Source organism: Cellulosimicrobium sp. SH8 (assembly GCF_025818875.1).
Classification (GTDB): Bacteria; Actinomycetota; Actinomycetes; order Actinomycetales; family Cellulomonadaceae; genus Cellulosimicrobium; species Cellulosimicrobium cellulans_D.
Genome location: NZ_JAMXMH010000004.1, coordinates 57,672 through 115,342 on the forward strand (window position 1 = coordinate 57,672; position 57,671 = coordinate 115,342).

The window sequence follows — 57,671 nt, forward strand, 5'->3', positions numbered from 1 at the left end:
CGACCCCGAGCTCCTGCTCCTCGACGAGCCGGCCGCCGGCCTGGACCTCGGCGGCCGCGAGGAGCTGGTCGGTGCGCTGTCCGAGCTCGCGGGCGACCCGGCGTCTCCGGTGCTCGTGCTCGTCACGCACCACGTCGAGGAGATCCCGCCGGGGTTCACCCACCTGCTGCTGCTCAAGGACGGCGTCGTGCACACGGCCGGCCCGGTCGAGGAGGTCCTCACGGCCGAGAACCTCAGCGACGCGTTCGGCATGCCGCTCCTCGTCGCGCACGGCGGTGGACGCTGGATGGCGCGCGCCGCGCGAGTGTGACGTACCCGCACTCGACCGGGTGCGTCGGGATGCGTGCACTCCGGGCGGAAATTCGGTAAAGTACGCGTAAAGCGCGCACGTGGGAACGGGGGTCGAGATGGACTGGCTGTGGTGGGTCGGAGCGGCGCTGCTCCTCGGTCTCGTGGAGATCATCTCGCTCGACCTCGTGCTCATCATGCTGGCCGGCGGCTCGCTCGCCGCGGCCGGCGTCAACGCTGCGGGCGGGCCGCTGTGGCTGCAGATCGTGGCGTTCGCGGTCGTGAGCGCGGTCCTGCTGCTCACGCTGCGGCCCTGGCTCCTGCGCCACCTGCGCTCGCGGGTCCCGCTCACGGAGACGAACGTCGCCGCCCACGTGGGTCGCACGGCGCTCGCCGTCGACCGCGTGAGCGAGTTCGGCGGCCGCGTCAAGCTCGTCGGCGAGGTCTGGACCGCGCGGACCGAGCCCGACGCGCCCCAGATCCCTGTGGGGACGGAGGTGCGCGTCGTCCGGATCGACGGCGCGACCGCCGTCGTCGCGCCGCTGCCCGCGCAGCACCCGACCGGGTCGTGACCGACCGGCACGACCCGCACCGCGCCGCCGGGCGACCGGTCGCGCCGACGACCAGGAGGTAGTCGATGAACGACCCCAGCCCCGGAACGATCCTCGCGTACGTCGTCCTCGCGCTGATCCTGATCTTCGTGATCGTCGCGCTCGTCAAGGCGGTGCGCATCGTGCCGCAGGCGGTCGCGATCATCGTCGAGCGCCTGGGCCGGTACTCCCGCACGCTCGAACCGGGTCTGCACCTGCTGGTGCCGTTCATCGACCGTGTGCGCGCCTCGGTCGACCTGCGCGAGCAGGTCGTGTCGTTCCCGCCGCAGCCCGTGATCACGTCGGACAACCTCGTGGTCAGCATCGACACGGTGATCTACTTCCAGGTCACCGAGCCCAAGTCGGCGGTCTACGAGATCGCGAACTACATCACGGCGATCGAGCAGCTCACCGTCACGACGCTGCGTAACGTCATCGGTTCGATGGACCTCGAGCAGACGCTCACGAGCCGCGACCAGATCAACGGTCAGCTCCGCGGCGTGCTCGACGAGGCGACCGGCCGCTGGGGCATCCGCGTGAACCGCGTCGAGCTCAAGTCGATCGACCCGCCGCCCAGCGTGCAGGGCTCGATGGAGCAGCAGATGCGGGCCGAGCGTGACCGTCGTGCCGCGATCCTCACCGCGGAGGGCGTCAAGCAGTCGCAGATCCTCACGGCCGAGGGTGAGAAGCAGGCCGCGATCCTGCGGGCCGAGGGTGACGCGCAGTCGAAGATCCTCACCGCGGAGGGCGAGGCCCGCGCGATCCTGCAGGTGTTCGACGCCATCCACGAGGGCGACGCCGACCCCAAGCTGCTCGCGTACCAGTACCTGCAGATGCTCCCGCAGATCGCGAACGGCACCGCGAGCAAGCTGTGGGTCGTGCCGACGGAGTTCACGGCGGCGCTCGGGTCCATCGCCAAGGGCTTCGGCGGCGTGCCGGGGATCGACGGCGGGGGCGTGCCGACCGCGACGCCCGCCGAGGACGCGGAGGCCGCCGAGGCGAGCGCCGAGGCGCGCCGCGAGCGCGAGCGCGACCGCGTGAAGTTCGGCGTGCCGTCGCTGACCGACCCGTCGGAGGCGCTGGCCGAGGCGCGTCGTCAGGCTGAGGCGGCCACCGCGGACGCCACGAGCGCGGGCACGCGCTCCGGTCTCCCGTTCGACCCGCAGACGGAGCGCGGCCAGCACCCGGGCGGTGCCGGTGAGCACCGCGCTGGCCCGCCGGAGCCAGGTGCCGCGACGCCGCGCCCGCTGGGCGGCCCGTCGCAGTACGCACCGCCCCCGCCGCCGCCCGTGGAGGACGCGCCAGGGGCGGACGAGCCGCCCTCCGACGAGCAGCCGCCGTCGTTCCCGCCGCACCGCTGACCTCCGTGGTCGGCGCCGGGCGGCCGACGGCGGCGGCATCGCGGCGCTGACGCCCGCGTCGCCGGCACCGTCCTGGTGACGCGCGGCGGGGCTGGACCCGCACCACAGAGCCCCGCACCTCCCGGGTGCGGGGCTCTCGCGCGTCGCGCCGGGGACGCGTCGTCGGTCGCGCGAGGGTTCCGCCGTGAGCAGACGGCGTTGCGAGTGAGTGCTCACTCAGTTACCGTCGCCCTCGTGACACCGCTCCCCGTCCCGTCGGACGCACCGCCCGACACGTCGTCCGACGTGATGCCCGAGGCGCCCCCGGACGCACCCGCTCCCGAGCGCACGCGCGCCCGCCCGCTCTCGCGCGAGGAGCGGCGCGACGCGATCGCGGCCGCGACGATCCCGCTGCTCGTCCAGCACGGCGCGGCCGTGACGACCCGGCAGATCGCGGACGCCGCCGGGGTCGCCGAGGGGACGCTGTTCCGCGCGTTCGCCGACAAGGACGAGATCCTCCACGCCGCCGTCGTGCGTTCGCTCGACCCGGCGCCCGCGGTCGCCGCGATCGAGTCCCTCCCCGACGACTACGGCCTGCGCCCCCTCGTGGTGAGCATCGTCGAGTTCCTCCTCGAGGCGCAGCGCGTCGGCATGCGGATCTTCTCCGCGGCGCACCAGGTGCTCGAGCCGCACCGGGCGTCCGGGCACGGAGCCGGTCCCGACGGCGACCCGCGGACCGACGGCCAGCTCCGTGACGACACCGCGCGTCGGATGCGCGCCGGTCACGGCCCGGACGCGCGACGCGCGGGGTTCGACGCGCGGGAGCGCTCCGCGCGCGAGATCGTCGGGGCGATCGAGCGCAAGCTCGCCGACCACCGCGCCCGGCTGCGCGTGGACCCGGGGCTCGCGGCGCGCGCCGTCTTCTCCCTGGTGTTCGGAAACGCCTTGCCGCACCTGTCGGGCGGTGACAGGCTCGACGCCGTGCAGCTCGCCGACCTGATCCTGGGCGGCATCGGAGCGGACGTCACCACCGACCCCTCGCCCTGACGGGCGTTCCGGCCTCACCTCCCGCGGAAGCCCTCGCTCGGCCCCGCTCCCGGTTCGAGCCCCCCGGCGTGCCGGGAGCGTCCACGGCCCGACCGCCCGTCCCGTAGCCCCCACCCGGACAGGAACCCCATGCTCGTCAGCCTCTTGCGGACGCGGTTGCGTCCCTACCTGACACCGATCCTCATCCTCCTCGGCCTGCAGCTCGTGGCGACGCTCGCGTCGCTGTACCTGCCCAGCCTCAACGCCGACATCATCGACCAGGGCGTCACGCAGGGCGACACCGCCTACATCATGCGCACCGGCGGGCTCATGCTCCTCGTGAGCCTGGGCCAGGTCGTGTGCGCGGTCGCGGCCGTCTACTTCGGCGCGCGGGTCGCGATGTCGTTCGGCCGCGACGTGCGCGCCGGGCTGTTCACCAACGTGCAGCGCTTCTCCGCCCAGGAGATGGGCCAGTTCGGCGCGCCCTCCCTCATCACGCGCACGACGAACGACGTGCAGCAGGTGCAGATGCTCGTGCTGCTGTCCCTGACGATCATGGTCATGGCGCCGATCATGCTGGTCGGCGGCGTGGTCATGGCGCTGCAGGAGAACGTCGAGCTGTCCGGTCTGCTCCTCGTCATCGTGCCCGTGCTCGGCGTGAGCGTCGGGCTCATCATCTGGCGGATGGTCCCGTACTTCCGGCAGATGCAGAAGAAGATCGACGGCATCAACGCGGTCCTGCGCGAGCAGATCACGGGCATCCGCGTGATCCGCGCGTTCGTGCGCGAGCGGCGCGAGGCCGAGCGGTTCGACGTCGCGAACGACGCCCTGTTCGACGTCTCGCTCAAGGCGGGCAAGCTCATGGCGCTCATGTTCCCGACCGTCATGCTCGTCATGAACGCGTCGAGCATCGCGGTGCTGTGGTTCGGCGGTCGGCAGATCGACGCCGGAGACATGGAGGTCGGTGCGCTCACCGCGTTCCTGTCCTACCTCATGTACATCCTCATGGCCGTGATGATGTCGACGATGATGTTCATGATGGTGCCGCGCGCGGCGGTCTCCGCCGAGCGCATCACGGACGTCCTGCGCACGACGGCCACGGTCGTCGAGCCGGAGCGTCCCGTGGCCCTCACGTCGCGCACCGGCCGCGTCGAGCTCGACGGCGTCGAGTTCGGCTACCCGGGAGCGGAGGACCCGGTCCTGCAGGACGTCTCGTTCGTGGCCGAGCCCGGGCAGACGACGGCGATCATCGGCTCGACGGGCTCCGGCAAGACGACGCTGCTCAACCTCGTGCCGCGCCTGTTCGACGTCACGGGCGGGTCCGTGCGCATCGACGGGACCGACGTGCGCGACCTCACGGGCGCGGACCTCGGCTCGCTCCTCGGCCTCGTACCGCAGAAGGCGTACCTGTTCTCCGGCACCGTCGCGGACAACCTCCGGTACGGCCGCCCCGACGCGACCGAGGAGCAGATGTGGGAGGCGCTCGACGTCGCCCAGGCCCGCGAGTTCGTCGAGGCGCTGGACGGCGGGCTCGACGCGCCCGTCGCGCAGGGCGGGACGAACTTCTCGGGCGGCCAGCGCCAGCGGCTCGCCATCGCCCGCGCGATCGTGCGCGACCCCGCGGTCTACCTCTTCGACGACTCGTTCTCCGCCCTCGACTACGCGACCGACGCGCGCCTGCGCGCGGCCCTCGCGCCCCGTACCCGGCACTCCACGGTGATCGTCGTCGCGCAGCGCGTCGCGACGATCCGCGGCGCCGACCAGATCCTCGTGCTCGACCACGGCCGCATCGTCGGCCGCGGCACGCACGCCGAGCTCCTCGAGTCCAACGAGACGTACCAGGAGATCGTCTACTCCCAGCTCTCGATCGAGGAGGCAGCATGAGCGGCGAGCAGGACGCCTCGCGCACGCCCGCGCCGTCGGGCCCGGACGCCCCCGGCCCGGACACGCCCGCCGCGAAGGGCCGCGACGTCGCGTCCACGCGGATGGCGGGACGGCCGCGCGGCGGTGGCCCCGGCCCCATGGGCGGCATGGGGGTGCCCGGCGAGAAGGCGCTCGACTTCAAGGGCTCGCTGCGCCGGTTCGCCGCGTCGCTGCGGCCCGAGCGCGTGCCGATCGTCGCCGTCGTGATCCTCGGCGTCGTGTCGGTGGCGCTCGCGGTCGCCGGCCCCAAGCTCCTGGGCAACGCGACGAACATCATCTTCGCGGGCGTCGTCGGGTCCCAGCTGCCCGCGGGCGTGACGCAGGCCCAGGCCGTCGACGCGCTGCGGGCCCAGGGGCAGGACCAGATCGCGGACCTCGTCTCGGGTGTCCCGGGTCTCGTCCCGGGCGAGGGCATCGACTTCACGGCGCTCGCGACCGTGCTGGCGTGGGTGCTCGCGGTCTACGTCGGCTCGTTCCTGTTCGGCTGGCTGCAGGGGCGCATCACGGCGATCGTCGTGCAGCGCACCGTCTACCGGCTGCGCGGCGAGGTGCAGGCCAAGCTCGGGCGCCTCCCGCTGTCGTACTTCGACCGCAACCCGCGCGGCGAGATCCTCTCGCGCGTGACGAACGACATCGACAACATCTCCCAGACCCTCACGCAGACGCTCTCGCAGCTCGTGACGTCGGTCCTCACGGTCTTCGGCGTGCTCGGCGTGATGTTCTGGATCTCGCCGCTGCTCGCGGTGGTCGCGCTCGTGACGGTGCCGCTGTCCGTGATCATCACGGCCCAGATCGCGAAGCGCTCGCAGCCGCAGTTCATCCAGCAGTGGGCGGCCACGGGGCGCCTCAACGCCCACATCGAGGAGATGTACACCGGGCACACGCTGGTCAAGGTCTACGGTCACCAGCAGGCCGCGATCGACGACTTCGAGCGCGAGAACGGCGCCCTGTACGACGCGAGCTTCAAGGCGCAGTTCATCTCCGGCACCATCCAGCCGGCGATGGGCTTCGTCGCGAACCTCAACTACGTGATCGTCGCGGTGGTCGGCGGGCTGCGCGTCGCGTCGGGCACCATGACGCTCGGTGACGTGCAGGCGTTCATCCAGTACTCGCGCCAGTTCACGCAGCCCATCACGCAGATCGCGTCGATGATGAACCTGCTCCAGTCGGGTGTTGCGTCGGCCGAGCGGGTCTACGACCTGCTCGACGCCGAGGAGCAGACGCCGGACCCGTCGCCCGCCGCGACGGTCGACCCGGTGCGCGGCCGCGTCGCGTTCGACGACGTGTCGTTCTCCTACACCCCGGACACCCCGCTCATCGAGCACCTCGACCTCGTCGTGGAGCCCGGCCAGACGATCGCGATCGTCGGGCCGACGGGCGCGGGCAAGACCACGCTCGTCAACCTGCTCATGCGGTTCTACGACGTGGACTCGGGCCGGATCACGCTCGACGGCGTGGACACGCGCGACATGACGCGCGACGACCTGCGCTCCGACATCGGCATGGTCCTGCAGGACACGTGGCTCTTCAAGGGCACGATCGAGGAGAACCTGCGCTACGGCGTGCGGGACGGCCGGGAGCTCGACGACGAGGCGTTCCTCGCGGCGACGCGTGCGACGCACGTCGACCCGTTCGTGCGCACGCTGCCCGACGGGTATGCGACGGTGATCGACGACGAGGGGTCGAGCGTGAGCGCGGGCGAGAAGCAGCTGCTCACGATCGCGCGCGCGTTCCTCGCCGACCCGGCGATCCTCGTCCTCGACGAGGCGACGAGCTCGGTCGACACGCGTACGGAGGTGCTCGTGCAGCAGGCGATGAACGCGCTGCGCGAGGGCCGCACGTCGTTCGTCATCGCGCACCGGCTGTCGACGATCCGCGATGCGGACACGATCCTCGTCATGGAGCACGGCTCGATCGTCGAGCAGGGCTCGCACGACGAGCTGCTCGCGGCGGGCGGCGCGTACGCGCGGCTGTACGAGAGCCAGTTCGCGGCGCCCGTCGGCGCCGAGGCGGAGGACGACGCGGTGGACGCCGCCGCGGCTCCCGCGGGGCGGCCGGCCGGCGCCTGACACGGCTCGGCCCGCGGCGGTCCACCGGAGGGCGGACCGCCGCGGGCCGCGTGCGGGCACGACCAGGGCCGCGGTCGGGCGGCGACCTGCCCGGGCTCAGGCGAGCGAGAGGAACAGCTTCTCGAGCTTCGCCACGTCGAGCGTGGGGTCCTCGCCGTCCTCGGCCGGCTCGGTGAGGCACTGGCGCATGCCGGACGCGATGATCGCGAAGCCCGCGCGGTCGAGCGCGCGCGACACGGCAGAGAGCTGCGTGACGATGTCCTCGCAGTCCCGCCCCTCGTCGATCATGCGCACGACGGCCGCGAGCTGGCCCTGCGCGCGCTTGAGCCGGTTGACGACCTTGTCCATGTCGGTGCGGTCGAGCTCCACGGTGTTCTCCTGCGTTCGTCTCGGCGGTGGCAGCGGGCGTGCTGCCGGGGCGTGCTCGTCGGGGTCGGGAAGCGGTGGCGGCCGGTGTCAGCCGCAGGTGCAGCGCTGCTCGGGCGGCACCTCGGCCATGACCTCGTCGGCGTGCATGCCGCAGCCGGTCCAGGTGGTCTTGCCGCACGTGCGGCACAGGGCGGGACTGCACACGGTGTGTCTCCTCGGTTCGGGGGTTCGGGGGTTCGGAGGTTTCAGCGGTTCGGGTGCGGGGGTCGGCGCTCGGCCGGGTGGTGCAGGATCAGCGTCGCACGGCTCCGCCCGCGGCCTGCCACGCGCCGATCCCGCCGGACAGGCTCGTCGCGGCGTACCCGAGCGAGCGGAGCTGGCGGGCCGCGGTGCGCGAGCGCATCCCGGACGCGCACATGACGACGACGGTCGCGCCGTCCTTCAGGCGACGCGGCCCGGCGGTCGAGACGTCGGCGAGCGGCACGTGCACGGCCTGAGGCGCGTGCCCGGACCGCCACTCGTCGCGCTCGCGCACGTCGAGGAGCGTCGCCCCGTCGCGGACGAGCTGCAGCGCGGTGGGCGCGTCGACCGTCGGGCGGACGCCGTCGTCGGTGGGGCGGGAGAAGAGGCGGCGGAGGCGGTCGATCATGCGGGGACTCCTTCGAGGTCGCGCGCGGCGCGCGGCGTGGTGGTGAGGGTGAGCCAGCCGCCGGAGAGGTTGCGCGCGTCGAGCCCGGCGGCGAGCAGGATGCGGGTCGCGAGGTAGGAGCGCACGCCGCTCGCGCAGTGCACGGCGACCGGGCGCCCCGCCGCGGCGGCGCGCACCTCGTCGAGCCGCTCGCGCAGCTCGGTGTGCGGCACGTTGAGGGCGCCGTCGAGGTGGCCACCGGCGTGCTCGGCGCGCGACCGGACGTCGAGCACGAGCGACGTCGCGACGACCTCGTCGAGGTCGGTCGCGTGCCACTGCGGCAGGGTGCCGTCGAGCACGTTCTGCGCGACGAACCCGAGCATGTTGACGACGTCCTTGGCGGCACCGTAGGGCGGCGCGTACGCGAGCTCGAGCTCGGCGAGGTCGTCCGCGGTGAACCCGGCGCGCAGCGCCGTCGCGAGGACGTCGATGCGCTTGTCCACCCCGGCGCGACCCACGGCCTGGGCGCCGAGCAGGCGTCCGTCGGGAGCGAAGCTCGCCGTGACGTGCACGGGCTCGGCGCCGGGGAACCAGCCGGCGTGGTGCGCCGCGTGCACGCGGACCTGCTCGTGCGCGATCCCGGCAGCGGCGAGCGTCGTGCGGCTCGGCCCGGTCACGGCGGCGGTCAGACCGAACACGCGCACGATCGCGGTGCCGAGCACGGGCGCCTGCGGCGTGGTGCGGCGGCCGAGCATCGAGTCGGCGGCACGTCGTCCCTGGCGGTTGGCCGGTCCGGCGAGCGGGACCGGGCCGGTCGCTCCCGTCACGGCGTGCACGACCTCGACCGCGTCGCCCACCGCCCACACGTGCGGGTCGGACGTGCGCTGGTCGGCGTCGACGCGGATCGCGCCGCGCTCCCCGAGGGCGAGCCCGGTGGCCGCGGCGAGGTCGCTCGTGGGTCGGACGCCGACGCTCACGAGCACGACGTCCGCGTCGAGCGCGGTGCCGTCCTCGAGCTCGAGCGTGACGGCGTGGGCGTCGCCGGTCGGCCGCGGCACGACGGCGGTCGCGGACGTCCCGAGGTGCAGCCCGACCCCGTGGTCGCGCAGCTCGTCCGCGAGCAGCGGCGCGAGGTCGGGCTCGAGCGGCGGGAGGACCTGCTCGGCGCGCTCGACGACGTCGACCACGAGCCCGCGCGCGACGAGCGCCTCCACCGCCTCCAGGCCGATGAACCCCGCGCCCACGACGACGGCCCGCACCGGTGCGGTGCGCCCGGCGGTGACGTCGGCCTCGAGGTCCGTGAGCCGCCCCGCGAGCGCGTCGAGGTCCGTGATCGTCCGCAGCGTGTGCACGGCCGGGTGGTCGATCCCCTCGACCGGCGGGAGCACGGTGGTCGCGCCCGGCGCCAGGAGGAGCGCGTCGTACCCGAGCTCGTACGTCCCGTCCGCGGCGGCGACGGTGACCGTGCGCGCGGCGCGGTCGATCGCGGTGACGCGGTGCCGGGTGCGCACGTCGAGGTCGAGGCTCGCGCGCAGCGACGCGGGAGAGTGCAGGAGGAGGGCGTCGCGGTCCGCGATCTCGCCGGACACCTGGTACGGCAGGCCGCAGCCCGCGAACGAGACGTGGTCGGACTGCTCGAGCACGACGATCGACGCGTGCTCGTCGAGGCGGCGGGCGCGCGCTGCGGCGCTCATGCCGCCCGCGACGCCCCCGACGATCACGACGCGGCGTGCGCCGTGGGTGTCGGACGGACGGGTCGTCGAAGCAGGAGTCGAGGTGATCATGACTTCACGATACCCCGGGGGGTATCCCTTGACGCAAACCGTCGGGCTGAGAGGTCCGTCACGGGACGTCCGGGGCGGCGGGCGCGGCCGCTCACAGCCGACGAACAGCCACGCCATCCGAGTGGCACACACCCGCTCCGTAGACACGGACCATGAGCACCCCGACCTCGACGAGCACCCCGGCCCCGACCCCGCACGACCAGATCCCGCACGACCCGCCCACCGCCCGGCGCCGACGACGATGGCGCGTCGCGCTCGTCGGGTCCCTCGCCGTGCTGCTCCCGCTGGGAGGCGCGACGGCGTGGGCGCTGGACCGGTTCGTCGTCGAGCACGTCGAGATCGCCGACGTGTCGGCGTACGAGGCGTCGCAGGGTGCCGACGCGGACGGGGCGTCGGAGCAGGGCACGACGGCGGACGGCAGCGCGGGCGCACCGGACGGCGGCTCGACCGGCACCTCGGACGGCGGCGCGAGCATCGACGGCGACACGTACACGTCCGACGGCACGAGCATCACGGTCTCCCGGGTGACCACCGGCTCGGGCGACGACACCGTGACGTACTACGTGGCCGACGTCGCGCTCTCCGACATGACGGACCTGCGCTCCGCGTTCGCGCAGGACGCGTTCGGCACGAACATCACGGAGACGACGTCCGACATCGCCGCCGACAACGACGCGGTCCTGGCGATCAACGGCGACTACTACGGGTTCCGCGACACGGGCATCGTCATCCGCAACGGCGTCGTGTACCGCGACGAGGGCGCGCGCGAGGGCCTGGCGCTCTACCGCGACGGCCACGTCGAGGTCTACGACGAGTCGACGACCGACGCGCAGAGCCTCGTCGACGCCGGCGTCTGGAACACGCTGTCGTTCGGGCCCGCGCTCGTCGAGGACGGCGAGGTCGTGGCCGGGATCGACGACGTCGAGGTCGACACGAACGTCGGGAACCACTCGATCCAGGGGGAGCAGCCGCGCACCGCGATCGGCGTGATCGACGAGAACCACCTCGTCCTCGTCGTCGTGGACGGCCGTCAGGAGGGCTACTCGCGGGGCGTGACCATGACCGGGCTCGCGGAGATCCTGCAGGACCTCGGCGCGACGACGGCGTACAACCTCGACGGCGGAGGATCCTCGACGCTGTACTTCGACGGCGAGGTCGTCAACAGCCCGTCGCAGGGACGCGAGCGCGGCACGTCCGACGTCCTCTACGTCGCGGACGGTGCGTGATGGCCGCCGCGACCACGCACGCCCCCGCAGCGCTGCCCGGCGCGGGCGCCGCCCGGACCGCCGTCGTCGTCCCCGCGTACCAGCCGGACGCGCGCCTCGTCGCCCTCGTGGACGCGCTGGGCGCCGCGGTCCCCGGGCTGCCGGTCGTGGTGGTCGACGACGGGAGCGACCGGCGGTGCGGGGGAGTGTTCCGCGCGGTGCGCGCGCTGGGCGCGGTCGTGCTCGCGGTGCCGGTCAACCGCGGGAAGGGCCACGCGCTGCGCACGGGGATCCGGTGGGTGCGCGACCGCCTGCCGGGCCACGGCGTCGTGTGCGCCGACGCGGACGGGCAGCACACGGTCCTCGACGTGCTGCGCGTGGCGGCGCGGTCGCAGGCCGAACCCGACGCGGTCGTGCTCGGCGCGCGCCGCTTCGCCGGTGTCGTCCCGCTGCGCAGCCGCGTGGGCAACGCCGCGACGCGCTGGGCGTTCACGGCCGCGACGGGGACGCGCGTGCGCGACACCCAGACCGGGCTGCGCGCCTACGGGCCTGGCCTGCTCGACGCCCTGCTCGCCGTGCGCGGCGACCGGTACGAGTACGAGCTGCGCGCGCTCCTCGACGCGACCCGCACGGGCCGCCGGATCGTCGAGGTGGACGTCGCGACGGTCTACCTCGACGACAACGCGTCCTCGCACTTCCGGCCCGTCGCGGACTCCCTGCGCGTGTGGGTGCCGCTGCTGCGGTTCGCCGCGTCGTCGCTCGGGTCGGCCGTGGTCGACGTCGTCGCGCTGCTCGTGCTGCACGCGCTCACCGGGTCGCTCCTGGCGGCCGCGGTGGGCGCGCGCCTGCTCAGCGCGGGCGTGAACTTCTCCGTGAACCGTCGCCTCGTCTTCGCCGGCGGGCGCGGCGTCCCGCTGCGCGCCGCCGTCGTGCGGTACGCGGCGCTCGCGGTCGTGCTGCTCGCGGCGAGCTACGGGCTGCTCGCGCTGCTGACCGGTCTCGGCGTCCCGCTCCTCGCGGCGAAGGTCGGCACCGACGCCGCGCTGTTCGCGACGAGCTACGAGGTGCAGCGGCGGGTGGTGTTCGCTCGCCTCACCCCTGGACGGCGCGCTGACCGGCGTCGTGGCGCTCGACGAGCGCGGGCACGTGGTCGCGCGCGGTCCAGCGCCGGCCGATCCACTTGATCACCTCGACGAGCAGGAAGACGACGATCGCGAGCCCGAGCGTCTTGCCCCACTCGACGACGTCGATGGGGGCCGAGTCGAACCAGGAGTGCATGAACGGGGCGTAGACGAACACGGCCTGGAGGGCGAGGAGCGTCACGGCCGAGATCCAGATCACCCGGTTGCCGCGGAGCACGTCGAGCGTGAGGCTCGACCGGTCGAGGAACCGGCAGTTGAACAGGTACGCGAGCTGGCCGAGCGCGAGCATCGTCACGGCGGTTGTCTGCGCCTCGGCGATCGGGACTCCCTGGGCCCGCTCGACGTAGAACAGCAGGATCGTCGCGCCGCCGATGAGGAGCGAGACGAGCAGGATGCGCCGCACGTAGGCACCGTCGAGGATCGACGCCTTCGGGTCGCGCGGGGCGCGGCGCATGACGTCGGGCTCCGCCTTCTCGTACGCGAGCGCGAGCGACAGCGTGACGGCGGTGATCATGTTGATCCAGAGGACCTGGACCGGCTGCAGCGGCAGCGTGAGGCCGAACAGGACCGCGACGAGGATGACGAGCGACTGCGCGCCGTTGGTCGGCAGGAGGAAGAGCACGGACTTGCGGATGTTGTCGTAGATCCGCCGCCCCTCCTTCACGGCGCGCTCGATGGTCGCGAAGTTGTCGTCCGCGAGCACGACCTCCGCGGCCTCCTTGGTCGCCTCCGTGCCCTTGATGCCCATCGCGACGCCGACGTCCGCCTGGGTGAGGGCGGGGGCGTCGTTCACGCCGTCGCCCGTCATGGCGACGACCTCGCCGTGCGACTGCAGGGCCGAGACGATCCGGATCTTGTGCTCGGGGCTCGTGCGCGCGTAGACGTCGACGTCGCGCACCACCTGGCGCAGCCGCTCCGTGCTCATCTCCTCGAGCTCCGGGCCGGTGAGCACGTCCGGCGCCGCGGTCTGCCCGGTCTCGTCGTGCGGGTCCACGATGCCCATCTCGCGGCCGATCGCGAGGGCCGTGCCCGCGTGGTCGCCGGTGATCATCTTCACGCGGATGCCCGCGTCGCGGCACTCGGCGATGGCCTCGATCGCCTCCGGCCGCGGCGGGTCCACGATGCCGACGAGCCCGCACAGCTCGAGCCCGTCCGCGACGTCGTCGACGTCCAGGTCGGCCGTGCCGTCCGCGGCGGTCCGCCGGGCGGCGGCGAGCACGCGCAGCCCGCGCCCGCCGAGCGCGTCGATCTGCGCGTCCCAGAACGCGCGGTCGAGCGGCTCGGTGCCGCCGTCCGTGCCGACCTGCGTCGCGCAGCGGTCGAGCACGCGGTCCGGCGCGCCCTTGACGTGCACGTGCAGGCCGCCGTCGGGGTCGGCGTCGAGCGTCGCCATGAACTTGTTCTCGGACTCGAACGGCACGACGGCGACGCGCCGCCACCCCGTGGGGTCGACGCCCGCCTTCATGCCGAGCGTGCGCAGCGCGCCCTCGGTCGGCTCGCCCACGAGCCGCCAGCCGTCGGCGTCCGACGCGTCGGGGACGATCCGCGCGTCGTTGCAGAACATCATGACGGTCGCCAGGGCCGCGAGGTCGCGGTCGTCGGCGAGGTCCGCGTGCCGCGTGCCCGAACCCGGTCCGTCGCCCGGGTCTCCCGCCGCACCGGGTGCGCCGGTCGGTCCGGGGCGAGACGCGTCGTCGGGCACGGTCACGTCTCCCACGGGCGCGTACCCCGCGCCCGCGACCGCGAAGGTGCGCGCGCTCGTGCGGACCGTGCGCGCCGTCATCTCGTTCTTGGTGAGCGTTCCCGTCTTGTCCGAGCAGATCGTCGTGACGGACCCGAGCGTCTCGACCGCGGGCAGCTTGCGCGTGATCGCCCGGCGGCGGGCCATCTGCTGCACGCCCAGCGCGAGCGTGATGGTCACGAGCGCGGGCAGGCCCTCGGGCACCGCGGCGACCGCGAAGCCGATCGACGCCGAGATGAGCTCCGGGACGGTGAAGTCGTGGAAGACCCGGCCGATGATGACCATGACGACGGCCATCGCGAGGATGAGCACCGCGAGCAGCTTGCCGAACCGGTCGAGCTGGCGCGTGAGCGGCGTCGCGAGGCTGCGGACCTCGGAGATCATCGTCTGGATCCGGCCGATCTCGGTCGCCGTGCCGGTCGCGGTGACGACCCCGACACCCTGGCCCGCGGCCACGAGCGTGCTCGAGAAGAGCATGCTCGACCGGTCTCCCACGCCCGCGTCGGCGCCGACCGCGTCGACCTTCTTGGCCGCCGCGACCGACTCGCCCGTCAGCGCCGACTCCTCGACGCGCAGGTTCGTCGCCTGGACCAGCCGCACGTCCGCGGGCACGCGGTCGCCCGAGCGCACGCGGACGACGTCACCCGGCACGACGTCGTCGGCGTCCACGCGCGCCCACGCACCGTCGCGCCGGACCTCCGCGTGGACCGAGAGCATGTTGCGGATGCCCTCCAGGGCGCTCTCCGCGCGGCCCTCCTGGATGAACCCGATCGCCGCGTTGATGACCGCGACCGCGAGGATGACCGTGAAGTCGACCCAGTCGCCGAGGATCGCCTTGAGCACCGCCGAGACGAGCAGGATGTAGATGAGGACATCGTCGAAGTGGACGAGGATCCGCTTCCACAGCGGGTCGCGCTGCGGCGGGGGCAGCCGGTTGGGCCCCACCGCCGCGAGCCGTGCCGCGGCGTCCGCGTTCGAGAGGCCACCCGCGTCCGTGCCCAGCTCGGCCAGGACCTCGTCGGGCGGGCGCGACCACGGCACGTCGAGCGGCCGCTCGGCCGTGCCTGCGGAGGTCGACGAGACCGTCGTGGCGGGGGTCGATGCTGCGTCCGGCGCGGATCCCATGCCCCTATTCGACCCCCGATGCCCGGATCGCGCGAGAGACGAAAGACCGTGAGCCGCGCCACGGCCGGGCTCACGCGTCGAGCAGGACCTCCCGAAGCGGGCTCGTGTCCCGGACGATCTCCAGATCGTCGCCGACGGGCGCGGCGAGAAGGTGCTCCGCGAGCCCGGTGCCGGCGCCGACCATCTCGCGGTACAGGTCGATCCCGATGATCACGGCGACTGCCGTCCCGTCCTTCGTCACGACCTGCGGCTCGTCCTCTGCCGCGCGGAGCAGAGCGTCCAGGCCCCGCTGGGCCTCGTCGATGGTCCAGTCCATCCGCCACCTCCCGTCGTCCCTGGCACCAGGGTAGGGCCGGTGATGCAGGGTCCGGGTGCCGTTCACGAGACACCTTCGGTGCCGCCGCAGATCGTGATGCCCGGACCGAGGTCTCACCCCTCGTCACCTCCTCCGCCCGGAGGTGCGTACGTGACGGAGACGCGCGGCGCTGCTGGGAGAATCGACGCGTGAGCGACACCAGCACCCGGGCCGACCTGCGGGTCGTGCACGTCACCGACCCCTCCGACGACCGCCTCGCGGACTACAACCGGCTGACCGACGTGGCGCTGCGGTCCAAGCACGAGCCGGAGAAGGGCCTGTACATCGCCGAGAGCTCGACGGTCATCCGGCGCGCGCTCGCCGCGGGACACCGGCCGCGGTCGTTCCTCATGGCGGAGCGCTGGCTCGACGACCTGGCCGACGACATCGCCGCCCTGCCGGTCGACGACGCCCCCGGCGGCACGGGCGAGCAGGTCCCGGTCTACGTCGGCGCGCCCGACGTGCTCGAGGCGATTACGGGGTTCCACCTGCACCGCGGGGCGCTCGCGGCGATGCACCGCCCGCCCCTCGCGTCGGTGCACGACCTGCTCGGCGCCGCCCGCGGCGGGACGGGGGCCCGACGCGTCGCCGTGCTGGAGGACGTCGTCGACCACACGAACGTCGGCGCGATCTTCCGTTCGGCCGCCGCGCTCGGCGTGGACGCCGTGCTCGTCTCGCCGCGCTGCTCCGACCCGCTGTACCGACGCTCGGTGCGCGTGAGCATGGGCACGGTGTTCCAGGTGCCGTGGACGCGGTTCGAGACGTGGCCGGGCGGGCTGGACGTGCTGCGCGAGGAGGGCTTCACGGTGGCGGCGCTCGCGCTCGCCGACGACGCGGTGAGCCTCGACGACGTCGTCGCGGACCCGCCCGAGCGGCTCGCGCTCGTGCTCGGCACGGAGGGCGACGGGCTGTCGCGCGGCGCGATCGCGGCGGCGGACCGGGTCGTGACGATCCCCATGGCCGGGGGAGTGGACTCGCTCAACGTCGCCGCGGCGTCGGCGGTCGCGTTCTGGGGGACGCGCGTGCCCTGACCGCGCCGCGCCCTGTCGCGGAGGCGACCCCGGCCTCCGGGAACAATCGGGCGCGACGGCGCGTTGGGCCCGTGTCCGTACGTCGTACGAGAAGAGGTTCCGTGCCGGTCCAGCCCTCCCCGTCCCTGTCTGACACCGCTCCGTCCCACGCCGCTCCCTCCGACGCCGCGTCGCTCGCCGTCGCCGAGGAGCAGCGGCATCTCGACGCCGCGCTCGCGCGTCGCGCCCAGCTCCTCGCCGAGCTGGACGACCAGCTCGCCCTCCCCGCCGACCCTGACCTGCCCGGTGCCGAGGACGTGGTCGAGCGCTCGCGGCGGGCCGGGCTGCGCCGTCGGCGCAACGAGCTCGAGCGGGCGGAGAGCGGGCTCGTCTTCGGCCGCGTCGACACCGTCGAGGGCGTCACGCGCCACGTCGGGCGCGTCGGGATCGCCGCGCCCGACGCCGACGCCGACCCGCTCGTGCTCGACTGGCGCGCCCCGGGCGCTCGCGCCTTCTACACCGCGACCGCGCGCGAGCCGCAGGGCCTCGCGCGGCGCCGGCACGTGCGGACCGCGGGGGAGCGCGTCACCGGCGTGGACGACGAGCCGCTCGACGGGTCGGCGGCCGGGGCGGACGACGAGGACGGCCTTGTCGGCGAGGGCGCCCTGCTCGCCGCGCTGTCCGAGCGCCGGACCGGCCGCATGGGCACCGCGGTCGCGACCCTCCAGGTCGAGCAGGACGCGATCGTGCGCGCCCCGGCCGAGCAGACGCTCGTCGTGCAGGGCGGCCCGGGCACGGGCAAGACGGTCGTCGCGCTGCACCGCGTCGCGTACCTGCTGTTCACGCACCCGCACCTCGCGGAGCGCGGCGTGCTCCTGCTCGGCCCGTCGTCGCGGTTCCTCGAGTACGTCGCCCAGGTGCTGCCCGCGCTCGGGGAGACGGCCGTCGTCTCGGCCACGTGCGACACGCTCGTGCCCGGCGTCGTGCCGGAGCGCGACGAGTCGCGGGACGTGGCCGAGATCAAGGGGCGTGCGCTGTGGCAGGGCGTCGTCGCCCGGTACGCCGACGCTCTCGTCCCGGACGCGCGGGCGCTGACGGTGCGCCTCGACGGCGAGCCGCTGACGCTCGACGCGGCCCGCGTGGGGCAGGTCCTGCGCGCCGCGCGGGCGGGCGGGCGCAGCGTGCTCGCCGCGCGTCGTCGAGCCGTGGACCTCGTGCTCGACGCTCTCGTCGACGAGGCCGCGGCGCGGCACGCGGAGCTGCTCGAACGCGTCGAGGAGGGGTTCGAGGACGTGCTCGGGAAGATCGACGCCGGGCTCGCCGCGCGCGACGACCGAGCCCCGACCACCGGCGCGCGCGGCGGCGACGTCGACGGCGAGCTCACGGACGACGACCTCGACCGGCTGCGCGGCGAGCTCGCGCGCGACGGCGAGTTCACGGCGGTCCTCGACGCGTGGTGGCCCGTCGTCGACGCCAGCACGGCGCTCGCGGACCTCCTGGGCGACGGCGTGCTTCTCGCCCGCCACGCGCCCGAGCTCGCGCCCGTGGAGGTCCGCCGGGTGACGGGCGAGCCGGCGACGCTCGCGCCGAGCGACGTCCCCCTCCTCGACGCGCTCGCCGACGCGCTGGGCACCCCCGACGCCCCGGGCGAGCAGGGCGAGTTCCTCGCGCAGCGGGCCGCGACCCGCCGCGACTGGGTCTACGGGCACGTCGTGGTCGACGAGGCGCAGGAGCTCTCGCCCATGCAGTGGCACATGGTGCTGCGCCGCTGCCCGACCCGGTCGGTGACCGCCGTCGGGGACGTCGACCAGACGGAGGCGCCGCACCGTCACACGGACTGGGCGGACGTCGTCGGCCCGGTCTTCGGGGAGCGCTGGCACCGCGCGGACCTGACGATCTGCTACCGCACGCCGCGCGAGGTCATGGAGCTCGTCGGGCCGGTGCTGCGCGCGGCGGGCAGCCGCAACGCGCCGCCCCGCGCGGTGCGCGACGCGGGGGTCGCGCCGCACGACGTCGTCGTGCCCGCCGATGCTCCGGGCGCGAGCCTGGGCGCGACGGTCGCCGCGGAGGTCGCGCGCCTCGTGGAGCGGTACGACGGCGGTTCCGTCGGGGTCGTGGCGCCGCGCGACCGGCTCGGGCACCTGGGCACCGCCGTCGACAGCGTCCCCGTGCTCAGCACGTCGGAGGCGAAGGGGCTCGAGTGGGACGCGGTGGTCGTCGTCGACCCGGACGGCATCGCCGCGGAGCCGCGCGGCTGGAACGGGCTGTACGTCGCCATGACCCGGTGCACGCAGGAGCTCGCGCGCGTCACCGTGGGCGCGCCGTCCGGCACCGGCTGACCGCGCCGGCTCACTCACGGGAGGTCGACCGGGCGAGCCGGTCGACCTCCCGCGCCACGACCTCGACGAGCGCCGGCTCTCCGAGCGGGAGGAAGTGCCCCGCGAGCGGCAGCTCGACGTTCCGCCCGCCCTCGAGCCGCCCGGTCTCCGGGACGTGCGGGTCGAAGCGCGGGTAGACGGCGGTGATCCGGGCGTCCACGCCGCGCTCCGCGGCGAGCGCGAGCAGCGCCGCGTCCCGGGGCGAGAACGCACGGAGCGTGCGGCCCACGACGTAGCGCGCGTAGCTCGACCCGTTGAACGGCGTCGCGACCGCGACCATGCCGGCGACGCGCGCGCCTGCGGCCGACAGCATGACGCGCTTGCCCACGAGGCCGCCCTTGCTGTGCGCGACGAGGACGACGTCGTGCAGGTCCTCGTCCTCCAGGAGGCGCGCCACGAGCTCGGCGCCCTCGGCGAACGGGCGCCGGTTGTGCCCGAGGCCGGGCACGGCGCGGACGCGGTGGCCCGCGGCGGCGAGAGCCTCGGCGACGGGCGCGAGCAGGTGCCACGTCTCGAGCACCCCGGGCAGGAGGACGACCGTCCCGCGTTCGCCCGTACCCGTCGGGACGGGCCGCCGAGGGCGCAGCGCGGCGGCGACCTGGCGTCCGGCCACGTACGCGTAGTCCACCGCCCGTTCGCGCAGGCGCAGCCCGGTCCGCGGGCTCGCGCCGGCGCTCGTCCGCGGCGCGGGGCGGGCGTCCGGGCGCGGGGCCCGGCCGGGGGGCTCGGTCACCGCCCCAGCATGGCCCGCCGGGCGGGGCCGCGCGAGGGCGCCCGCCGGTCCCGGCCGGTCCCGAGGGCACGGTCGGAGGTCGCTGGTGAGCCCGGTCACATGGTGGCAAGGGGCTGGTTCGGACGCGGCGACATAGATTAGCCTCACCTATGTGAGTGGAACCTCAGTTGCCCCGAGCCCGGCCGGAGCGCCCGGCGCCCCGGCCCTCGCCGGGCACGACCTGCGGCTGTCCTACGACGCGCGCACGGTCGTCCACGGCGCCGCGCTCGAGCTCGCCCCGGGGGCCGTGACGGCCCTGATCGGGCCCAACGGCTCGGGCAAGTCGACGCTCCTGCGCTCGCTCGCGCGCCTGCACCGCCCCGACGCCGGGACGGTCGCGCTCGACGACGCGCCCGACGCGCTCGCCCTGCACCCCAAGGACTTCGCCCGGCGGGTGACGCTCCTGTCGCAGAGCCGGCCCACGCCGTCGGGCGTGAGCGTGCGCGACGTCGTGGCCTACGGGCGCCACCCCTACCGCGGTCGGTTCCGCGCCAACGACCCCGACGGCCCGCGCGCGATCGCGCACGCCATGGACGTCACGGGCATCACGACGATGGCCGACCGCGGCGTCGACGAGCTCTCCGGCGGCGAGCTCCAGCGCGTGTGGCTCGCGACGTGCCTCGCGCAGGACACGCAGGTGCTCCTGCTCGACGAGCCGACGACGTACCTCGACCTGCGCTACCAGGTCGAGCTGCTCGACCTGGTGCGCGACCTCGCGACGGAGCACGGCGTGGCCGTCGGCGTGGTGCTGCACGACCTCAACCAGGCGGCCGCCGTCGCCGACCGCGTCGTCCTGCTCCACTCGGGCGTCGTGCGCGCCACCGGGCCCGCCGACGAGGTCCTGACGTCCGAGCTGCTCACCGAGGTCTACGGCATCCACGTCGACGTCTACACGCACCCCCTCACGGGGCGCACGTGCTGCGAGCCGCTCGGGCGGCACGCAGCGCGGCTCGACGCGGCCGTCCTCGTCTGACCCGTACCACCCGACGCACCACCCCACGACGTACCCCGCACCGACCCACCGCCCGGCCCCGACGCGCGGCCCACCGGCCCGCCCGACGGAGCACGGCCCGGGCACCGACCGAACCCGAAGGACACCCATGCGCTCGACCACCCGTTCCCTCGCCGCGGGCGCCCTCGCGCTCGCCACGGCGCTCGCGCTCACCGCGTGCGGCACGACCGAGGACCCCGCGGCCGCCGACGACGCCGAGGCGACGACCGACACGGCGTCCGGCCCGGTCACCGTCACCGACGAGCGTGGCGAGGTCACGCTCGACGCCCCGGCGACCGACATCGTCTCGCTCGAGTGGGGCCTCACGGAGAACCTCGTCGCGCTCGGCATCGAGCCCGTCGGCCAGGCGGACGTCGAGGGCTACAACACGTGGGACACGGTCGCGCCGATCGACGCGAGCACGCCCGACGTCGGCACGCGCGGCGAGCCCAGCCTCGACGCGATCTCCGCGCTCGAGCCGGACCTCGTCGTCACGACGACGGACCTGCCGGAGAACGTCATCGCCCAGATCGAGGAGGTCGCGCCGGTGCTCGCGCTGCGCGGCTCCGACGGCGAGGACCCGATCGGCTACATGCGCTCCACGGTCGAGACGCTCGGCACGGTCACGGGCCGCGAGGACGAGGCGGCCGCCGCGCTCGAGACCTACGACGCGAAGATCGCCGAGGCCACCGCGGCGCTCGACGAGGCCGGCGTCGGCGGCGTCGACTTCGTCATGGCCGACGGCTGGATCACGAACGGCGCCGTCTCGATCCGCATGTACACGCCCGGCTCGTTCTTCGGCGCGATCGGCGAGGAGCTCGGGCTCGTCAACGCCTGGACCGAGGGCGGGGACCCGGACTACGGCCTCGCGCAGACCGACGTCGAGGGCCTGACGCAGCTCGGTGACGTGCAGTTCCTCTACGTCGCGAGCGAGTCCGAGGCCAACCCGTTCGAGGAGGGCCTCGCCGGCAACGCCGTGTGGGAGCAGCTCCCGTTCGTCACGGCCGGGAACGTGCACCGCCTGCCCGACGGCATCTGGATGTTCGGCGGCCCGCTGTCCGCGGCGGCCTACGCCGACGCGGTCGTCGAGGCGCTCACCGCGGCCTGACACCGGTCCGCACCACCACCGGGCGCGGTCGCGACCGGGACGACGAGAAGGCTGACGAGAACCACAGTGCTGACGAGGACATCGTGACGCGCCCGGAGCAGCGCACGACGGCGGAGCCGGACACCCTCCTCCTGGAGGACCCGGCTCCGGCCGTCGTCCCGGGGCCGGGCGGTACCGGCGACGGAGGTACCGGGGACGGCACGCCCGCAGGCCCGACGGCGGCCGCGCCCCGCGCGCGGACGTCGCTCCTCGGGATCGCGGGCGTGTTCGTCGTCGCGGTCGTGGTCGCGGCGGTGCTCGCCGCCGTGCACCTGACCCAGGGCACGGCGGACGTCGGGCCGGGGGACCTCCTGCGGCTGCTCACCGGCGGCGAGGGCGTCGACCAGACCGTCGCCGTCCTCGTAGCCTCGCGCGTGCCGCGGCTCCTCGCGGGCCTGCTCCTGGGCGTCGCGCTCGGCGTCGCCGGTGCCGTGCTCCAGTCGGTCGCGCGCAACCCGCTCGCGTCGCCCGACACGCTCGCGGTCAACGCCGGCGCGTACCTCACGGTCGTGGTCGTCGCCGCGTTCGGCATCTCCATCCCGTTCTACCTCCAGGGCGGGCTGGCGTTCCTCGGCGGGCTCGCCGCGGCGGGGCTCGTGCTCGTCCTCGCGCGCGGCGGCGCCGACGGCCCGACCCGGCTCGTGCTCGCCGGGTCGGCGATCATGCTCGCGCTGCACTCGCTGACGACGGTCCTCCTCGTGCTGTTCGAGCAGGAGACGATGGGCCTGTTCGCGTGGGGGAGCGGGTCCATCGTCCAGTCGGGCACGCGCACGGTCTCGCTGGCGACGCCCGTCGTCGTGGTCGGCGTCCTCGCCGCCCTGCTCCTCTCGCGCCGCCTCGACCTCCTCGGCCTCGGCGACGACGCCGCGACCGTGCTCGGCGTCGACGTGCGCCGCACGCGCGTCCTGTCGGTCCTCGTGGCCGTCCTCCTGGCCTCGATCGCGGTGACGGTCGCGGGACCGGTCGGCTTCGTCGGCCTCGCCGCACCGGTCGTGGCGCGGCTCGTCGCGCGCCGGGTTCCCGGGCTCGGTCGGCACGTGCTGCTCCTGCCGTTCGCGGCGATCGTCGGGGTCGTCGTCGTCCTCGGCGCCGACGTCCTGCTCCGCCTGCTGCTGCCGGGCACGCTGTCCATCGCCGTGCCGACCGGCATCGTGACGACGGTCCTCGGCGCGATCCTGCTCATCTGGCTCGCGCGCCGCCTGCGCGACTCCGGGCCGGCGTCGTCGCGCGGCGCGCACGGCGCGCTGTCCCGCCCGCGCTCGCGGCGGGCCGTGCTCGTGGTCGTGGTCGTCCTGTCGCTCGCCGTCGCCGCGGCCACCGTCGCGGGCCTGCTGCTCGGGGACCGGGTCGTGCTGCTGGGCGACGTGGCGAACTGGTGGAACGGGCTCGCCGGGCGGCACGTGACGTTCGTCCTCGACCAGCGCTTCCCGCGCGTCCTCGCGGCGCTCCTGGCCGGTGCCGCGCTCGCGCTCGCCGGCACGATCGTCCAGGCCGTGTGCCGCAACCCGCTCGCCGAGCCGAGCCTGCTCGGCGTCACGTCGGGCGCCGGGCTCGGGGCCGTGACGATGATCCTGCTCGTCCCGGGCGTCGGGATCTGGCCCATGTCCGCCGCGGCGGCCATCGGGGCGTTCGCGGTGTTCGGGCTCGTCTACGGGCTCTCCTACCGCGGCGGCCTCAGCTCCGACCGGCTCGTGCTCATCGGCATCGGCGCCCAGGCCGGGGTCATGGCGCTCATCACGCTCCTCGTGGTCGTCGTCGCGCCGTGGGACGTGAACCTCGCGCTCACGTGGCTCTCCGGCTCCACGTACGGGCGCACGCTCGAGCAGCTCATCCCCGTCGCGCTCGCGCTGCTCGTGCTCACGCCGCTGGCCGCGGTCTACCGTCGCGACCTCGACGTCCTGGCGCTCGACGACGACACCCCGCGCGTCCTCGGCGTCGCGCTCGACCGCACGCGCCTGCTCCTCCTCGCGGCCGCCGCGCTGCTCACGGCCGCCGCGGTCTGCGCCATCGGGGCGCTCGCGTTCGTGGGCCTCGTCGCGCCGCACGCCGCGCGGGCGCTGGTCGGCGCGCGGCACGGCCGGGTCGTCCCCGTCGCGATGCTGCTCGGCGCCCTCCTGGTGTCCGTCGCGGACACGCTCGGGCGCGTCGTCATCGCGCCGGAGCAGATCCCCGCAGGCCTCGGCACGGCCCTGCTGGGCGCGCCGTACTTCGTCTACCTGCTGTGGCGCAGCCGCGGCCGGGGAGCGTGACGCGTCTCACCGTGCCGGGGCCTGATCCGAGGCTCGGACGGGTTGACCCCGCCGAGGGTGCGTAGGTTAGCCTCACCTGTGTGAGCCAGACCGTCGCCGCACCCCGCACCCGAGCCCGTCGCCCCATCGCCCGGGCGACCGCGCCGTGGCGCTTCTTCGACGTCGAGGTGGCGCGCGTCGAGCAGGTCTCGCCCAGCTTCCGGCGGTTCACGTTCACCGGCCCGGAGCTCGACCTCTTCGGCGACCCCGGCCTCGACGTGCGGATCAAGTTCGTCCTGCCCGCGCCCGACGGCGGCTACGAGCACCTCGTGCGCGACGCCGAGTCCTGGTACGCCGCGTGGCGCGACCAGCCCGAGGAGCGCCGCAACCCGCTGCGCACCTACACGACCGTCGCGGTGCGCCCCGAGGCGCGCGAGGTCGACGTGGACGTCGTGCTGCACGGCGACGCCGGCCCCGCCTCTCGCTGGGCGCTGGCCGCCGAGGTCGGCACGCCGCTCGTCCTGCTCGGCCCGGACGCGACGTTCGACGGTCCCGTCGGCGGCATCGAGTTCCGACCGCCGACGCGCCCGCACGCGCTCCTGCTCGCCGGCGACGAGACCGCGCTGCCCGCGATCGCCGCGATCTGCGAGGACCTGCCCGCCGACGCGTGGGGCGAGGTCTACGTCGAGGTGCCGCACGTGGGCGACGCGCGCGACCTGGTCACGCCGCCCGGCGTCCGCGTGACGTTCCTCGCGCGCGACGACGTCCCCGGCGGGCCGCACGACGCCCACGGCGCGCGCCTCGTGCCCGCCGTCCAGGAAGCAGCCGCGCGCATCCTCGGCGCGGGCGTCCTCGGGACGGACCCGCCCGTCCAGTGCCGCACCGCGGAGGACCTCGAGGACGTCGACGTCGACGCGTCGATCCTCTGGGAGGTCCCGGGGCTGCTCGAGGAGGACACCGTCCTCTACGCGTGGCTCGCGGGCGAGGCGAGCGCGATCAAGATGCTGCGCCGCCACCTCGTGACCGACCTCGGCGTCGACCGCCGCGCCGTCGCGTTCATGGGCTACTGGCGCGAGGGCCGCGCCGAGAGCTGACGCGCTCCACGAGACGAGAGAAGTGGCCCCTCACCGTGCACGGTGAGGGGCCACTTCTCGCATCTCGGCTCGCGGGTCCCGGTCTGACCTGGTGAGGACGGGGACGAAAGAGGGAGGCCGACCGGCCTCCCTTTCCAAGGTATAGCGCACGGGGGGTCTTGCGGCAAGGGCCCCCTGGAGGCGCAGAATCTCCGTTCGTGCGCGGGCCGTCGTCGGCCCGCGCCGTCCCGCTCAATCTCGGACCGGAGCTGATGACGTTGCCCGACGCCCCCGTGACCGCCGACCGCACGACCGACCCGACCGCACGTCCGAACCCGGGCGCCGCGCAGACCTTCGATCTCCCCGAGCGGCTCGCCGCGAAGGCCGACCCTGCCCTGGTCGCCGCCGACGAGCGGCACTTCGCCGCGATCGCGGCGAGCCTCGAGCACTCCGTCGCGGACCTCTCGCAGCGCCTCGACGCGGCGCGCCGCGCCCCCGGCGGGAGCGGGACCGAGGCGCTCGAGCGCGACCAGGAGATCCACCGGCTCAGCGGGCGGCTGCGCCTCCTGCAGCGCTACGGCGTCGACCTGTGCCTGGGCCGCATGACGTTCGCCGACGGCTCCGCCCCGGTCTACGTCGGGCGCGTGGGCCTTACCGACCCGGCGGGGGAGCGACTGCTCGTGGACTGGCGCTCGCCCGCCGCGGAGCCGTACTTCGCCGCGACGCCCGCGCACCCGCTCGGCCTCGCGGCGCGGCGCCGCTACCGGTGGGCGCGCGGTCGCGTCACGGACTACTGGGACGAGGAGCTCGTGCCCGACGGCGCGGGGTCGGGCGCGGCGCTCGACGACCAGTCCGCGTTCGTCGCCAGCCTGGGCGCGAGCCGGTCGCCGCGCATGCGCGACGTGCTCGGCACGATCCAGGCGGACCAGGACGCGATCGTGCGCGCGGGGTCGCGCGGCGCGCTCGTCGTCGACGGCGGCCCCGGCACGGGCAAGACCGTCGTCGCGCTGCATCGCGCCGCCTACCTGCTCTACGCCGATCCCCAGATGGGCGGCGGGCACGGGGGCGTGCTCGTCGTCGGGCCGAGCCGCCCGTACCTCGCGTACGTCGCCGACGTGCTGCCCGGGCTCGGCGAGGAGGGCGTGCAGACCTGCACGCTGCGCGACCTCGTCCCGGAGGGCGCCGCGGCGCGCGAGGAGACCGACCCGGAGGTCGCCCGGCTCAAGGCGTCCGCCGACCTCGTCGCCGCGATCGAGCCGGCGGTGCGCTTCTCCGAGCGCCCACCGACCGAGGGCATGGAGGTCGAGACGCCGTGGGCCGACGTCTGGCTCTCCACCGCCGACTGGGCGGAGGCGTTCGAGTCCGTGGACCCCGGCACCCCGCACAACGAGGCGCGCGACGACGTCTGGGGCGCGCTCGTGGAGATCCTCGTGGACAAGACGGTGGGCGAGGGGGCCGCGGAGGACGCCGGGGACCTGTCGGCCGACGACGTGCGCCGCGCCCTGCGCGGCCACCGCGCGCTCGGCGCCGCGTTCGACCGCGCGTGGCCGCTCGTCGAGGCGACGGACCTCGTGGCCGACCTGTGGTCGGTGCCCGCCTACCTGCGCCTGTGCGCGCCGTCGCTCACGCCCGAGGAGGCGCGCGCGCTCCAGCGCCCGGACGCGCAGGCGTGGACGACGGCGGACCTGCCGCTGCTCGACGCCGCCCGGCAGCGCCTGGGCGACCCGGAGGCGTCGCGTCGTCGCCGCCGCAACGAGGCCACCGCGGCTGCCGAGCGGGCCCGCATGGACGACGTCGTCGACCACCTCGTCGCGTCCGACGACAGCGAGCTCATGGTCATGACGATGCTCAAGGGGCAGGACCTGCGCGACGCGCTCGTCGACGAGGGGGCGATGGTGACGGCCACGCCCGACCGGCTCGCCGGCCCGTTCGCGCACGTCGTCGTCGACGAGGCGCAGGAGCTCACCGACGCCGAGTGGCAGATGGTGCTGAGCCGCTGCCCGTCACGCAGCGTCACGGTCGTCGGGGACCGTGCGCAGGCGCGTCACGGGTTCGCGGAGGGGTGGCGCGAGCGGCTCGGGCGCGTCGGGTTCGAGCGGGTCGCGGAGGCGTCGCTGAGCGTCAACTACCGCACGCCGCAGGAGGTCATGGCGGCGGCGGAGCCCGTCATCCGGGCGGCGCTCCCGGACGCCAACGTCCCGACGTCGGTCCGCAGCACGGGCGTCCCGGTCGCCCACGGAGCGGTCACGGACCTCGACGGGGTGCTCGACGGCTGGCTCGCCGAGCACGCCGAGGGCACAGCCTGCGTGATCGGTGGTGAGGGGTCCGTCGCGGCGTCGACCGAGTCGGTCTCGGCGCGGCTCGGCGAGGACGGGGCGGCGCGCGTACAGGTGCTCACGCCGGAGACGGCGAAGGGCCTCGAGTTCGACCTCGTCGTCCTCGTGGACCCGCAGGGATTCGGCGACGGCGTCGAGGGCGCCGTGGACCGCTACGTCGCGATGACGCGCGCGACGCAGCGGCTCGTCGTCCTGGATCGCTGAGCGCGGGCGCCGAGCACGACCCCAGGGTCGTCGGGGCGCCCGACGGCCTTCCGGTCGTGCCCGACGGGAGGGTGCGCCTCGTCAGGCGACCGGGACGGCCAGGTCCTCGACGACCTCGACGCCGGGCAGGCGCCCCAGCAGGTGGCCGGGGAGCAGCAGCTTCGAGCGCCGCACGCCGCTGCCAATCAGCGCGTGCGCGCCGTCGGTCACGACGCGCGAGTCGACGAGCACGCGCCACCCCTCCGGGAGCCCGACGGGCGTGATGCCGCCGTACTCCATCCCGGACTCGGCCGTCGCGCGGTCGGTCGGCAGGAACGACGCCTTGCGCACGTCGAGCAGCTTGCGGATGCGCGTGTTGACGTCGGCGCGCGTGTGCGCGCGCACCACGGCGGCGGCGATCCGCTCGTCGCCCGCGCGTGCGCCGCCCACGACGACGCAGTTCGCCGACGCCTCGACGGGCAGGTCGAACGCGGCGTTGAGCGTCGCGGTGTCCGCGAGGTCGGGGTCGATCTCCGTCACCGCGACGAGCGCCGCGACGTCCGGGTCGGCCTCGGCCCAGCGGCGCAGCGCGTCCGCGGTCACGGGGGCGACGAGGTCGAGGTGGTCGAGCGCCGGCTCCCAGGTGAGCGAGCCGAGCGTGGGCAGGGTGGCGCGGGCGTCCATGGCGCCAGCCTGCCATCCCGGGACCGCTCGTGCGGGCGAGGACCGGCTGCCGAGCATGCCCCTGCGCCCGCGAGCATGCGGTCGTGGCTCACCCCGCACGCCGGACGGGCTGCGACCCCATGTTCAGCGGGAGGGAGAGGCTCAGGTAGAGGTCGAAGGTTCGGTCGACCCTCGAGCGTGGGTCGAGGGTTGCGGCGGGCATCTCGGACGAAGGTGACGGCTCTCACCTGCGGAGTTGACACCCCGCGACGGCGGTCGTTCACTGGAAGTGTTCGAACGTCTGTTCGAACGATGGCGGGGTGCAGAACGACGCCCCCAGCAGTCGACGCGCGGTGCGCGTCCCGTCCGAGCAGCATCCCCGGGAGGCGAGATGACCCTTCTCGCCGACCCCGCCGAACGAGCGGGGGCACCAGGCCCGACGGCCGCGGCCGTCGACAAGGCCGAGCGCGCCCGCGCCGTCCTGCGCCGTGCGGAGGAGCGTACGGGCGTCCGCCGACACCGCCCGGTCGTCGCACCCGCGGTCCCGGCGGCACCGGACGCCGCCCCGCGCGCCGACACGGTCCCGCTCGCCGACGTCCCGCGTGCCGACACGGTCCTGCTCGCCGACGCCCCGCGCGCCGCCGTCTCCGCGCCGACGGTCGCGCCGGCCGAGCGCCCGGCGCACGCCCGCGGCCGCCACGTCGCGATGCGGGACCCGAGCCGGGACGTGATCCCCGACGAGCGGGCGTGGCCGGTGCACGACGCGCTCGCCCCGCTCCTGCCGCTCGGCGGGCTCCAGCGCGGCACGGTGGTCGCGGTGCGCGGGTCGACGAGCCTCCTGCTCGCGCTCGTGGCGCGGCCGTCGCGGGCCGGGGCGTGGACCGCCGCGGTGGGGTTTCCCGCGGTCGGGCTGCTCGCGGCCGCCGACGCCGGTGCGGACCTCGACCGCGTCGTCCTCGTCCCGCGGCCGGGACCGGACGCGGCGCTCGCGATCGCGGCGCTCGTCGACGGCCTGGACGTCGTGGTCGTCGGACCCGATGCCGCCCTCACCGACACCGACCGGCGCCGCCTCACCGGCCGCGCACGCGAGCGCGGGGCGCTGCTCGTCGCGGCCACGGCGTGGCCGGGCGCGCACGTCGTGCTCACCGTGACGGGCGGCGGCTGGTCCGGCGCGGACCGTGGGGCGGGCTGGCTGCGTCGGCGCACGCTCGTCGTCGAGCGCGCGGGCCGCGGGGGTGCCGCGCGCCCCACGCGGGTCGAGGTCGAGCTCCCGCTCGTCCACGAGGACTGGCCCGCGTTCCTCGCCGAGGGCGCCCGGGGCACCCGGCCCGACGCCGAGGTCGGGGTCGCCGGCCCCGTCCCCGCCCACGTCGTCGACCCCGACCGGCCCTCCCCGCTCCGGCTCGTCGGATGAGCACGAGCCCGACCCGCACGGCGGCCCTGTGGGTGCCGGACTGGCCGGTGCTCGCGGCGATGGCGGTGCGCGACGTCCCCGCGCACGTCCCCGCCGCGACGCACGACGGCCGCCGCGTCGTCGCCGTCTCCGCGACCGCGCGCGCCCAGGGCGTGCGCCGGGGCATGCGCCGCCGTCGGGCCCGCGAGTGCTGCCCCGAGCTCGAGCTGCTCGACGTCGACGACGCGCGCGACGCCCGCGAGTTCGAGCCCGTCGCGCTCGCGGCCGAGACCGTCGTCGCGGGCCTGGAGATCACCCGGCCCGGCCTGCTGCTCCTGCCCGCCGCCGGGGCGAGCCGGTACCACGGGTCCGACGCCGCGCTCGCGGAGGCGCTCGTCGCGCGCGTCGCCGAGCGCACCGGGCACGAGAGCCAGGTGGGCGTCGCCGACGGCATCCTCGCGGCCGTGCTCGCCGCGCGGGACGCCGCCGTCGTCGCGCCCGGCGGCTCCGCCGCGTTCCTCGCCCCGCGGCCTGCGCGCGACCTCGCGCACGTCGCCGCCCGCCCCGACGCCGCCGTCGCGATCGACGAGCTCGTGGACCTCCTGGGCCGGCTCGGCGTGCGTACCCTCGGGGCGCTCGCGGCCCTGCCGCCCGCGACCGTCGAGGGACGGTTCGGCGACCTCGGCGCGTGGGCGCACCGGCTCGCGCGCGGCGAGGACCTGCGTCCGCCCGCGCGGCGCCGCGTCGAGCCCGACGTCGCGGTGAGCACCGAGCTCGACCCGCCCGCCGAGCGCGTCGACGTCGCGACCTTCGCCGCGCGGCGGCTCTCCGAGGACCTGCACGACCAGCTCGTCGCGCGCTCGCTCGTCGCCGGGCGGCTGCGCATCACCGCGCGGACCACGGAGGGCGACGACCTCGAGCGCACCTGGCGGCTCGACGGGCCGGGTGCGATGAGCCCCGCGCGCCTCACGGACAAGGTCCGGTGGCAGCTCGAGGGCTGGCTCACCACCACGTCCGTCCGCGCCGGGCGTGCGGCCCGGGCCGCGCGTCGTGGCGGCGAGCACGGCTCGGTCGGCGGGGCCGACGTCGTCCCGGGCGTCGCGCCGCTGGCTCGCCTGTCCCTCACGGCCGAGGAGGTCGTCCCCGCGGGGGCGGAGCAGCCGCGCCTGTGGGGCGCGTCGAGCGGCGAGGACGCGCGGGCCCACCGCGCGCTCGGGCGCGTGCAGGGGATCCTCGGCGGCGACGCCGTCCTGCGCGTCGAGGTCCAGGGCGGTCGCGACGCGACCGACCGCGTGCACCTCGTGCCGTTCGGGGAGGACGTCGCGCGCCCGCGCGACCCGGCCCTGCCCTGGCCGGGCGCGCTGCCGAGCCCCGCGCCGGCGGTCGTGCCCGTCGAGCCGCAGGACGTCGTCGTGCTCGACGCCGCGGGGCGGCCCGTCGTCGTCGACGCGCGCCTCGCGATGAGCGGCGATCCCGTCACCGTGCGGTGGCCCGCCGCCGCGCCGGAGGAGGGTCCGCGCCGCCCGGCGGCACCCCGGGGCGAGGCGGCGCTGCCCGGTCCGGGGTCCGCGCGCGCCGTCGTGGACTGGGCCGGGCCGTGGCCGCTCGCCGAGCGCTGGTGGACCCCCGCGCCGCGGCGCCGGGTGCACGTCCAGGTCCTGCTCGACGACGGCCGCGGGCTCCTCCTCGCGAGCGCCCGCGGGCGGTGGACCGTGGAGGGCCTGTATGACTGACCGGACGACCGCTCCCCGGTACGCCGAGCTCCATGCCCACTCCGCGTTCAGCTTCCTCGACGGCGCGTCGCACCCCGAGGAGCTCGCCGCCGAGGGCGCGCGGCTCGGGCTGTCGGCGCTCGCCGTCACCGACCACGACGGCCTGTACGGCGTCGTGCGGTTCGCCGAGGCCGCGCGCAAGGTCGGGCTGCCCACGATCTTCGGCGCCGAGCTGCACCTGCCCGTCGTCGAGCACGGGCGTACGCCCGCGGGGCCGCCCGTGCTCGACCCGCCCACCGGCGTGCCGGACCCGCGCTCGACCCACCTGCTCGTCCTCGCGCGGGGGACGCAGGGCTACCGCAACCTGTCGAGCGCGATCGCCACCGCGCACCTCGCGACCGGGACCAAGGGCGCCGCCCGCTACGACCTCGACGCGCTCGGCGCGCAGGGCGCGGGCGAGTGGCTCGTGCTCACCGGCTGCCGCAAGGGCTCCGTGCGGCGCGCACTGGTCACGTCCGGGCGCGCCGCGGCGCGCCGCGAGCTCGACCGGCTCGTCGCCGTGTTCGGCGCGGACAACGTAGCCGTCGAGATCACCGCGACCGACGACCCCCGCGACGCCGACCTGCACGCGGCGCTCGCGGACCTCGCCGCCGAGGCCCGGCTACCGCTCGTCGCGACGACCGCCGCGCACTACGCCCACCCGCGCGACGCCGACCTCGCCGGGGCGCTCGCCGCGGTGCGCGCCCGCTCGTCGCTCGACGACCTCGACGGGTGGCTCCCCGGTGCCCCGACGACGCACCTGCGCACGGCGAGGGAGATGCTCGCGCGCCACGCCCGGCACCCGCAGGCCGTCGCGACCGCCGCCGCGCTCGGGGACGAGTGCGCGTTCGACCTGCACCTCGTCGCGCCCGACCTCCCGCCGTACCCGGTGCCGGACGGGCACACCGAGGCGACCTGGCTGCGCGAGCTCGTGCGCCGCGGCGGCGAGAACCGGTACGGGCCGCGCGGCCAGGAGAAGATCGCGGGCGCGTGGGCGCAGATCGACCACGAGCTGCGCGTCATCGAGGACCTGCACTTCCCGGGGTACTTCCTCGTGGTCTACGACCTCGTCGAGTTCTGCCGGGTGAACGGGATCCTGGCGCAGGGCCGCGGGTCGGCCGCGAACTCCGCGGTCTGCTACGCGCTCGGCATCACGGCCGTCGACGCGGTGAAGCACGGGCTGCTGTTCGAGCGCTTCCTCGCGCCCGAGCGCGACGGCCCGCCGGACATCGATGTCGACATCGAGTCGGGGCGGCGCGAGGAGGTCATCCAGCACGTCTACGGGAAGTTCGGGCGCACGCACGCCGCGCAGGTCGCGAACGTCATCTCCTACCGGCCCAAGTCCGCGGTGCGCGACGCGGCCCGGGCGCTCGGGTACGACGTCGGGCAGGCCGACGCGTGGAGCAAGTCCATCGAGCGGTGGGGGTCGCTGCGCGGCCCCGACCCGTCGTCGCCCGCGGCCGACCGGGCGGCGAAGGAGCGGGCGATCGCGGCGAAGACCCCGGGGCCCACCGGCTCGGCCGCGCCGGAGGTGACGACGCGCACCGCCCGGAAGGACGCCGCGACGTCGCGCCTGTGGGGGAGCCGCGACTGGTCGCCCGACCTCACCGGCCGGGGCGCGCGCGTCGTCGACCCGCTCGCCGTGGACGAGGGCGACGTCCTGCGCGCGGACGACACGCACGACGTCGTGCCCGCGCACCGGCCGCCGTCGGCCGCCCAGGAGGGCGAGATCCCGGACGCGGTGCTCGACCTCGCCGACCGGATGCTGCGCCTCCCGCGGCACCTGGGCATCCACTCGGGCGGGATGGTCATGTGCGACCGCCCCGTCATCGAGGTGTGCCCCGTCGAGTGGGCGCGCATGGAGGGGCGCACCGTCCTGCAGTGGGACAAGGAGGACTGCGCGGACGCGGGGCTCGTGAAGTTCGACCTCCTGGGCCTCGGGATGCTCACGGCGCTGCGCATCGGGTTCGACCTGGTCGAGCGGTACGAGGGCGGCCCACGTCTCGCGCTGCACACGCTGCCCGAGGACGACCCGGCGGTGTACGACCTGCTGTGCGCGGCCGACACCGTCGGCGTGTTCCAGGTCGAGTCGCGCGCGCAGATGGCGACGCTCCCGCGGCTGCGTCCCCGAAAGTTCTACGACATCGTCATCGAGGTCGCGCTCATCCGCCCCGGGCCCATCCAGGGCGGGTCCGTGCACCCGTACATCAACCGCGCGCGGGGGCGGGAGAAGGTGACGTTCCTGCACCCGCTGCTGGAGAAGTCGCTCGGCAAGACCCTCGGCGTGCCGCTGTTCCAGGAGCAGCTCATGCAGATGGCGATCGACGTCGCGGGCTTCTCGCCCAAGGACTCCGACCAGCTCCGGCGCGCGATGGGGTCCAAGCGGTCGGTCGAGCGCATGGAGGAGCTGCGCGGGCGGCTCATGGACGGGATGCGCAAGAAGGGGGTCACGGACCCGGCCGTGCGCGAGGCCATCTACGACAAGCTCAAGGCGTTCGCCGACTTCGGGTTCCCCGAGTCGCACGCGTACTCGTTCGCGTTCCTCGTCTACGCGAGCTCGTGGCTCAAGGTGCACCACCCCGCCGCGTTCTACGCCGGCCTGCTCGCGGCGCAGCCCATGGGGTTCTACTCACCCCAGTCGCTCGTCGCGGACGCGCGTCGCCACGGCGTCACGGTGCTGCGCCCGGACGTCAACGCGTCCGACGTCGAGGCGACGGTCGAGCGGCTGCCCGCCGACCGTGCGGTTGCGCCCGCCGACCCTGCGGACACCGATCGTCCTGGCGCCCGGACGGGCGACAGCCGCATGCTCGGCGGGCAGGTACGGGTCGACACCGCGTTCGGGCCGGAGCCCGACCAGACGCTCGCGGTGCGGCTCGGGCTCGCGAGCGTGCGCGGGCTCGGGAAGGACGCGGCCGAGCGCGTCGTCGCGGCGCGCGGGGCACCGGGGGAGGGGCGGCCGTTCCGGGACCTGCGCGACCTCGTGCGACGCGTCGACCTCACGACCGCCCAGCTCGAGGGGCTCGCGACGGCCGGGGCGACGGACTGCCTCGGCATGACCCGGCGCGAGGCGCTGTGGGCGGCGGGCGCGCTCGCGCAGGAGGGCCCGGGGACGCTGCCGGGCGTGAGCGTCGGGGTCGAGGCACCGGCGCTGCCGGGAATGACCGACGTCGAGACCGCTGTCGCCGACGTGTGGGCCACGGGCGTATCCGCCGACTCCTACCCGACGCAGTACGTGCGCGACGGGCTGACCGCGGCGGGCGTGCTCACGGTCGTCGGCGCGGTCGAGGTGTCGCGGCAGATCGAGCAGGTCGACGAGGCGGAGCGCGCGGCGGGCGAGGTGCCGGGGACGCGCCCGCACCCGTCGTCGCGCGTGGCGGTGGGCGGCGTCGTCACGCACCGCCAGCGCCCCGGGACCGCCGGGGGCGTGACGTTCCTGTCGCTTGAGGACGAGTCGGGCATCCTCAACGTCGTGTGCTCGCCCGGGCTCTGGCAGCGGTTCCGGAAGGTCGCGCGGGGCTCCGCGGCGCTCGTCGTGCGCGGGCGGCTCGAGCGGGCCGACGGCGCCACGAACCTCGTCGCGGAGCACCTCGCCCCGCTCTCGCTCCAGGTCGCGACGACGTCGCGCGACTTCCACTGACAGCGTGGGGCTACGGGGCTACGGGGCTACGGGGCTACGGGGCTACGGGGCTACGGGGTGACCGGCGCGACGACGCAGACCTCGAACGTGTCGCGTGAGCGGCGCAGCAGGTACCGGACCTCCTGCGCCTCCTGCTCGTTCGCGTACTCGTCGCGGTAGCTCCAGCGCACGCGCGCCCACACGAGCGCGTCGCCGACCTCCTCGACGTCCTCGAGGTGCGCGACGACGCCGACCAGGCCGTGCTCGCGGAACCCGCGCGCGGTCTCCGTGGTCGACTCGCGCACGTCCTCCGGGTCGGCGAGGAGCACGGACCTGGTCGACCCGACCACGAGCGCCGGGAACGCGTAGCTCTCGCCGATCGTGTCGAGGTCGCCCGTGGAGAGCGCGACCCCGTAGGTCGTGAGGAACGTCTGGACGTCGTCGGCGTCGAAGGACTCGGTGGAGGGATCCATGGTCCCGTTCTACCCCGTCGGTCCGGCGTCGGCGCGGCCGGGCGCCTCGGCCGCGCGCGTCAGGAGGGCAGAGCCGCGGTGACCTGCTCGAGGAGCGCGAGGTCGGCGAGGACCGTCGCGTGCTCGGCGTCGAGCCGGGCGGCCTGCCCGTCGGCGGCCGCCGTGCGCGCCGGCGCGCCGACGGCCGTGCCGGGGGTCGGCGCGAGGATCGCGAGCGCGTGCTCGACCACCGGGGCGAGGTAGTCGGCGTCGAGCACGATCTCGGAGCGTTCGACGCCGTGAGGCGTGCGCACCGCGACCGTGAAGCCCGCGGTCGGGTGCACGCCCGGGTCGAGGAACCGCAGCCGGACCGCGACGCCGCCGAGGCGCGTGGTCGCGACGATCTCGTCCGCCGAGGTCGTCACGACGGGCGGTGCCCACCCCGCGCCGCGAGGACCGCCGACCACGGCGCGGGCCGCCTCCACGACGTGGATGCCGAGGAAGAACAGGCCGTCCCGCTCGTCGGCCGGGTCGGCGGGCCCGGACACCTCCACGACCGGCCCGGGCGACGCCGTCGCCCCGTCGGCCGTGCGGGCCGCGAGCACGGCGCGGGCGGCCGCGACCTCGGGTGCGAAGCGGAGCGCGGACGCCGTGGTGACGGCGGTGCTGTGGGCGCGGGCCAGGTCGAGCGTGGCCCGCGCGTCGGCGACCGACGCCGCGAACGGCTTGTCGACGAGCACCGGGACTCCTGCGCCCAGGAGGGTGCGGGCCGCGGCACCGTGGAGCCGGCCCGCACGGTGGGCGACGATCGCCGCGTCGACCCGCCCCACGACGTCGGGCACGGTGGCCTCGTCCGCGCCGACGGCCAGCCCGCCCGCCGCGGCGAGCTCCGCGCGTCGGGCCGGCTCGCCGTCGACGAGAGCGACGACGCGCGCGCCCGGCCAGCGCCGCTCGACCTCGACGAGCCGGACGTAGTGGTCGGCGTGGGACGAGTCGAGGCCGACGAGGGCGAGGCGCAGCACGCGGCGATCGTCCCACGCCGTGTGCTGCGTCCTCCGGTCGTGGTGCCGTCACCACGCCTCGGCGAGCAGCAGCGCGAAGAGCTCGTCGGCGTCGGTCTCGAGCCCGCGCGCGGCGAACCACGCGGACATCGTGCGGCAGTCGCGCAGCAGGAGCTCGGTGCCGAACGGGTTGGCCACGAGGTCGACCACCTGCGGCAGGTCGATGATGACGAGCCGGTCGCCGTCCGCGAGGACGTTGTACGGGGACAGGTCGCCGTGCGCGAAGCCGAGGCGGGCCAGCACCGCCATCCCGTCGCGGAGCTGGTCCCACCACGACGCGAGGAGGTCCAGGTCGGGCCGCGTGCGCGCGAGCCGGGGCGCGGCCTCGTGCGCGACGCCGTCCGACGTCCCGACGAACTCCATGAGGATCTCGTTGCCGTCGATCTGGACGGGGTAGGGGACGGGCGCGCCGGCCGACCAGAGCTCGCCGAGCGCGGCGAACTCGGCCGCCGCCCACTGCCCGGCCGCGACCTGGCGCCCGTAGCGGGACTTGCGGTCGAGCGCGCGCCGGTCGCGCGTGCGGCGTACACGGCGGTCCTCGGTGTAGACCGTGTCGCGCCGGAACGCGCGGTGGTCGAGGTCCCGGTAGCGCTTGGCGGCGAGCAGCGTGCGCCGGGTGGCGTCGTCGGGGACGGCGCGCTCGACGAGGAAGACGTCCGCCTCCTTGCCGGTCTTGAGCACGCCGAGCTCGGTGTCGACGGCCGCGTCGGCGGTCACGACCCAGTCGGGGCGCGGTTCCGGTCCGCGCTGCCCCTTCTCCACGGCGGACCACGTGGACCAGCGCTGGTCGTCGCCGAGCGCGGCGTCGAGGACGCCCGCCGCGGGGACGGCGTCGTCGAGGTCGTCGTGCCGCCGCAGACGGCGGGGCGGGGGAGTGCGGGGGTCTCCCGCGAACGTCGGCGGGAGGTATGGGTCGGGGTACAGCAGGTCGTGCTCGGGCACGGGTGGGCTCCTTCGGGCGGGGAGCGCGCGGCGCTGTCGCCGCCTCGGGGGCGGCGGCGGGCGCGGGCCGTCTCGGGGGACGGGCCCTGGACCGTCTAGCGGCGGTCGGTGCTCCCGGGGGTGGTGGACACGCGAGCGTGGGTCGTCCAGCTCATGGCGTTCCTCCTTCCTCCGGTGCCCGACGGCGCGGGCGACGTCCCGTGACCGTCCCACCCGGGCGCGGCCCGGGGCAAGCGAATTACCGTCGGCCGTCAGCCGGAGCGGCTCACGCGGCGCCGGTCGCCAGCGCCTGGACCGCCGACGCGACGCGCTCGTACGCCCCGTACGTGTCGTAGCCCATCTGGTCGAGCGCGGACCACACGAACCCGACCGTGGCGTAGAGGCCGACGGCCGTCGCGAGGATCCACTCGCGCACCGACCCGGTGTCGCCGAGCAGGGGCAGGGCGAAGCTGCCTCCGGGGCGCCAGACGTCGTCGACCACGAGGGACTTGCGCACCCAGCGCGGGGAGCGGAGCTTCACCGGCCACAGCAGCGGCGCGCCGTTGGTCGTGAGCACGTCGCCCAGGATGTGCACGGTGACGCCGATGCCGACCGCGACCGGGAGCCAGTTCCACTCCTCGGGCGAGAAGAGCGCGACGAGGGCCGCGACGGTGAGCGACGTGACCCACGGCATGAGCTTGCCGCGTCGCGTGAGCTTGAGCGCCTTGAGCGCGAGCGCGACGAGCAGGACCGCGAGGAGGCCGCCGCCCACGTAGACCGTGCCGAAGCTCTCCGTCTCGACCGTGACCAGACCCACGAGCCACGCGAGCGCGGTGAACACCGCGATGCCGAGGAACGAGTGCGTGCCCTGGCGGTGGCCGCCGGAGATCGTCTCGACCGCGTCGGACACCCACTCGCTCACGGGCGGGAGCGAGTGCGCGAACGTGCCGTTGTGGTGGTCGGCGTCGGGGAGGAGCGCGGCGCCGGCGCACACGACGGCGCCCGTCATGACCCCGACCGACGACACGGGGTGCCACCCGAGCGCGAACGGGGCGGTGGACGTCACCGCCACCCAGGCGGCGGCTCCGGTCGCGGCGTGGTGGGCGCCCATCATGGCGGCGGGTCTCCTGTCGTCGGGCCCGGCCGGGTGGTTCGTCGGCGTCGGGAGGTGTGTCCGGAACGTCCGGAACCCTACCGGGTGCCGCCGACAGTGCCGGAGGGCCGCCCGGGCGCGGGCGCACCGCCGGGAAGAAAAGTGTGCCAAGCGGCGACGTGTGCCGCGAGGGGGTCGCCGGCCCAGCCCGCGACGGCGGGGCTCGCGGAGTATTTCTGAGGAATTCTGGAAATAGGGTTGTGCCGAACGAAAAAGGCGCGTACGGTCTTCCTCGGTCGACGACATTCCGGTGCGTGGGCCACCCGACATGACCGAGAGGAGCAGTGCCGTGCGCGAATCTGTCCAGCACGACCGGCGACGTCCCGTGCTGCCCTGCGAGCGGCCTCGTGTCGTGCTGCCCGCGGCGTATCTCAGCGTGTCCTCGTCCTTCGCCGGCGACTCCGGCGGTCCTGTCGTCTGACCTCAGCGTCGCACGACAGGCCGTCCCGGGACATCGCCGGGGCGGTTTTTTCTTGTGCGTGAATGTGTCCCGTGGCGGGGCGCATTTGTCGTGCCGCCATTTTGCCCATTCCCCGTCGGCGCGCATTTGTCGTGCGCCCTGCGGTGAAAAGCACTGCCTTCGTGGTCCAACGGACACGACGCCGCTCTACGGAAGCGGAGACGGGGGTTCGACTCCCTCCGAGGGCACCTGGACGCCTCGCGTCCCGTCTGCTCGACGTTAAGGAGCACCAGCGCGCGTAGCTCAGCGGACAGAGCGCCGGCTTCCGGAGCCGGGCGGCGGGGGTTCGAGTCCTCCCGCGCGCACCGGCGCCGCCCCGCCCGGGGCGGCGTCATGATCGTCAGGACGACCCGAGGAGGTCAGCACCGTGAGCACCGAGGCCCACGCGTTCCCCGTCCCGCTGTCGGGGGCGAAGGCGCCCACTCTGATGTGGGCGCACGAGCACGCCGTCGAGCCCGCCGCCCTGCAGCAGCTGCGCAACATCGCCGCGCTGCCGTGGGTCGAGGGCGTGCGCGTCATGCCCGACGTCCACCTCGGCAAGGGCGCGACCGTCGGCTCGGTCATCGCGATGCGCGACGCCGTGTCGCCCAACGCCGTCGGCGTCGACATCGGCTGCGGCATGATCGGCGTCCGCACGTCGCTCACGGCCGAGGACCTGCCCGACGACCTCGGGCCGGTCCGTGCGCGCATCGAGGCCGCGATCCCCGTCGGGTTCCACGCGCACGACGAGGCGGTCGACCCGCATCGGCTGCGCTCGATCTCCGGGCGCGGCCCGGCGGAGGTCGCGCGCGGCGCGGACGCGTTCTGGTCGCGGTTCTCGGGGCTGCACGGCCGCGTCTCGGACATCGAGGGCCGGGCTCGCCGCCAGCTCGGGACGCTGGGCGGCGGGAACCACTTCGTCGAGCTCTGCACGGACACCGACGGGCAGGTCTGGCTCCAGCTGCACTCGGGGTCGCGCAACATCGGCAAGACGCTCGCCGAGCAGCACGTCGCCGTCGCCAAGCGCCTCGAGCACAACCAGGGGCTCGTCGACCGCGAGCTCGCGGTGTTCCTCGGCGGCACGCCGGAGATGGACGCGTACCTCGCCGACCTGTGGTGGGCGCAGGAGTACGCGGCGCGGTCGCGCGCGGTGATGATGACGCTCGTCGTCGACGCCGTGCGCGCCTCGTTCCCCGGTCGGGAGATCGCGTTCGACGAGGCCGTGAACGTCCACCACAACTACGTCGCGGTCGAGCACGTCGACGGGCAGGAGCTCGTCGTGACCCGCAAGGGCGCGATCCGGGCGGGGAAGGGCGACCTCGGTCTCATCCCGGGGTCCATGGGCACCGGCTCGTACATCGTGCGCGGGCTCGGGAACCCGGAGTCCTACTGGTCGGCGTCGCACGGCGCGGGGCGTCGCATGTCCCGCACCAAGGCGAAGAAGACCTTCACGCTCGACGACCTCGCCGTCCAGACGGCGGGCGTCGAGTGCCGCAAGGACGCCGGGGTGCTGGACGAGATCCCGGGCGCGTACAAGGACCTCGACGAGGTCATCCGTGCGCAGTCCGACCTCGTCGAGGTCGTCGCCCGGCTCACGACGCTCCTCTGCGTCAAGGGCTGACCGCGGGGTCCGACCAGGCGATCCTTGGCGAGCCGAGCAGGTGGTCCTGGCGCGTCCGGCGATCCGGACGAGCCAGGACCACCTGCTCGGCATCGACGGGGGCGACGTTGCGGGCGTCAGGGGTGGTCGCGGGGGAGGCGGACGGTAAACGTCGTGCCGGTGGGGCCAGGTTCGTCCGCCGTGGCGGACGACACGGCGACGGTGCCGCCGTGGGCGGTGACGATCGCGTCGGCGATGGCGAGGCCGAGGCCGGTGGAGCCGCCGGTGCGGTTGCGCGCGTCGTCGCCGCGCGTGAAGCGACGGAAGAGCGTCGGGCGCAGGGTCGCCGGGATACCGGGGCCGTCGTCGGCGACGGAGAGCACGACGTCGTCGCCGTCGCTCGCGAGCCGCACCTCGACGTGGGTGCCGGGCGGGGTGTGCGTGCGGGCGTTCGCGAGGAGGTTCGCGAGCACCTGCCGCAGGCTCGCCTCGTCGCCCGTGATCTCGAGGTCGACGTCCTCGTCGGGGTCCTGCCCGGCAGGGTCGTGCGCCGTGCGGGCATGGTCCAGGTCGTCCGTCCCGTCGTCGATCCCGTCGACCTCGTCAGGCGGGTCGGTCGGGAGATCGACGTCGAGGTCCTCGCCGGGAAGGTCGAGGGCCCAGTCGTGGTCGGGGCCGGCGGCGTGGGCGTCCATGACGGCGTCGACGGCGAGCGCCGCGAGGTCGACGGGCGCGCGGTCGAGCGGGCGGCCGGCGTCGAGCCGAGCGAGGAGCAGCAGGTCCTCGACGAGCCCGGTCATGCGCACGGCCTCGGACTCGATGCGGTCGAGCGAGCGCGCGGTGGCGGGCGGGACGTCGTCGGGAGAGCGCCGCACGAGCTCGGCGTAGCCGCGGATGGAGGCGAGCGGGGTGCGCAGCTCGTGGCTCGCGTCGGCGACGAACCGCCGCACCTGGGTCTCGGAGTCGTGGCGCGCCTGGAGCGAGGTCTCGACGTTCTCCAGCATGCGGTTCAACGCGGCACCCACCTGCCCGACCTCGGTGCGCTCGTCGGTGAGGTCGTCCGGGACGCGCGGGATCGCGTCGATCTCGCCCTGCGCGAGCTCCAGCTCGGAGACGCGGCCCGCCGCGGCGGCGACGTCGTCGAGCGGCCGGAGCGAGCGCCGCACGAGCCACGTGCCGAGGAGCACCGCGGCGAGCAGGCCCGCGGCACCGAGCGCGACCTCGATGAGCACGTACTTCTCGACCGTCGCGTCGACGGTGGCGGTGCTCGATGCGACGACGACGGTCTGGCCGTCGTCCGTGGTCCGGTGCACGGCGCGGAACGACCCGAGGTCGGGCAGGTCGGCGTCGTGCGGGGTGCCGTCGGCGGGCACGTCCTCGAGCGCGGCGATCTGCGCGTCGTCGAGCACGACGCGCTCGAGCGTGGGGGTCACGTACTCGGCAAGCACGACCTCGCCGTCGACGTAGCGGAGCACGGCGCTGCCGGGGCCGGTGCCCGCGGGGAATCGGGACGGGTCGTCGGGCAGGTCGCTGGGGCTGGGGCTGGGGGTGGCACCGGTGTCGTCCGGCGGCTGCCCGGGGCCGTCGCCCGGACGCTCCCCGAAGCCCTGCGCGAGGCGGGAGCTCGCCTGCTCGAGCTCGTGGTCGAGCTGTTCGACGAGCTGGTCGCGCAGCGCGAGCGCGGACGCGGCGGCGAGACCGACGGTAACGAGGAGCACGACCCCGGCGAGCACGAGGACGAGCCGGCGGCGCAGCGCCGTCGGCCGTCGCGCGGGGACACCGTCGGCGGACCCGTGACGCGCGGGGTCGGGAACGGCGCGCGCCTCAGCCACGGGCGTCGTCCGCGCCGTTCGCGGGCTTGAGCACGTACCCGACCCCGCGCAGCGTGTGGATCATGGGCTCGCGCCCCTTGTCGATCTTGCGGCGCAGGTAGGAGATGTAGAGCTCGACGATGTTCGCCTGGCCGCCGAAGTCGTAGTTCCAGACGCGGTCGAGGATCTGCGCCTTGGACAGCACGCGGCGCGGGTTGCGCATGAGGTAGCGCAGCAGCTCGAACTCGGTGGCCGTGAGGCGCACCTCCTCGCCTGCACGGCGGACCTCGTGCGCGTCCTCGTCGAGCTCGAGGTCGCCGACGACGAGCACGGAGTCCTCGCGCTGCGCGGTCGCGCCGCCCCGGCGCAGCAGCCCGCGCAGGCGCGCCACGACCTCCTCGAGGCTGAACGGCTTGGTCACGTAGTCGTCGCCGCCCGCGGTGAGCCCGGCGACGCGGTCCTCGACGGCGTCGCGCGCGGTGAGGAAGAGGACGGGGACGTCGGTGTCGCGCTCGCGCAGCCGGCGGAGCACGGTGAGGCCGTCCATGTCGGGGAGCATGACGTCGAGCACGACGACGTCGGGCCCGGTCTCGCGCGCGGTGCGGATCGCGGAGCCCCCGTCGAGCGCGGTGGACACGTCCCAGCCCTCGTAGCGCAGCGCCGAGGTGAGCAGCTCGGCGAGGTTGGGCTCGTCGTCGACCACGAGCACGCGGACGGGCGATCCGTCCGGGCGCGTGAGGCGCGGCTGGTCAGGACGGCCGACGGGGGCGGTGGCTGCGGTCATGGACCCAGCGTCCCGCGGCGCGCGTGGTCGTGCCTGTGGTGACCCTGTGCGCGCGCTGTGCCTGCTGGGGTGCCCGCTGGGATGCTGCGCGTCGCGCGCCGGGAGCGGGTGAGATCGGCACGCCACGGTCGTTGAATCCTTGACTTTTGATGGGTCGCCGTCAAAACTCGCGGCATCGGCAGCAGCCGACGTCCACGCACGCAGGAGTGCGCGCGCCGCCGGGCCTGGAGAAGTCCCTGGAGACCGACGGCGGTCGGCCGGGGGCCGGCGCCCGGCCCGCGCTCTCGACGACGAGGGAGAAGCACGCATGGATTTGTTCAGCGGTACGACAGTCAGACGGGCGGTGGCGGCGGCGGTCGCGCTGCCCCTCGCCGGAGGGGCGACGCTCGTGGCCGCGGGCCCGGCGGCCGCCGACGAGGAGGACTACAAGATCCTCGTCGTCGGCAAGACGCTCGGGTTCCGGCACTCGCACATCGACGACACGACGCGCGCGCTGATCGAGCTCGGTGAGGACAACGGGTTCACGGTCGACGTGTGGGACCCGCCGAACGACTCCGCGGGCTGGTGGGGGAACGGCTCGCCGGGGCAGCCCGACCTCACGATGGACTCGACGCCGTTCACGAGCGCCGAGGACCTGTCGCAGTACGCGACGCTGGTCTTCGTCTCGCCCGTCGACAACACGAACTCGCTGAACCCCGCGACGCCACGCCTGCTCGACGACACCGAGCTCGCGGCGCTCCAGGGCTACATCCACGACGGCGGCGGGTTCGTCGGGCTGCATGCCGCGACCGACACGATGCACACCGTCCCCTGGTACAGCGAGCTGACGGGAGGCGGCGCGCGCTTCGTCGCCCACCCGCAGCAGCAGACCGCGACCATGCGCGTCGAGAGCCCGGCGCACCCCTCGACCGCGCACCTGCCGGCCGTCTGGGAGCGGTTCGACGAGTGGTACAACTACTCGGTCAACCCCCGTGCGGACGTGCACGTGCTCCTCACGCTCGACGAGTCGACATACTCGCCGGGCAACGGCGCGATGGGCGAGGACCACCCGATCTCCTGGTGCCAGAACTTCGAGGGCGGCCGCTCCTGGTACGAGGGCGCCGGGCACACCGACGAGTCGTGGACGGACCCGCTCTTCCGCGAGCACGTGCTCAAGGGGGTCGAGTGGACCGCGGGCGTCGTCGAGGGCGGCGGCAACTGCGTGACGTTCCCCGAGGTCGACGGGATCGTCGCCGGCCTGAACACCTCGGCTGTCGGTGACGGCGTGATCGCGGGCGCGATCACGTCGCTGCTGGGCAGCGCGCGCACCGCGGCCGAGGCGGGCGACCCGGCGACGGCGGTCCAGGTGCTCGGCGGTGCGCGGTCGCTCGTCGACCACCTGTCCGCGGCCGCGGGAGACAGGGCCCTCCTCGCGTCGAAGATCGGCGACCTCGTCGACTGGCAGACCGGGCTCGTCGACGACGGACCCGCGCTCGACCTCGCGGCCGAGGCCGAGCTGCGGACCATGGGCGGCAAGCAGTACCTCGCGGTGCGGGTGCTCAACGAGGACGAGGTCGCCGTGGACATCACCGTCACCACGCCGTACGGGTCCAAGGAGTTCGCGGCCGTCGCCCCCACCAAGAACGCCTACCAGGCGTTCGCGACGCGCCTCGTCGAGGTCCCTGCCGGCGACGTGACGGTCACCGCGACGGCAGAGGTCGACGGCGAGACGGTCACCGAGGAGGTCGCGGTCGCCTACGCGGGCACCGCCTGACCGGCACCCCTCGCGCACCGACGGCGCCCGTCGCACCCTGCGTGCGGCGGGCGCCGTCGCGCGTCCCGGTGCAGTCGCGGCGTCGCGCCACTCCGGAGCACGGTCCCGTGTGACGTGCGACACGTCGCGTGATGATCCGCCTCGCGTCGCGTCCTCACTCATGGACAACCGTCCAGGAGTGAAGGAGAACTGCCGTGCCCCCCACCGCCCGCCCCCCGCGCGCGAGCACCTCGCCCGCGCGCCGCGCCCTCGCCGGCGCGGTCGCGCTGCTGCTCGCCCTGCTGGGCCTCGCCGCCGTCCCCACGGCCGCGAGCGCCACCGAGCTCGACGCGATCACCGGCGTCGAGATCACCCGACCCACCGGGGAGATCCACCAGTGGGACTCGATCCGCCTCGACGCCACGTGGGCCGTGCCCGACGGCTCACGCCCGGGCGACACGTTCCGCCTCGCGCTCCCGACGAGCCCCCGCATCGTCGGGTTCACCGACACGTTCGACCTGACCGACCCCTCAGGCGCGGTGGTCGGATCGTGCACGGTCGACGAGTCGCAGTTCGTCTGCACGCTCGGCGACTACGTCGCCACCCACACGGGCGTCGCGGGGACGCTGTTCTTCTGGGCCCAGGTGACCGAGACGACCGACGCCGACGTGCTCGTGTTCACGACGGGCGGCGGCGTCGAGATCCGCGTCGACGTCCCCGGCGGCATCGGCGAGGGCGAGGGCGGCGGCGGCTGGCAGCCGCCCACCTACCCCGTCAAGGGCGGGTGGTACGACCGCTGGGCCGACGTCGTGCGCTGGGACGTGTACGTGCCCGGCCAGTACCTCACCGGCCCGGACGGCGACCCCGTCGTGCTCACCGACACGTTCGACCCGCGCCTGACCCTGGTCGAGGGCAGCGTCGGGGCGCTCGCGGTGCCCGTCGACCGCTGGGACGACGGCGACTTCTGGGACGCAGGCTTCTGGATGGACCCTGCGGACTACGTCGTCGAGCCGGGACCCGCCGCGAACCAGTTCCGGTTCAGCGTGCCCGATGCCCACGGAGCCGACTACGTCTACGTGCTCACGTACGCGACCGCGGTCCCCGACGACGCGCGCGACGGCGACCGGTACGAGAACACGGTGACCGGTCTCGCGGTCGGAGACGTCGAGGCGGTCGCGGAGTACGCGGGCGCCGGCGGGACCGGCGGGGGCGAGGGCGTGCGCTCGATCCGGCTCGCCAAGCAGGTCGACGGCGACGCCGCGGAGGGCGTGACCGGTCCGTTCGGGTTCGAGCTGGCCTGCACCGGGGCCGACGGCGAGACGCTGGCCGGGTTCCCGCGCGCCGCCACCCTCTCCGCGGGGACCACGACGACGTTCGCGGGCGTGCCGGTGGGTGCGGTGTGCGGGCTGACCGAGACGGACGACGGCGGAGCCGACCGCGTGTCCTTCGCGCCCGCGGGCCCGATCGAGGTCACGGCGGGCTCGCCCGCGACGATCGACGTCGTCGCGACGAACACCTTCGACGCGCACGTCGGGGGGATCGCCGTGACCAAGCGCGTGACGGGGGCAGCCGCCGACGCCGTGGCCGAGGGGACCACGTTCTCCGTCGGCTACGCGTACGGGGGACCCGACGGTGAGGTGACCGGGGACCTGGTCGTCACCGACGGGGCCACGGCGGCGCTCGCGGACCTGCCCGCGGGCACGGTCGTCACGCTCTCCGAGGCCGCTCCCACGGCGCTCGACGGGGTGGTGTGGCGGGCGCCGTCGTTCTCCGGCGAGGGGGTCGAGGTGCTGGCAGACGGCGCGGCGCGCGTCGTGGCCGGCGACGGCACGACGGTCGAGGTCGTCCTGACGAACGAGGCCGACGTGCCGACGGTGCCGGTCGAGCCCGGCGGTCCCGGGGTGTCCGCCGAGCCCCCGGTCCCCGGGGCGCCGCAGCCCACGACGCCGGGCTCGAGCGGGGCCCTGGCGGTCACCGGCACGACCGTCGGCGTCGCGACCCTCGCCGCGGCCCTGCTCGTCGCGACCGGCGTGATGGTCGTCGTCGCGCGGCGCCGCACCCGGGTCTGAGGTCCCGGACGAGGTGACGTTCGTCACCGCGAGGCCGCCCCGGCGTCATGATCGTGCGCCGGGGCGGTCTCTCCACCCGAGGGGTCGCGCCGACCGCGCTGCCCCGGACGAGAGGCGACCATGCACGCGCACCACCCGACCGCGGCCGTCGGCACCCGGGCCGACGCGGTCCCGCACGACGAGCACGACGTCGAGCCTGCCCCCGCGCGGGACGACGTCGAGCTCGCCGACGCCGTGCGCGCGGGGGACGTCGACGCGTACGCGGAGCTCTGGGGGCGCCACGCGGGGGCAGGCAGGGCCGCCGCGCGGCGGCTCACCGCGACCTACGACCCCGACGACCTCCTCCAGGAGGCGTTCGCGCGCATCCTGCACGCCCTCCAGGCGGGGGCCGGTCCGACGGGCCCGTTCCGCCCCTACCTCTACACGACGCTGCGCGCGGTCGCCGCGTCGTGGTCGCGCACGCCCGCCCCGTTCCCCGTCGACGAGGTCCCCGAGGTCGCCGACGCGCGGGACGCCACGACCGAGGTGCTCGAGCGGTCGGTCACGGTGCGGGCGTTCCGACGCCTGCCCGAGCGCTGGCAGTCCGTGCTCTGGTACACGGAGGTCGAGGGGATGGAGCCGCGCGAGGCGGGGCCGCTCCTGGGCCTGTCGGCACCCGCCACGGCCGCGCTCGCGTACCGGGCGCGCGAAGGGCTCCGCCGGGAGTGGCTGCAGGCCCATGTCGCGACCGACGCCGTCGCCCCGGAGTGCCGCTGGACGGCCGAGCGCCTGGGCGACCATGCACGCGGCACGCTCTCGCCGACCGCCCGCGACCGCGTCGAGGACCACCTGACGGGGTGCCTCGCGTGCTCGATCCTCGCCGAGGAGGTGGACGACGTCGCCTCGCGACTGCGCCTGGTGCTCCTGCCGCTCGTCCTCGGCGTGCCGGCGGCGCTCGGGGCCGCGGGCACGGCGGTCGCGCCGATCCACGCGCCCGGCGCCGTACTGCCCGCGCCGACCGGGGAGGGCGCGTCGGCCGCCTCGGTCGTCCCCGTCGCGAGCGCGCCCGTCGGCGGCGTCGCGGCCGGCACTCTCCCGAGCCTCGTCCTCGGAGGCGTGGCGGCGACCGTCGTCGCGGCGGTCGTGGGCGTCGGTGCCCTCGCCGGGTGGTGGCCCGGCGCCGGGGAACGGCCACCGGCGGCTGCGCAGGCCTCGGACGCCACCGCGTCCGTGGGAGCTCCGTCCGACGAGCTGTCGGTCACCCCGGCACCGGAGGACGGCCTCGGCGGGCCGGTCGCCGCACCGGGCACGGCCCCCGACCTCGCACCGGACGCCGCCCCGGGCCCCGCCGACGTGCCCACGACGGACCCCCTCGACCCGGGGCCCGCACCGGGCACCGGGACGGCGCCGCCGCGTGTCGCGGAGCCGTCGACCCCGGCGGCCGAGACCCCCCTCGTCCCGGCGCCGCCGCCCGCGCCGGAGCCCCCAGACCCGGGCGCGGAGGAGCCCGCGCCGCAGCCCCCGGCGACCCCGGTCGTCGCGTCGGCCCCGGCACCCGGCCCGCTCACGGTCTTCCCGGCGCTGCGCGGGACCGGCGCGCCCGGCGCGTCGGTCCGGGTCCTGGACGCGGCGGGCACGGTCGTCGGGACGACGGAGGTCGGGCACGACGGCGCGTGGGAGATGGTCGCCGACGGTCTCGGCGCCGCGGGCGAGCACCGGCTCCGGGTGGTGCAGGAGGTCGAGGGCGTCACGTCCGCGCCGTCCGTGCCGCTGGGTCCCTACGCCTTCGACGTGCCCGTGCTGGTCTCGCCCGGCCCCGGGTCGACGGTTGCGGGACGGCCTTCCGGCCTGCCGTGGGAGCTGACGAGCTACGTGGTCGACGCCGAGATCGCCGGGACCCCCGGGCTGGTCGTCGAGGCCTTCGTCGACGACCGCCCCACGGGCAACCTCCACGTGCTCGGTGACACGCCGCTGGTCCGGCAGGTGACCGGGCTCTCGCTCGGTGAGCACTCGCTCGGGCTGCGCGTCGTCGACCCGGCGACCGGGGCGCACGGCCCCGTCGTCACGACGCGCTTCACCGTCGTCGGCTGAGTCAGGCGAGCTGCAACGACGTGAGGCAGGTGGGGTCGTCGTCGCCCGTGGAGACGGTCGTCGTGCCGACCTGGCCGTCGTGCTCCACGCGCAGCTCGGCCTCGACGTCGCGCGGGAGCCAGTAGCCGACGAACCCGTTGGCGCCGAGCGTCGTGTCCTCCTCGACGAGCACGTCGCCGGTCGCGGCGTCGACGACGCTCACGCTCACCGGCTCGCCCGCGAGCTCTCCCTGGCACGTGGTGAGCGAGTGGAAGAAGCACTCGTGCGTCCCCTCCACGTACGGTGCGACCGAGAGGTAGAACACGTCGTCCGGGAGCGGCACGGTGGTCTCGTACGCCTCGTCGGCGAGCACGAGCTCCGACGCGCGGACCGAGGCGACCAGGTCCGTGGGGCGCTCCGCCGTCTCCAGACCCTCCAGGCGGTCCACGACCTCCTGCCCGGTGAGGCCCGCGAGGTCGTGGCGGTCGAGCAGCGCTTCCAGCGCGCTGGGCTCGGGCGCGGTGGCGGTGCAGCCGGCGAGCACGAGGGCGAGGGTGGTTCCGGCGGCGGCGGTCACGAAGGTCGGGAGGGCGCGTCGTCTCATGCGCCGATCCTCTCAGAGCGCAGCCCCGTGACCAGGGCCGGAGGTCCCGCGCGCACGGCGCCGGCCGGGTCCGACGACGAGCGTGTCGGGACCCGGCCGGGTCGGGCGTGAGGGGTCGCGCGGTCCGACGGCGGCGCCGTCAGGCGGTGAGCATCGCCACCGGGTTGTCGTGCGTGAGGTGGGCGAGCACGTCGCGCGACACGCCGCGCGACGCGAGCATCTCCGTGAAGACGGTGGGGACGTAGGCGAAGCCGTTGCCGCCGTGCTGGACCCACATCTGCTTGAGGAACACGTCGTGGCTGAGCAGCACCTGGCCCGCGTGCCCGTCCGCCACGAGACGCTGCACCGCGGCGGCGGTCGTGTGCGGGTCGGGGGACACGCCCTCCTGCGGGAAGGTGATGTCCATGCCGACCATGTCGAACTCGAGCCAGACGCCGCGCTCGGCCACCGACCGCTGATAGTCCGGGTCGTCCGCGGACGGGTCCATGTGGCACAGCACGACCTTCTCGGGTCGCACGCCCACCTCGTCGAGCACGAGGTCGAGGACCTCGTGCGCGCGGCGCTGCCAGCCGGGCAGGTGCACCTGGAGCGCGACGTGCGGGTGCTCGCGCTGCGCGAGGGCCGCCGCGCGCAGCGACGCGGCCTCGCCCGCGGTGAACGACGGCGAGACGCCGATCTCGCCGATGACCCCGGGCCGCACGCCGGTCTCGCCGATCCCGTGGACGAGCTCGGCCACGATCGCGGTCGCCTGGGCGTCCACCGCGGCGGCGGCGATGCGGTCGCCCTCGAACTTCTCGAGGTAGGCGCCGCAGCCCGCGACCACGTGCAGGCCCGTCCGGCGGGCCACCTCCGCGAGCCGCTCGGGGTTGCGCCCGATCGCCGCGCTCGACGTCGCGTCGACGATGGTGCGCCCGCCCAGCGCGGCGAAGCTCTCGAGCTCCGCCGCGACCGCGGCGACCGGCTTGTCGGCGATGTTGTCCGCGCAGCAGTACGGGTCCTGGCGCAGCGCCCAGGCGACCGACGCGGAGACCGGAGCCTCGACGACCGCCTCGGAGAAGCGGTAGCTCGGCGGGTCGAGCACGCCCGACAGGTCGTTGAACAGGTGCTCGTGCGGCAGCGTGAGGCCGAGGTCGGCGGCCGCGGCGCGGCCGGTGACCGTCTGCACGTGGCCGGCGGGCGTGACGCTCATCGCCCGCTCGCCTCGCCCGCCTCGCCGCCCGCGACGGCCGCCGCCACGGCGTCCTCGTGCTCGCCGTCGCCCTGCTCGTCGGGGTGAGCCGCCTTGCCCGACGGGATCATGCCGATCCCGGCGGCCACGAGCGCGATGACCGTGCCGATGACGGTCGCGACGTGCACGGTGTGGCCCAGCGCCGGGATCGCGGCGTCGAGCACGAGCGAACCGACGAGCTGGCCCGCGACCGAGGCGAGGCCGAGCAGGAGCAGCCCGAGGCCGCGCACGAGGAGCGCCATGAGCGCGATCGACAGCAGGCCGAGCGGGCCGCCCAGGTACATCCACCACTCGCTCGGGAGCTGGAAGTCCACGCCGCCCGCCAGAGCGCGCACGACGTAGGCGATCAGGAGGGCCGTGAAGCCCACGAGGAAGTTCCAGCCGATCGAGACGAGCATCGACCCGGTGACGTCGGCGACGGCCGCGTTCCCGGCGGGCTGCCAGCCTGCGAGCAGGCCGCCCACGAACGGCATGATCGCGAGGACGATCGTGTGCGGCACGGAGAAGCTCGGCGAGATGACGACGACGGTCGCCGCGATGGCGAGCGCCGCGCCGAGGAGGCGCGTCGTGGTGAGCGGCTGCTTGACCGACGCGGTGACGCCGAGGCGGTCGCAGATGACGCCCGAGATGACGAGGCCGGAGATGAGCGAGATCTGGAACGTGGCGACGCCGAGGACGCCGACGGTCACGCCCTCCGAGAGGACGATGACGGCCCCGCACAGGCCCGCGAGGTAGTTCCACCACGGGATCGTGCGCGAGCGGATCAGGCCGGGGATCGCGAGCGCCTCGCGCCGGGTGGCCGGGCGGGCGAACACGACGACGAACATGAGGACCAGGCCGGTCCCGAACGAGATGAGCGCGGCGGCGTGCCCGTCGCCGATCGTCTTGCCGAGCTGGCCGTTGACGGCCGCCTGCAGGGGGCCGAGGGCCCCCGCGAGGACGGTCGCGACGACGAGCAGGGCGGTCGCGGTGTCCTTGACCCTGCTGCGGCGGGCTGACGAGTTCAGAGCACCTCCCTGAGTGCCGGACGGGGAACCGGTAGTCGCCGGCGTGGTGTGCTTCATTGCGTGACCGTGCCTTCCTCCGACGGTACGTCGGACTTAGCTGTGGAGCGGAATCCTGGTGCCCTCGGGGGCCAGGTCGGCGGCGCGCGGCAGGGAGTCGACGGCGCCGTGGCGGGTGGTGGTGGAGGCGGCGACGTGCGCCGCCCAGCGGGCGGACTCGACGAGGTCGCCGCCGTGGAGGAGGCCGTCCGCGAGCGCCGCGCAGAACGAGTCGCCGGCGGCGGTCGTGTCGACGGCGTCGACGCGCTCGGCCGGGACGGTGACGGGTGCGCTCCCCGCGGGGACGACGAGCGCGCCGTCGGCCCCGAGGGTGACGACGACGTCCCCGGGGTGGTCGAGCGCGCGCACCATGGCGAGCACCTCGTCCTCGCCGGTCGGCTCGGTGGTCGCGCCGACGAGGGTCGCGAGCTCGAACCGGTTGGGCACGAGCACCTGGAAGGCGGCGCGCACGTCGGCGGGCAGGGGGACGGCGGGCGCCGGGTTGAGGACGGTGGTGCCCGTCGCGGTGGCGGCGACGGCGCGCAGGGCGCCGAGCGGCGTCTCGCACTGGCACAGGACGGCCGCCGCGTCGCGGACGAGGTCGGCGCGCTCGGTGACGAACGCCTCGTCGACGACGGCGTTCGCGCCGGGCTCGATGACGATCGTCGACTCGGGCTGCTCCCACAGCACGACGGCGACGCCCGTGGGGCGGTCCGCCGTCGCGAGGCCGTCGAGGACGAGGCCCTCGACGGCGAGGCGGCGGCGGATGGCGCGGCCGTCGTCGTCGTCGCCGACGGCGCCGACCATGGCGACGCGCCGGCCGAGCCGGGCGGCGGCGACGGCCTGGTTGGCGCCCTTGCCGCCGGGGGAGCGGACGAGGCCCGTCGCGGAGACGGTCTCGCCCGAGCGGGGCAGGCGGTCGACGGTCAGCCTGAGGTCCATGTTCAGGCTGCCGACGACCACCACCTCGGGCGTCATCAGCCCGCGAGCCAGGTGACGGCCTGGCCGAACAGCGGGCCGTAGCCGGCCCAGTCCATGAACTCGCGCGGCGCCCAGTGGGGGGAGATGTCGGAGGCGAACGCGAGCGTGCGCCCCTGGCCCTCGGTGCGGACGGCGACGAGCGGGCGGCCCTCGATGGTGGCGAGGACGGTCGCGTCGGGCTTGGCGGTGAGGCGCTGGTAGCCGAGGAGGATCGGCCACTCGTGGTCGAGGCCCGCGGTGACGGGGTGCTCGACGTCGGTCAGGGTGCCGCCGATGCCCTCGGGGGTCTCCTCGCGGTCGTCGTACGGGAGGATGTCGACCGGCAGGACGGCCTCGACGGCGGTGCCGTGGTAGTTCGCCTTGGCCTGGAAGCCCTGGAAGCTGAGGTAGCCGCCGGCCATCATGAGGCCGCCGCCGCGGCGGACCCACTCGGCGAGGAGCTTGAGCCGGTTCGGGAACGGGCGCCCCTGGGAGAACACGACCGGCGGCAGCAGGAGCGAGTTGGCGCCGATGTCGGAGAGGATCACGACGTCGTAGGCGTCGAGCTCGTCGAGCGTGGAGGGGAAGTCCTCGGCGACGAGGTGCGAGGGCAGGTGCGTGACCTCGTGACCCTCGGCGGCCAGCGCCTCGAGTAGGCGCGCGCACCCGATCTCGAGCTGGGCGTGGGGGAACGCGTCGTACCCCTTGTAGTCGGTGGTCGCGTTGATCCACGACTCCCCGGCGAGCAGAACCCGGCTCATCCCGGCCTCCTTGCGATCAGGTCGCGCGACGACGTTGCGCAACGTTGTGTGGCGTTGCGCAAGACCGTAGAGTGGAGCTGCTCTGCCTGTCAACACCGTCTGTGTGACCCGGTGCCGGTAGGGTGCAAGGGTTCTGGGACGCGAGCCGTTGGAGGGGAGCCATGACGCTCACGCGTGTTGCGCAACGTGCCGGCGTGTCGGCCTCGACGGCGTCGCGCTACCTGCGCGGCCAGCTCAACGTCCAGCCGGAGACGGCGGCGCGCATCGACGCCGCCGTCCGCGAGGTGGGGTACGTCGTGCCTGCGCCGGGCCCGGCCGCGCGCGAGGACGAGCGCCGCACGGGCGTCGTCGCGCTCGTCGTGCCCGACTTCGTCAACCCGTTCTTCACCGCGCTCGCCGAGGAGGTCGCGCGCCTGGCGGGCGACCGGCGCGTCCCGCTCGTCGTCGCGCTGTCGACGCGGCACGGCGACGCCGAGTCGGGCCTCGGCCAGCTCCTCGCGAGCGACGGGTCGCTCGGCGGGGTCGTCTACGTGGGCATGTCCCGCACCGACGACCGGCTCGCGCGCGCCGTCGCGGACGGCCTGCCGGTCGTCGTCATCGACGAGGAGGTCGACCTCGACCTGCCGGTCGAGACCATCACCGTCGACAACTACGGCGGCGCCTACCAGGCCACGAGCTACCTCGTGCAACAGGGCCATCGCCGCATCGCGCACGTCGCCGGGCCCGCGGAGCTCTCCACGACCCAGGAGCGCCTGCGCGGCTACGTCGACGCCATGCACGACGCCGGCCTCGACGTCGACCCGGACCTCGTGCGCCACGGCCCCTACACCGAGCAGTTCGGCGCCTCGACCTTCCCCTACCTCACGCGCCCCGGGAGCGCGCCGACGGCCGTGTTCGTCGGCAGCGACATCGTCGCCGTCGGGATGCTGGGCGCGGCCGAGCTGCACGGCATCTCGATCCCCGACGACCTCTCGGTCGTCGGGTGCGACGGCATCCGCGTCGGCCAGTGGCTGCGGCCCAAGCTCACGACACTCGAGCAGCCCGTCGCGGCGCTCGCGCTCGCCGCGATGGACGCGATCGAGCGCTCGATGACGGGAACGCGCCCCGCGAGCCCGCCCGCGCGGACCGTCCTGCCGCTGCACCTCGTCGTGCGCGGCTCGGTCGCACGGCCCGAGAAACCCTAGGACGTCCCGACGGCGGACGTGGCCGTCGTCGGCCCACGCAGCCGACCAACTTCCAGAATTCGACCGTCACAACGATCGCTCGCTTTTTTCGACTTTTGACTTGGCAGCAGCGAAAGTCGCCCGTAGGGTCGTCCCAGTGCGACGGCGGGGCATCGCATCGTCCGTCGCACCGGGCCTCACGTTCGAGGCCCAGCCATCCGGAGCCGACCGATCGACGGTGATCGTCGTGCGGCCGCATCGGGAGCGCACGTGCCTGGCGCTGCTGGTCCGGCGGTCACCGCCGTCGCGTGACGCGTCAAGGAGGACGTCGTGCACAGACGAACGACCATGGGCCCTCGCAGGCTCGCCAGACGAGGGATCGCCGCGGTCCTGTCCGCCGCGGTGTTGGTACCGCTGTCGATCAGCGCAGCCGGCGCGCACCCCGGGCACGAGGAAGCGACACCGGCCGCCGACGAGGCGACCGACTGGGACAACTACGAGAAGGTGCTGCTCAGCAAGAACACCGGCGAGCCGATCGACCTCGCCGTCCTGCCCGACTCGCGCGTCCTGCACACGGCCCGCGACGGCGTCGTGCGACTCACCGACTCCGCGACGGGCCTGACCACCCAGATCGCGGACCTCGACGTCTACTCCAACTCCGAGGACGGGCTGCAGGGCATCTCGCTCGACCCGGACTTCGAGGAGAACCACTGGCTGTACCTGGTCTACGCGCCCCGCGTGATGGAGGGCACATCGCCCTCCGGCGTGGAGTACCCGGAGACCACCCCGACGGGGAGCGCGCCGAACTCCCTGCCGGCGGGCGAGGACGAGAGCTACTGGGACCAGTGGCTCGGGTACAACCAGCTCTCACGCTTCACGTGGGATCCGGCGACCGACGCCATCGACCTCTCCACCGAGCGCGAGATCCTCAAGGTGGACGCGCAGCGCGGGCAGTGCTGCCACGTCGGTGCGGACATGGCGTGGGACGCCGAGGGCAACCTGTTCCTGTCCACCGGTGACAACACCCCCGCCAGCACCCCGGGCGCGAACGGGTACGCGCCGAACAACAACGCCCCCGGCATGAACCCCGGCTTCGACGACCGTCGCGGCGCCGGCAGCACCAACGACCTGCGCGGCAAGATCCTGCGGATCAACCCGATCGAGGACCTCGCCGCCGGCACCGAGGTCGGCCCGGGGAGCACGTACACGATCCCCGAGGGCAACCTCTTCGACGACCCGCAGTACGACGACGTCCGGGACCTCGTGCGCGACGAGACCTACGTCATGGGCGTGCGCAACCCGTTCCGGATCGACTACGACGTCGAGTCGGGCGCGCTGGTGTGGGGCGACTACGGCCCCGACGCGGCGGCGGCGGACCCGAACCGTGGCCCCATGGGCTACGTCGAGTGGCAGCTCACGACCGAGCCGATGAACGGTGGCTGGCCGTACTGCCACGGTCCCAACGCGAACTACAACGAGTGGGACTACGCGACGTCGACGCCGGGCGACTTCTTCGACTGCGAGGCCGGCGCCGAGAACAACTCGACGTGGAACACCGGCCTGGACATCGTGCCGCCGGCGACCGCGCCGCAGGTCTACTACGGCGACAACCCCGGCGACCAGCCGGAGCTGCTCGACCCGCTGACGGCGTGGGGCGGCACGGGCCAGGCCCCGATGGGTGGCCCGATCTACCGCTACGACGAGAACCTCGACTCGGACGTCAAGTTCCCCGAGTACTGGGACGGGCACCCGTTCATGGCGGAGTTCTCGCAGGACTACGTCGCGGCGTTCACCCTGGACGAGCTCTCGTCCGCCGGTGAGGTCACCGCGGTCGAGAACTTCCTGCCGAACGACCACCTGGAGACGGTCAACCAGCCGATCTGGGACAACGTCATGGACATGGAGTTCGGTCCGGACGGCGCCCTGTACGTGCTGGAGTACGGTGACGGCTTCTTCCGCCAGAACCCGGACGCCGGCCTGTACAAGGTCGTCTACGGGTCGTCGAACACCCACCCGCGGGCCTTCATCTCGGCCGACCCCGTCTCGGGCAGCACCGCGCCGCTCGAGGTGACCTTCGACGCGTCGGCCTCGACCGACGCCGAGACCCCGGCCGGCGAGCTCGTCTACGACTGGGACTTCGACTCCGACGGCGTCTACGACGCCCAGGACGTGACCGTCACGCACACGTTCACCGAGCTCGGCCAGTACAACGTGCAGCTGCGCGTCACCGACGCGGGCGGCAACTTCGGTCTCGCGATCCAGCAGGTCACGGTCGGCAACACCGCCCCCGTCATCACCCTGGACCAGCCCGACGGTGCGATCTTCGACTGGGGCGACGCCGTCCCGTACACCGTCTCGGTCGAGGACGCCGAGGACGGCGACCAGCCGACGTGCCGCAACATCCAGTACACGTTCGGTCTGGGCCACAACACGCACGCGCACCCCGAGGTGAGCGGGCGGGCCACGGACACGGCGGACGGGTGCGGGTTCACGATCCAGACCAGCCCCGACGCGGTCGAGCACGGCGAGGGCGAGAAGATCTACGGCACCCTCGTCGTGACCTACACCGACCAGGCGCAGGGCAGCGTCCCGGCCATCCGGGGCGAGGCCACGCACATCCTCAAGCCGCAGGAGCAGCAGGCGGAGTGGTACGACGCGGCCGAGGGCGTCGAGCTCGTGCAGGACGACACGGCGGACGCCGGGTACTACGTCTCC

General features: G+C 74.8%; 42 protein-coding genes and 2 tRNA genes (2 of these 44 cut by a window edge). 26 read left to right on the forward strand and 18 right to left on the reverse strand.

Annotation, left to right across the window (positions count from 1 at the left end):
- The 6 genes from NF338_RS06915 to NF338_RS06940 form a co-directional block, all read left to right on the forward strand.
- Nucleotides 1-310, forward strand: partial view of an ABC transporter ATP-binding protein gene (locus tag NF338_RS06915; protein ID WP_264030102.1) — the end only. 479 nt of this gene lie to the left of the window's left edge; the window shows 310 of its 789 coding nt (coding positions 480-789); the start codon falls outside the window, past its left edge; its stop codon occupies nt 308-310.
- 79 nt (nt 311-389) lie between these two features.
- The gene (locus NF338_RS06920) at nt 390-860 is read left to right on the forward strand and encodes an NfeD family protein (protein WP_318782992.1); all 471 of its coding nucleotides are present in this window, start codon (nt 390-392) and stop codon (nt 858-860) included.
- A gap of 65 nt (nt 861-925) precedes the next feature.
- Nucleotides 926-2,239, forward strand: a complete 1,314-nt coding sequence (locus NF338_RS06925) for an SPFH domain-containing protein (RefSeq protein ID WP_264030103.1) — start codon at nt 926-928, stop codon at nt 2,237-2,239.
- A gap of 234 nt (nt 2,240-2,473) precedes the next feature.
- A complete protein-coding gene (locus NF338_RS06930) occupies nt 2,474-3,265 on the forward strand; it encodes a TetR/AcrR family transcriptional regulator (RefSeq protein ID WP_264030104.1) in 792 nt (263 codons plus the stop codon).
- A gap of 129 nt (nt 3,266-3,394) precedes the next feature.
- A complete protein-coding gene (locus NF338_RS06935; RefSeq protein ID WP_264030105.1) occupies nt 3,395-5,128 on the forward strand; it encodes an ABC transporter ATP-binding protein in 1,734 nt (577 codons plus the stop codon).
- Complete coding sequence (locus NF338_RS06940) at nt 5,125-7,236, forward strand: ABC transporter ATP-binding protein (protein ID WP_412846294.1); 2,112 nt, start codon at nt 5,125-5,127, stop codon at nt 7,234-7,236. Before NF338_RS06935 ends, NF338_RS06940 begins: the two co-directional genes overlap by 4 nt.
- A 96-nt stretch (nt 7,237-7,332) precedes the next feature.
- Here the strand turns inward: NF338_RS06940 and NF338_RS06945 are convergent, their stop codons facing one another.
- The 3 genes from NF338_RS06945 to NF338_RS06955 form a co-directional block, all read right to left on the reverse strand.
- On the reverse strand, nt 7,333-7,605 hold the full coding sequence (locus tag NF338_RS06945) for a metal-sensitive transcriptional regulator (protein WP_087472270.1): 273 nt from the start codon (nt 7,603-7,605) through the stop codon (nt 7,333-7,335).
- 292 nt (nt 7,606-7,897) lie between these two features.
- The gene (locus NF338_RS06950; protein WP_264030106.1) at nt 7,898-8,254 is read right to left on the reverse strand and encodes a rhodanese-like domain-containing protein; all 357 of its coding nucleotides are present in this window, start codon (nt 8,252-8,254) and stop codon (nt 7,898-7,900) included.
- Complete coding sequence (locus NF338_RS06955; protein WP_264030107.1) at nt 8,251-10,017, reverse strand: FAD-dependent oxidoreductase; 1,767 nt, start codon at nt 10,015-10,017, stop codon at nt 8,251-8,253. The genes NF338_RS06950 and NF338_RS06955 overlap by 4 nt, the downstream gene beginning before the upstream one ends.
- 152 nt (nt 10,018-10,169) lie before the next feature.
- Here NF338_RS06955 and NF338_RS06960 point away from each other — a divergent pair, with 152 nt between their 5' ends.
- Entirely contained in the window at nt 10,170-11,243 is a 1,074-nt protein-coding gene (locus tag NF338_RS06960) for a phosphodiester glycosidase family protein (protein ID WP_264030108.1), read from the forward strand.
- Nucleotides 11,243-12,406, forward strand: coding sequence for a glycosyltransferase family 2 protein (locus tag NF338_RS06965; RefSeq protein WP_264030109.1), 1,164 nt, complete (start codon nt 11,243-11,245; stop codon nt 12,404-12,406). The genes NF338_RS06960 and NF338_RS06965 overlap by 1 nt, the downstream gene beginning before the upstream one ends.
- Here the strand turns inward: NF338_RS06965 and NF338_RS06970 are convergent.
- Nucleotides 12,315-15,230, reverse strand: coding sequence for a cation-translocating P-type ATPase (locus tag NF338_RS06970; RefSeq protein ID WP_264030110.1), 2,916 nt, complete (start codon nt 15,228-15,230; stop codon nt 12,315-12,317). The genes NF338_RS06965 and NF338_RS06970 overlap by 92 nt on opposite strands.
- Before the next feature lie 70 nt (nt 15,231-15,300).
- Entirely contained in the window at nt 15,301-15,546 is a 246-nt protein-coding gene (locus NF338_RS06975; protein ID WP_264030111.1) for a type II toxin-antitoxin system Phd/YefM family antitoxin, read from the reverse strand.
- 188 nt (nt 15,547-15,734) lie between these two features.
- On the opposite strand from NF338_RS06975, the gene NF338_RS06980 reads away from it, so the two are divergent.
- A complete protein-coding gene (locus NF338_RS06980) occupies nt 15,735-16,616 on the forward strand; it encodes a TrmH family RNA methyltransferase (RefSeq protein WP_264030112.1) in 882 nt (293 codons plus the stop codon).
- Nucleotides 16,617-16,717: 101 nt separating this feature from the next.
- Complete coding sequence (locus tag NF338_RS06985; protein ID WP_264030113.1) at nt 16,718-18,934, forward strand: HelD family protein; 2,217 nt, start codon at nt 16,718-16,720, stop codon at nt 18,932-18,934.
- A 10-nt stretch (nt 18,935-18,944) separates the two neighbouring features.
- Here the strand turns inward: NF338_RS06985 and NF338_RS06990 are convergent, their stop codons facing one another.
- Complete coding sequence (locus tag NF338_RS06990) at nt 18,945-19,706, reverse strand: alpha/beta fold hydrolase (protein ID WP_264030114.1); 762 nt, start codon at nt 19,704-19,706, stop codon at nt 18,945-18,947.
- 151 nt (nt 19,707-19,857) lie between these two features.
- On the opposite strand from NF338_RS06990, the gene NF338_RS06995 reads away from it, so the two are divergent.
- The 5 genes from NF338_RS06995 to helR all read left to right on the forward strand — a co-directional run bounded on the left by NF338_RS06995 (nt 19,858) and on the right by helR (nt 27,724).
- Nucleotides 19,858-20,718, forward strand: coding sequence for an ABC transporter ATP-binding protein (locus NF338_RS06995; protein WP_412846300.1), 861 nt, complete (start codon nt 19,858-19,860; stop codon nt 20,716-20,718).
- A 127-nt stretch (nt 20,719-20,845) separates the two neighbouring features.
- Nucleotides 20,846-21,844 (forward strand): ABC transporter substrate-binding protein, encoded by a 999-nt coding sequence (locus tag NF338_RS07000; RefSeq protein ID WP_087472259.1) that lies wholly within the window; start codon nt 20,846-20,848, stop codon nt 21,842-21,844.
- Nucleotides 21,845-22,098: 254 nt separating this feature from the next.
- Nucleotides 22,099-24,132 carry an iron ABC transporter permease gene (locus NF338_RS07005; RefSeq protein ID WP_412846382.1) on the forward strand — a complete coding sequence of 678 codons (2,034 nt, stop codon included), beginning with the start codon at nt 22,099-22,101 and terminating at the stop codon, nt 24,130-24,132.
- Between the two features lie 80 nt (nt 24,133-24,212).
- On the forward strand, nt 24,213-25,205 hold the full coding sequence (locus NF338_RS07010; protein ID WP_264030116.1) for a siderophore-interacting protein: 993 nt from the start codon (nt 24,213-24,215) through the stop codon (nt 25,203-25,205).
- 251 nt (nt 25,206-25,456) lie between these two features.
- The gene (gene helR, locus NF338_RS07015) at nt 25,457-27,724 is read left to right on the forward strand and encodes an RNA polymerase recycling motor ATPase HelR (RefSeq protein WP_264030117.1); all 2,268 of its coding nucleotides are present in this window, start codon (nt 25,457-25,459) and stop codon (nt 27,722-27,724) included.
- 81 nt (nt 27,725-27,805) lie between these two features.
- Here helR and NF338_RS07020 read toward each other — a convergent pair whose 3' ends face one another.
- Entirely contained in the window at nt 27,806-28,387 is a 582-nt protein-coding gene (locus tag NF338_RS07020; protein WP_264030118.1) for a YbaK/EbsC family protein, read from the reverse strand.
- 370 nt (nt 28,388-28,757) lie between these two features.
- Here NF338_RS07020 and NF338_RS07025 point away from each other — a divergent pair, with 370 nt between their 5' ends.
- The 3 genes from NF338_RS07025 to NF338_RS07035 are packed head-to-tail and all read left to right on the forward strand — an operon-like array spanning nt 28,758 to nt 35,147.
- Complete coding sequence (locus NF338_RS07025; protein WP_264030119.1) at nt 28,758-29,780, forward strand: hypothetical protein; 1,023 nt, start codon at nt 28,758-28,760, stop codon at nt 29,778-29,780.
- Nucleotides 29,777-31,492, forward strand: coding sequence for a DNA polymerase Y family protein (locus NF338_RS07030; protein ID WP_264030120.1), 1,716 nt, complete (start codon nt 29,777-29,779; stop codon nt 31,490-31,492). The genes NF338_RS07025 and NF338_RS07030 overlap by 4 nt, the downstream gene beginning before the upstream one ends.
- On the forward strand, nt 31,485-35,147 hold the full coding sequence (locus tag NF338_RS07035; RefSeq protein ID WP_264030121.1) for an error-prone DNA polymerase: 3,663 nt from the start codon (nt 31,485-31,487) through the stop codon (nt 35,145-35,147). Before NF338_RS07030 ends, NF338_RS07035 begins: the two co-directional genes overlap by 8 nt.
- Nucleotides 35,148-35,197: 50 nt before the next feature.
- Here NF338_RS07035 and NF338_RS07040 read toward each other — a convergent pair whose 3' ends face one another.
- From NF338_RS07040 to NF338_RS07055, 4 genes are all read right to left on the reverse strand, one after another.
- Nucleotides 35,198-35,599 carry a hypothetical protein gene (locus NF338_RS07040; protein ID WP_264030122.1) on the reverse strand — a complete coding sequence of 134 codons (402 nt, stop codon included), beginning with the start codon at nt 35,597-35,599 and terminating at the stop codon, nt 35,198-35,200.
- 59 nt (nt 35,600-35,658) lie between these two features.
- Nucleotides 35,659-36,600 (reverse strand): Gfo/Idh/MocA family oxidoreductase, encoded by a 942-nt coding sequence (locus tag NF338_RS07045; RefSeq protein ID WP_264030123.1) that lies wholly within the window; start codon nt 36,598-36,600, stop codon nt 35,659-35,661.
- Between the two features lie 48 nt (nt 36,601-36,648).
- Nucleotides 36,649-37,581 carry a serine protein kinase RIO gene (locus tag NF338_RS07050; protein ID WP_264030124.1) on the reverse strand — a complete coding sequence of 311 codons (933 nt, stop codon included), beginning with the start codon at nt 37,579-37,581 and terminating at the stop codon, nt 36,649-36,651.
- A gap of 265 nt (nt 37,582-37,846) precedes the next feature.
- Nucleotides 37,847-38,674 carry a metal-dependent hydrolase gene (locus NF338_RS07055; protein WP_264030125.1) on the reverse strand — a complete coding sequence of 276 codons (828 nt, stop codon included), beginning with the start codon at nt 38,672-38,674 and terminating at the stop codon, nt 37,847-37,849.
- A 615-nt stretch (nt 38,675-39,289) separates the two neighbouring features.
- On the opposite strand from NF338_RS07055, the gene NF338_RS07060 reads away from it, so the two are divergent.
- The 3 genes from NF338_RS07060 (at nt 39,290) to NF338_RS07070 (ending at nt 40,773) form a co-directional block, all read left to right on the forward strand.
- Nucleotides 39,290-39,361 (forward strand) — tRNA-Arg (locus NF338_RS07060).
- A 44-nt stretch (nt 39,362-39,405) separates the two neighbouring features.
- A tRNA-Arg gene (locus NF338_RS07065) sits at nt 39,406-39,478 on the forward strand.
- 122 nt (nt 39,479-39,600) lie between these two features.
- Nucleotides 39,601-40,773 (forward strand): RtcB family protein, encoded by a 1,173-nt coding sequence (locus tag NF338_RS07070; protein ID WP_264030294.1) that lies wholly within the window; start codon nt 39,601-39,603, stop codon nt 40,771-40,773.
- Nucleotides 40,774-40,889: 116 nt separating this feature from the next.
- On the opposite strand, the gene NF338_RS07075 is transcribed toward NF338_RS07070, so the two are convergent.
- The gene (locus tag NF338_RS07075) at nt 40,890-42,584 is read right to left on the reverse strand and encodes a HAMP domain-containing sensor histidine kinase (RefSeq protein ID WP_318782993.1); all 1,695 of its coding nucleotides are present in this window, start codon (nt 42,582-42,584) and stop codon (nt 40,890-40,892) included.
- Nucleotides 42,577-43,347, reverse strand: coding sequence for a response regulator transcription factor (locus tag NF338_RS07080; protein WP_087472250.1), 771 nt, complete (start codon nt 43,345-43,347; stop codon nt 42,577-42,579). Before NF338_RS07080 ends, NF338_RS07075 begins: the two co-directional genes overlap by 8 nt.
- 307 nt (nt 43,348-43,654) lie before the next feature.
- Here NF338_RS07080 and NF338_RS07085 point away from each other — a divergent pair, with 307 nt between their 5' ends.
- The 3 genes from NF338_RS07085 (at nt 43,655) to NF338_RS07095 (ending at nt 49,218) form a co-directional block, all read left to right on the forward strand.
- On the forward strand, nt 43,655-45,100 hold the full coding sequence (locus tag NF338_RS07085) for a ThuA domain-containing protein (RefSeq protein ID WP_264030126.1): 1,446 nt from the start codon (nt 43,655-43,657) through the stop codon (nt 45,098-45,100).
- A 194-nt stretch (nt 45,101-45,294) separates the two neighbouring features.
- On the forward strand, nt 45,295-47,148 hold the full coding sequence (locus tag NF338_RS07090) for a DUF5979 domain-containing protein (RefSeq protein WP_264030127.1): 1,854 nt from the start codon (nt 45,295-45,297) through the stop codon (nt 47,146-47,148).
- 120 nt (nt 47,149-47,268) lie between these two features.
- Entirely contained in the window at nt 47,269-49,218 is a 1,950-nt protein-coding gene (locus NF338_RS07095) for a zf-HC2 domain-containing protein (RefSeq protein WP_264030128.1), read from the forward strand.
- 1 nt (nt 49,219) lies between these two features.
- On the opposite strand, the gene NF338_RS07100 is transcribed toward NF338_RS07095, so the two are convergent.
- From NF338_RS07100 to NF338_RS07120, 5 genes are all read right to left on the reverse strand, one after another.
- Nucleotides 49,220-49,801: a CueP family metal-binding protein gene (locus NF338_RS07100; RefSeq protein ID WP_264030129.1), complete on the reverse strand. Its 582-nt coding sequence runs from the start codon at nt 49,799-49,801 to the stop codon at nt 49,220-49,222.
- A 139-nt stretch (nt 49,802-49,940) separates the two neighbouring features.
- Nucleotides 49,941-50,990, reverse strand: coding sequence for a phosphotriesterase (locus NF338_RS07105; protein WP_264030130.1), 1,050 nt, complete (start codon nt 50,988-50,990; stop codon nt 49,941-49,943).
- Nucleotides 50,987-52,093, reverse strand: a complete 1,107-nt coding sequence (locus NF338_RS07110) for a DMT family transporter (RefSeq protein WP_264030131.1) — start codon at nt 52,091-52,093, stop codon at nt 50,987-50,989. Before NF338_RS07110 ends, NF338_RS07105 begins: the two co-directional genes overlap by 4 nt.
- 36 nt (nt 52,094-52,129) lie before the next feature.
- A complete protein-coding gene (locus NF338_RS07115) occupies nt 52,130-53,050 on the reverse strand; it encodes a ribokinase (RefSeq protein WP_264030132.1) in 921 nt (306 codons plus the stop codon).
- Nucleotides 53,050-53,793 carry a glutamine amidotransferase gene (locus NF338_RS07120; RefSeq protein WP_264030133.1) on the reverse strand — a complete coding sequence of 248 codons (744 nt, stop codon included), beginning with the start codon at nt 53,791-53,793 and terminating at the stop codon, nt 53,050-53,052. Before NF338_RS07120 ends, NF338_RS07115 begins: the two co-directional genes overlap by 1 nt.
- Nucleotides 53,794-53,954: 161 nt before the next feature.
- Between NF338_RS07120 and NF338_RS07125 the strand changes: the two genes are divergently transcribed.
- Both NF338_RS07125 and NF338_RS07130 read left to right on the forward strand, forming a co-directional pair.
- Nucleotides 53,955-54,977, forward strand: a complete 1,023-nt coding sequence (locus NF338_RS07125; RefSeq protein ID WP_264030134.1) for a LacI family DNA-binding transcriptional regulator — start codon at nt 53,955-53,957, stop codon at nt 54,975-54,977.
- Between the two features lie 327 nt (nt 54,978-55,304).
- A protein-coding gene (locus tag NF338_RS07130; RefSeq protein WP_264030135.1) for a TIM barrel protein crosses the window boundary here: on the forward strand, nt 55,305-57,671 show its 5' portion. The gene runs 2,175 nt beyond the window's last position; only the first 2,367 of its 4,542 coding nucleotides appear in the window; it begins with the start codon at nt 55,305-55,307; the stop codon falls past the right edge of the window.

Bases quoted from the DNA above. Each gene is read 5' to 3' on its own strand.
- NF338_RS07000 (WP_087472259.1), top strand. From the start codon at position 20,846: ATGCGCTCGACCACCCGTTCCCTCGCCGCGGGCGCCCTCGCGCTCGCC.
- NF338_RS07025 (WP_264030119.1), top strand. From the start codon at position 28,758: ATGACCCTTCTCGCCGACCCCGCCGAACGAGCGGGGGCACCAGGCCCG.
- NF338_RS07120 (WP_264030133.1), bottom strand. From the start codon at position 53,793: ATGAGCCGGGTTCTGCTCGCCGGGGAGTCGTGGATCAACGCGACCACC.
- NF338_RS06965 (WP_264030109.1), top strand. From the start codon at position 11,243: ATGGCCGCCGCGACCACGCACGCCCCCGCAGCGCTGCCCGGCGCGGGC.
- NF338_RS07105 (WP_264030130.1), bottom strand. From the start codon at position 50,990: ATGAGCGTCACGCCCGCCGGCCACGTGCAGACGGTCACCGGCCGCGCC.
- NF338_RS07080 (WP_087472250.1), bottom strand. From the start codon at position 43,347: ATGACCGCAGCCACCGCCCCCGTCGGCCGTCCTGACCAGCCGCGCCTC.
- NF338_RS06960 (WP_264030108.1), top strand. From the start codon at position 10,170: ATGAGCACCCCGACCTCGACGAGCACCCCGGCCCCGACCCCGCACGAC.
- NF338_RS07035 (WP_264030121.1), top strand. From the start codon at position 31,485: ATGACTGACCGGACGACCGCTCCCCGGTACGCCGAGCTCCATGCCCAC.
- NF338_RS07115 (WP_264030132.1), bottom strand. From the start codon at position 53,050: ATGACGCCCGAGGTGGTGGTCGTCGGCAGCCTGAACATGGACCTCAGG.
- NF338_RS06955 (WP_264030107.1), bottom strand. From the start codon at position 10,017: ATGATCACCTCGACTCCTGCTTCGACGACCCGTCCGTCCGACACCCAC.
- NF338_RS07085 (WP_264030126.1), top strand. From the start codon at position 43,655: ATGGATTTGTTCAGCGGTACGACAGTCAGACGGGCGGTGGCGGCGGCG.
- NF338_RS07055 (WP_264030125.1), bottom strand. From the start codon at position 38,674: ATGATGGGCGCCCACCACGCCGCGACCGGAGCCGCCGCCTGGGTGGCG.
- NF338_RS06940 (WP_412846294.1), top strand. From the start codon at position 5,125: ATGAGCGGCGAGCAGGACGCCTCGCGCACGCCCGCGCCGTCGGGCCCG.
- NF338_RS07095 (WP_264030128.1), top strand. From the start codon at position 47,269: ATGCACGCGCACCACCCGACCGCGGCCGTCGGCACCCGGGCCGACGCG.
- NF338_RS07100 (WP_264030129.1), bottom strand. From the start codon at position 49,801: ATGAGACGACGCGCCCTCCCGACCTTCGTGACCGCCGCCGCCGGAACC.
- NF338_RS07020 (WP_264030118.1), bottom strand. From the start codon at position 28,387: ATGGACGCCCGCGCCACCCTGCCCACGCTCGGCTCGCTCACCTGGGAG.
- NF338_RS06950 (WP_264030106.1), bottom strand. From the start codon at position 8,254: ATGATCGACCGCCTCCGCCGCCTCTTCTCCCGCCCCACCGACGACGGC.
- NF338_RS06935 (WP_264030105.1), top strand. From the start codon at position 3,395: ATGCTCGTCAGCCTCTTGCGGACGCGGTTGCGTCCCTACCTGACACCG.
- NF338_RS06925 (WP_264030103.1), top strand. From the start codon at position 926: ATGAACGACCCCAGCCCCGGAACGATCCTCGCGTACGTCGTCCTCGCG.
- NF338_RS07030 (WP_264030120.1), top strand. From the start codon at position 29,777: ATGAGCACGAGCCCGACCCGCACGGCGGCCCTGTGGGTGCCGGACTGG.
- NF338_RS07125 (WP_264030134.1), top strand. From the start codon at position 53,955: ATGACGCTCACGCGTGTTGCGCAACGTGCCGGCGTGTCGGCCTCGACG.
- NF338_RS07040 (WP_264030122.1), bottom strand. From the start codon at position 35,599: ATGGATCCCTCCACCGAGTCCTTCGACGCCGACGACGTCCAGACGTTC.
- NF338_RS06970 (WP_264030110.1), bottom strand. From the start codon at position 15,230: ATGGGATCCGCGCCGGACGCAGCATCGACCCCCGCCACGACGGTCTCG.
- helR (WP_264030117.1), top strand. From the start codon at position 25,457: ATGACGTTGCCCGACGCCCCCGTGACCGCCGACCGCACGACCGACCCG.
- NF338_RS07070 (WP_264030294.1), top strand. From the start codon at position 39,601: ATGTGGGCGCACGAGCACGCCGTCGAGCCCGCCGCCCTGCAGCAGCTG.
- NF338_RS07110 (WP_264030131.1), bottom strand. From the start codon at position 52,093: ATGAAGCACACCACGCCGGCGACTACCGGTTCCCCGTCCGGCACTCAG.
- NF338_RS06975 (WP_264030111.1), bottom strand. From the start codon at position 15,546: ATGGACTGGACCATCGACGAGGCCCAGCGGGGCCTGGACGCTCTGCTC.